Here is a 54,620-nt window from a genome sequence, read left to right as displayed (position 1 = left end):
AACGAAACTAATGAGCAAGAAGAACCTCCGCAGGATGATAATCAGGGCGCTGATTATGGTGACAGCAAAGGCGATGACAGTTCGTCAGAGCCGGGCCAGTCATCCGACAGTTCTGACAAAAATGGGGATGGCCAGACTGTAAGTTCAGGCGGTAATGGCGGCTCGCCGTCATCGTCAGCCGGTCAGAATGGGCCTTCTTCAGATCCTGATGGTAATACCGGTGGCGCACCAGATAAAGAACATGGGCAAAACGATAGCGATGATGAAAACGATAACTCATCGTCAACGTCAGCTAATCGTAATACTCCTGCTTCCGACTCTGGTGACAACAAAGCCGGAGCTTCCCAACCGGGCTCAAATGCTTCGGGTGAAGCTTCTGTCGTTAACATGTCCCAGGGCGGTAAAGACCCTTTCGAAGGAACCACATCGAATGACCTTGGCCGTACTGGACAGAACACTTCAGATAAGCTCAATCAGTTAATCAAAGACAAAGTACCCCCGCATCAACGTATCGTTTCACCTACTCCATATTCAGTAGCACCTGCGAAGCGGCACGATACCGGTAATGCATCCGTAAGTTTAGGGGTGCAGATGGCTACCGGGTTACGCCAATCACTTCATGGGTTGTTACAGGGTGTAAGAGCGGTGAGAAGAACACATCGTGAAACTGGTCGTAAGCTTGATTCTCGACTGGTTACCAGTGCCATGCTGGGCAATACGCGTCTTTTTAAACATAAGTCCAAGGCAGTAGATGTCAGTTCTGCTTTTACTATCCTGCTGGACTCTAGCGGGTCAATGAGCCGGTCGGTTAAAGAGGCTGAAGCCGCTGTTGTATCAATGTTGTATGCGCTCGATGGTATTCAGGGGGTAACTACCTCGGCATACCATTTCCCACACGCCGCACATAATAGCGTAGGTCTGTTAAAAGGACGGGAGCAAACTTTACGGACAGCTATAGGAACTCATCAGTTTGGTATTGGTACGCAAGGCTGTACTCCTCTTTGCGAATCGTTATGGCCTGCACTTGCAGACCTGACGTCAGCTAAAGCGGATCGCCATGTATTGGTTATAGCAACTGATGGCCAGCCTGATGATATGGCTTCTGCGCGAGCGATGATACAAAGCGCTAAAGATGATGACATCATCGTTATTGGCATCGGTTTCGGTGATGCCAGTGACCGCATGATGAAAAGTCTTTTTGGTGATACCGGTGTTTCTGTCGGTTCTGTTTCTGCCTTACGTAGCAAACTCTTTGAAGTAACCCGTAAAGCTCTCATGTCTTAATCTGTATTTTAATTTCCGTTTTAGCTTTCTAAATTAATTTAATTTATTTTAAAGGTGATCATTATGTCTGCAACCGCAAAATCTAAAGTGGTTCACGAAAATCAACTCTCATTCATGAGTATTTTCGATGCCACTGAAAGTGAATATGATCTGATATCAGCCGATTCAGAACATAATTATGAACTTCGTTTTTCATCAAAGATGGCTTACGAAATAATTCGGGATAGTATATATATCATGACTGCATACCGTAGTACTGGTGAGCAGCGTGTGGATGAAATCCTCTGGATTTGTTCGGAAGAAAATCAGGAAGACTTATGTTCATTTACGAGTTGCTGCAAAATAGCGGGTCTTGATCCATTCGAAACCCGGATGGAAATCCTGCACGAGTGGTCAAGTGAATTGGCAAAACAAGCAAGACTGATTGCGTGTCATCACTTTACTGCTCCCACTAATATGGAACATGTTGCATCCCAACGTATTGGATACGAAAAATACAGAAAAGCGTTTTATCACACTTATCCTAAAGAGGCTGCGAAGCCGCTTAAGAATAAACCTCTGTAATAATACAAACGCTGACTTCGGTCAGCGTTTTTTTCGTGCCACGCTGGAGACTAACATGAATATTTTAAAACATGACTTCGATAGTTCCTCTGAACTGCTACAAGCGGGTTTATTGCTTAATCAATTGGAGGATCTAATAGGGTTTATTTCCACGAATGAGTTCAGGAAAACCTCAATCAATCAGTTCATTGAGGTTGAGGCATCTGAACTTATGGTTTTTAACCTATGGCATCCGATGTGTCCCGATATCACTGAGGTTCATTTCTTCCGTGATATGGATTCAAATTGGTGGCCATACAAGATTTATGAACTCATGTCTGATATAACCACCCAAACCCAATTCATTCCTCGGGTAAATCAATAAAGGTGACATCATGATTCATTATTGGGTTAAAGTGAGACCCGGTGAAACAGATATCCTCGCACCTCTTCGTCATGGGGTTCTCGCCATAAAATATTTGGATGGAGCGCCATTGCTTTTCCAATGGCCTCCTGAAGAAGGATGGACGTTCGAAACCCTGGATAAAGTACAGCCTTGTGGTGTTGAGTTTGGGGCCGATGCATATATTAATGATGTATGGATTGGTACTACAGAATTTTAATCTTTAAAGACTGAATGTCTGGAGTCTCATTTAATGGATATCCCATGCATTTTGTTTATATCAAATAGTCGGCATTATGTAATTACTGAAGACTCTGTTATCGCTTCATGGCCATCACGTTCTGATAAAGAAAGTGAGATCATTCAGCTTAATGACGGTCGGATTATTACTGCAAACAATGTACGACGATTTAACTTCATCGACATTTCAAAGATCGAAAGCCTGACGGCGATTGATGATGGAATTGTCTTTTAACTATATAGATTAATAACTGGAGTCTGTATGAGTGGCTGCGCGTTGATAGAGTATAACAACCGCACCGCCAGAATACGCGGTGAAGTTGCACAAGGCGATAAGCATTATATTCAGTATGCTCTCGCTCACTGGGCTGTCATTGCAATCAGGATTCGCAATACAGACCATCATTTTACCCGATTGCCGGTTGATGAGTGGATTGAAGGAATTGCAAAACAAGTAAATCCTTCTGAGGCTCGTGAGCAGATATTTAATGCTCTATTGCGGTGTAAGCCGGGTATCTTCTAATTCATTTAATTTATCGAGGTATATATGTTTCATTCTGAAACCGAGGATATCTATGGTTTTGTGTCTGGCGATATGTCATTGCGACCTCATTCAATCGATAGAGATTTGCAGGACTTAAGGTTACTACTCGCCGATATGGATACCATTAATATTCTGAACGAACGAGGGATAGGAACTCAGAAAACCATCTTTCATGTAACACAAAATGAGTCGAAGGCATTAATGCTGGTTACTCGTTTAACTTACTGCCAAGGTGGTGGACGATTTACTCACCCTGAATGTGCTCTTCTTGTTGAACAGATAACTGATCTAGGACGTAAGTTGGGTAATAAACATTTCGATGCGGCGATGAATGAAGCAAAACGCTTTATAGCGAATGAGGCTGACTTCATGAAAGAACAAACTGTCTGGTAGAAAATTTCTAAGGAGTCACTCATGTATACTTCAACTACTGCTAAATCAGATCATATTGATAGCTTTAATAACGCACAAAACCGTATGTTGATGAATTACGAACGTGATGAGTTTGAACAAGCTCCCGCTGCCGTACTTTATGATGCTGTCGGTGCTGTCGTAAACGATGAATCTGATATTGATATAATTTTTCGCCTTATGGATATGGAAGGAGAAATGTTGTTTCTCCGCGCAATGAAAAACCTCGGTTGCCAAGAGAATGTTTTTTATTACGCATCTGAATCTGGTGCGGTGCTGACTGCTAACGATGCAACGTTGCTTGAATTTGCTTATAACCTGGGCAAACATATCAGCAATGAGTTCTTTACGCGTTTCTTGCGTAATTCTCAGTTAGCCCGTGAACTCATCGGTAACATCATTCGTATAGGCAACGATGCCCTTAAATTTCCAGATGACGGCCTGAATACAGTATTTGAATGCTGTGTGATGGAGAATTCATCCTGGAAGAACCAAGGCCATTTTAAAGATAACTTTGGTCTTTAAAGCATCTAATTCTTTTAATTAGCTAACACAGAAAAACCCAGTCTTCGGACTGGGTTTTTTTGTATTTGCTGATTTCAAATCATGTAAACAAAACGGATGCACATGAAAATTACTTTTGATTTTTACAGTCAAAACGTTGCCATTTTTGAACTTGTTATTTTAACCCATATGGCAAACTAATCGTAATGCCGTCCGTATTTCTGATAAGGGAGTTTTATGAAGACACTTAAATGTTCTCATAACAGGGCAATGCTTATGCCAGCACACAAAATCCCTGCGGTATTAGTTAACGACGACCCTAAGAACATAGTTACTGATGAGCTGTTGCGTAAATATGGAACACGCATGACTCTCGATGAGGCTTGCTCCGAAATTGGTGTTAAGTCGGATAGTGTAGCCAAACGTATAGGACAGGTCAGATATAGGCATTATGCATTAACTCGCCAACTTGAAAGTGCAAGGGTCTTTAGTGGAAAAAATAGCTTTTTCTGGACGGAGTCTATCGCAAGAATAATTTCCGAGGGTAATTCCGATGAAATATCAATTTTTAACTAAAATCATTATTCCCCTGCTAGTGGGATTTGCTTTTTCTACCTCAGTTCTTGCGGATGAGGGTAACACCCCAACGTCTCAATCCCCTCAGACCACCAGTGACGACCTCGCTGGTGGTCAGGCATTTCTGAATGGAAAAGAGGAAGGTTGGTTCTGGCGTAAATCGCCACCTGAGCCAGTGAAGAAAAAGCCAGTGAAGTTACCTCCTCCGCCGACTTTACCGCCTCAAGAAACGCCTAAACAGGTTGCTCAAACACCTATGGAGTCGACTCCAGAACCTGCCGCAACTGAAAAGCCCGGCCCGGCTCCGTTCACCGTAGCCTGGTTTAATGAAAACATTCAGAAACTACGCAACCAGGCCATCGACAATCCTACCCAAGAAAACGTTAGGGCATATTTTCTGGCCCAACGCATTATGCTGGATAAAGCCAGCCGCTTTACTGATATGGCTAGGTTGGTTACTTCTACCGACCCCCTCATAGATGAGAATAGCCGCCGCTCAACCTCAACATTTGGGGCAATGGATCAATCGAATGAAGCTGAAAACAATTCGAGAACGGTCATAAAAGACGTAGCGACAAAAGCAGGATTGTTTTTCTTCTTCCGTGGGGAAAACTGCTCCATATGCGTAAAGCAAGCTTCTGTTATGAATACGTTTAGTTTCATGACAGACATGAAGGTCATCCCAATTTCACTTGATGGTAAACCTCTTCCAGGGAATATTTACCCGGACTGGAGGCCTGATTCTGGCCAGGCATCAAAGCTCCAAATATCAAACGCACCTGCGATAGCTCTGGCAATCCCGCCATCTACAACACGCATTGTCTCATTTGGGCCTATCAGTGCAGACCAGTTAATTTCAAGAACAGTCCTTATTGCCCACGATGCAGGGATCATTTCTGACCAGCAATATAAGAGCACCTTGCCATATAACGATACCGGCTATATCGACTCAAACATTCTGAATGACATGCCTAAAGACCTAACTCAACAACCTGATGAGTTTATCAAATATATACAAGCTAAAGCTGGCTACGGTTCGACACCTAACCCAAATGCTAATAACCCGGGGGAAAAATGAAGATTTCGCGCAACTATAATATAAAGAATGTATTCCGTAGAAACATTCTTGCAATTTCTATCTGCCTCTCCGGGTTGACAGCTTTTCAATGCGAGGCCACCAGCATTAGTACTCAGCTAGACAGTATGTTCGGCTCTATGTCGAATGTTACAGCTCCCGGTGATTATCAGAGCGTTACACGTGATGGATATACCGGTGGCGGATTTGTTCTACGTAATAAGCTCCGTACATTGACACCTATTAGTATTAGTCTCCCTTCTGCGTCGGGAGGATGTGGAGGGATAGACCTTTTCGGCGGGTCATTCTCGTTCATCAACGCTGATCAGTTCGTCCAGATGCTACGTAATATTGCTTCTAATGCTGCCGGTCTAGCTTTCCAGTTGGCCCTGAACGCTATGGATGCCGTTCTGGATAATGCTATTTCGAAAATGCAGGCAATCATCCAGCAGATGAACGATCTGACCGCAAATTCGTGTCAGTTAGCGAAGGGGTTGTTAGTCGACACTGCCTCTGCATTTGGTGACAGTGCAAAGGCTGCTGTATCTTCTCAGCTGTCCTCTGATGGCCTCTCAGACCAATTTAAAGCCATGTGGGGCAATATGGGTGGTGGTAAAGCACCCGACGTACAAAAACAAGAGGCAGGGAAAAGAAAGGCATGTGACGATTACGGTAACATTGTGTGGTGTTTGCTCCAGAATGGTAGCTTTAGTAATCAATTCATCGGCTCCGAAGATGAGCAAAAAGAACTTATTATGTCTATGACCGGCACCATCATCGTCGGTAGCCAGTTGGGTACAGATAAAGATGGGTCAGCTAAAAAGAGTGTGGTTAGGATTGCTCCACTCGCAACTTCAAATGTCCTGGATTCTTTTATAAATGGTGATGATAGTTTCGATTTCTGGTCTTGTTCAGGTCAGACTAGTACTTGTGAGAATCCCAAAAAACAGACCAAAATAATTAAAGGTCTCGCTGCCAATATCACACTCTTCTTTATCGATAACGGATATTTGAGCTCGGCCAGAACTGGTTCAAACCCTGGGGATGCTAAATTACGGCAAGCAAACTACTACAACGTAGCTGGTGCTACCAGTAAAGCGACTCAAATTGCACGTCATGATTTAGCCGCATCTTATTCCTATATACGTGAACTATCTCCTGTCATAGCCTATTCAGCTGCTTATAACTACCTCAGCGAAATGCTTACGGCTGCTGCGACCGGCGCACGGCTCCAGCAGGAAAATGATAAATCGGCGTCAGTTTATTATAAGGATGCTGGAGAGCTAATCGAAAAGGCAAGGCAAAATCTGTATGTCTCCTATAACGCCATGATATCCCGTTATGGTGGCGAGGCCCGTATACCTGAATCATTCAGCAACTATATGACAACGCTTCCGCAGGTTCATTATGAATCTGAAGGTTCTCTTGATGGCTCGCTCTAACAAGGTAACTTAATATGAGTGAATGGAACGTATATACTGTTGGCAACATTGAATTTATTTATAATATATTCAATTCCGTTGCCATGTTATTGAATGATGGCACTTACGGATCCTTGTTTAGGATTTCAGCACTCATTGGTGTAATTTGTGTCGTGCTTGCTGCTGCTATATCAGCCGGGAAATCATTATCCCTTTCTCATATGTGTGTGGCCGTCGTGATGTATTACCTGTTTTTCAGTGTATCGATGCGCACCAACATTGAAGATGTTACAACGGGTAAGTTTCGTGCTGTTGATAATGTACCAGCGGGATTAGCCGTTGCCGCATCTGTACTGTCTACTGTTGGGTATGCAACTACCGAGAAGATGGAGCAGGCATTTTCTGTCCCAAGCATGACTGAGTATGGGTCTCTGGATCCCCTTTTCACTCTGGCCACTTTATACGACACATTGAAAACGCCAATGCGCTGGACGGGTCAAACTGGTGCTTACGGTGATCTGGACGCAAGCGTTTCAAACTATGTGAAGAACTGCGTAGGCAACGATATTATTCGTGGGTCTAAAACCTTTGCTTCAATGTATCGCTCTAATCAAGGTGTATCAGGGCTAGCCTCGAACGATTCCTTCCAGCGGGTTGTTATTTACGACAATGTACGTAGCGGCTGGTCTACCAGTACTGAAGAATCTTCAAATGGGGGCTCACTTTATACCTGTTCTGACGCGTACACGAAACTTAAAGGACTCGCTACCCAGAACGCTTCTAGCCTGGACTCAGCTTTTGCCAGCTCTTATACCGCATCCGGGCGCACTTGCGGTGGTGCGCCATGCTCAGGTTCAGGAAAAGCCCAGGAAGTACTGAATTTCTTCAACATAAGTGGCACTGATATTCGTGATTTCCAATTGATGTTGGTCATGTACCCTCATTTCAGGGAACTGCCAATGTACGGACTCGAAAGCTCATTTCGTGGTACTGCTGCTGTAACTCGCGCCCAAACCATGACTCAACAGGCATTCCAATGGTCTTCTTCTGGTTCATCATTCTTGAGCTGGATGGGTTCATTTATGCCGATTTTCCAGGGAATAATATACGCACTCGCACCATTTATGGCCTTCCTTTTCGGTCTGGGTATTATGGGTTTGCGACTGGTGATGAAGTACTTCCTCGTTATCATCTGGACATGGACTTGGCTTCCCCTCGCAGCGGTCGTCAACATGTATGTGTTAAACAGTATCCGTGATACGTCAAGCCAAATTCTTGTCAGTTCGGGTTCTGGCGGACTTAGCTTTGCTCAGCTTTATCAGCTCCTGTTTGAGACTCAAAAAAGTATAGGTCTTGCTGGTAATTTATACGCGATGATCCCGGCCCTGGGTGGATTCATTGTCTGGGGCAGTTCTGTTGCCTTTAACTCTCTTGCAAGCTCAGCAGCAGCACCTTCAGCTGCCGATACTAAAACTCTCGCACCTGATGTCACCAACGCTCCTGCGATAAACAGTCGTGGTTCCGATGTTGAATTTAACCCAACACAAGGAACTATCATGGGTGGGTCTTCTGGCACTCTCCCTGCCATTGACATGAAAAAGGTCGCTACTCACAACCTGTCCAGCGCTAAGCAAGAACTAGATTCAGCATCCAGTTCCTTGACTGCCCAATCTGGAGCAATGATTAGCCAGGTGGCCAGTAACATGAATTCTGGTGGACATTCGCAAGTTTATAGTGACGCTTCCAATGCAGCATTTGCCAGCCTGAGCAGCTCAGATCGTGCCCTTGTCAGTTCTGTGGCTAAAGAACAAGGTATTTCTGATATGCAGGCGCTTGTCTCTATCGCCAAAGGTGATGTGAGTGTCGGTGGCGGTGCGGGAAGTTCAAGTGCTGGTGTTGGTGTTAAAGGTGGAATGTCACGTTCAGAGGCAGAAAGCAGTGGCCTGAGTAATGACAACAGTGCTAAGTACGGTTCTACAGACAGCGCCTCGTCGCACAAAATAGACAGTGCGACCCAGTCACGCATCGTCAATACCGCAGCAAGTGCGATGTACCAGTCCTTATCGCAAGAAGGTGAGAGTTCTCAATCGACTCGTTCTTTTGCTGAGGCAAATCAAAGAATGCAGTCCGCACAAAAGAACTTCCAGGAAGCAAACTCCTTCGTTTCAAGTACCTCAATGGGCCAGACAATGAATGCTGCGCAACTTGCTACAGCCATTGGTCGTAATCATGATGCACAAGCAACATTGACTCAAACCCTCGCGGCGCACCCGGAACTGTCCAGCAAAATCGCCGGTGATGCAGCGAGCCTGACCTCTTTAGGTATGACTCACGAAGACGCGCATACCTTTGCTCAATTCAAAGCAGCCAGTGAACTTGGTGTTGCCGGTGCAGTAGCTGCCAAAGCCGGGTTCATTAACGCTGATTCCAGCCCAGTACTGACGACAACTGCATCTGAGCAATACCGTGGCGTGAGTGGTGGAGCTGAAAGCGCTGGTGGCCGCGCAGTTGCTGGTGCAGCGGACGTTGGCAACTCCGTTAATGCAGTAACAGGCCGATCTTACGGAGCGCTTGGTGAAGCACATGCGTCATCGTCTGATGGTTATGGGCAAGGCCAGGTTAATACTGTCGGGGGACAGAATAGCGGTGCAGTTGAGCAAATTCACAAGGGAAATGAGGGTGAAGTCATGACGAAAGCGGGTAACACCGCCGCAAATGATTTCGAAAACAACCACTATAATCTTGGCGGTATTACTGGCGATTTTAATAAACTCGTTTCTCATGTCAGTAATGCGTTCAAAGAAAGCCCGGTATATGAACAGGTACATGATCAGGCCAGAACCATCGCTGGGGAAATTCCGCTTGGTGGAGATGCAAACCGCGAAGCGGCGCGAGATTCTATTGTGAACTACTACGCCATGACTAAAGCTGGAGCGTCTGAGCAACAACTTTCCCAGGCCCGCAGTGACATGATGGCACGTATTCAACTCGCGACGGGTGGTCAAAATGACAATGGAACGGTTATGGGCGGAAATACTGCTCTTGCCCGTGGTATTGCAGCCCGTATTGATAATGCCGGTTTAGACCGTTCAGCCAATGATGGCTCCATTATTCAACAGGCTACTACTGCACTGAATACCGATCGCCAAACCCACGAATACAACACCGGTGGCATGGCCAACAACCTTGGAGGGATGCATCAGGCATCAAATGGAGGTTCTGCTGTGGGTGATGGCGTCCCTTACGCGATGGGAACCCACAACCAGGGATACGGCGAGGCTGAGACAATGACCGTTAATGCCCAAGGTGCTGAAGGTCATAATGGTTTAAACCAGAACTCAAACTATGGTGGGTCTGAGACAACAAACATTAATACCCAAGGCGCTGGTGGTCATAGTGATTCAAATAACGGAGGTACAATGTTCAGTGATCCGCCACCTGCACGTGCAACCCAGTCGCATCAGGAGTATGTACCTGTGCATCCACGTAATAAAGAGAACAATGGAGGTCATAGTGGTGGAAATGACGACATGATAATTTCATCGAGTAAGTGATTCGCAATAAAGCCCTGCAATCTTGCAGGGCTCTTATGTGGTCACGAACATGTATACGACAGGAAGGCTCAGTAAAGAATAGAGCAGAATATAAAACTCCCACATACGCTCACATTTGCTCTTGAACGTTCTGCCATTTTTTCCACGTCCCCTCTTACCATTTCCACCACCATAATCTGAATCGCTTGGCCCCGATAATGGGATAAGGCCAGTAATACCAAACATGTCCATAAGTACCTCCAGTCGGTAATATTCAAGACGCTGAAAACACCCTCGTTTTGCCGTCCTTCTTTATTGTCTGAAACCAGTCTGTTTAATACGCTGCCTGCTTAATCCTTCATTTTAGTAGCTTCGCATAGAAATGCTGGCTGACGAAATTTAGTTACCGAGATCTCTGATTTCATAATCAGTAACCACGACAAAGGTGATCATAGAATGAAAAACCTTTTCCGCAAAAAATGGTTTTACAGACCACTCTGCACAATAACGATGTTATGTCACCTTGGTGTTGTATCCTACGTGCCGTATGCCTTTTCAGCAACGACCCAGGAAAACGTTACATCTGCCACTAATTTCTATAAAACACTGCCGCAAGTTTCAGCTACGTCAAATGGTACGGTTCAGTATGGAAAAGGCCAGGCCGTTGATTTGAACTCTGCTTATCCAAATCAAGGTTCATCAACTTCACTGGATAGCCTGAAAGGAACCTACGGAGATGACAGCAACACGCTAAAACTGGGCAATACAACCAACGCCAATCTGAAAACCGAAAATTCACTGCGCGGCGAAGCTTACCGAACGCTGGTGGGCTCAACGAAAACTACAGCAAACATTAAACCTGATGATTCCATCTTTGATGGCCATAAAGACTTCCTGGAGAATCAGGATAAGTACATGCAAGATCTTGGTGATTGTTCTATGACCAAGACCATGACGAATAAGGACACCGTCAACCATATCCCTGATTATCGCGAATGTACCCGTACCACAAGTGTCAGCGGCACATTCACCCTCTACCATCCTTACGTTGCCGGTATGCTCTCGCATTATAGTGGCGCGGCGAACATCGGTTCTTGCGGCACTAACTGCATCGAACTCTGGCTCGGGACTGTCGGTGATAACTACTGGGACGGCAACTGCACAATATTTGAACAGGCAATGGCCGTCACTGTCTACAATCCCCAGGCAGTTACCAGCGCCAAGATCATCAGGGCTAAATGGGATGATTACATGCAGATTTATGTCGGTGGTACAGATAGGGGTAGTTTGGTTTGGGCAGGGCCAAAAGGTTTAAACGTCTTCCCGCCAGAGACATCAGGAGCCTGTGAATTAAAAACAAGCTGGGATCAGTCGATTAATGTAGATGTAACAGCACAAATCCGAAATACCCCCCAAAATGGCGTTCTTAATTTCAAAAACCGTGTGTCAGTGACTGGCAGCGGCGAAGGTTATGCTCTCATTTATATTTACTTTGACCCAAACAAAATTATCTCGGATAACGCCTGGACTGTTGATAAACCTGAACAATTCGATACGTTGCTGAAGGCCATCAACGCCGGGTATTGCCAGAATTACACGGTAACCTGCCGCGAGACAGTCATTCCTGATGCAAATGGGTGCGCAACCATAAATGGCGCACGTATCTGCGAAAACCAGCTTGCTAAGCCGCCGATCGGAGGTCTCTCACCTTTCTGTAAGTCTGCAACGGTAGTTTCCAACTGCGGAACCGACGGTGGCGTTAACAATACTTGCAAGCAGTACGATGCAAACACTGCATGTAAATTCATTAAGTCCACTTGCATAACAGGTGCGGAGGGTGACAAAAATGGGTGCTGGCAGGCAACCGAGGTATGGGATTGCGGAACGGATGTCGTTGTACCCAATACCTCCTCCACCGATACCTATACTTGTCCTGGCGCTGTGCAATGCCTTAATGGGTCTTGCCTACAGCCTTCTGCTGAACCAAGCGGCGATTTCAACAAAGCAGTTGCAACTCTTCAGGCCGCAACTTACGCATTGAATGAAATGAAGTGTGGCGATGATACTGACGAAACCAACCGTTCCTGCACTCTTTTTAAAGGTGAGTCTGCACAATGTAAATCGGCGATGGGGGGATGGGTGGATTGTTGTGATCAGCCCGTAGATGTCAGCTGGATTCAGTATTTGCAGTTGTCCTACTACACTCTAAAAATTGCTGATGCTGTCTCTGTAAAAGCCGGTATGTTCGAACAGGGAAAAGGTATTTTTGACATGGGTTCCGAACTTATGACTAATGCCATCGATACAATAACTCGACCAGCTATTTCCGCTTTCAACAGTCTGGTTGGGTCGGCAGGTACTGAAGCGGCTCAGCAAGCTACAGAAGCAGGTTTGTCCGGTTTGATGAATCAGGCTATAGGAGCGCTGACGAAACAAGTTGCTCAATGGACTCTTGATACCTTCGGCCCTGCTGCGACGAATCTGATATTTGAAAGTGCGGCCTCTGGCGGTGGCGCAGCCGTAACATCGTCTGGCCTGGCTACATCTGTTCAATTGTCGTCAACTATTGTTTCGGCAATATCCGTGGTTGGATATGCTTACATGGCGTACCAGATTGCTAATATACTGGTCAACATCATCTGGGCTTGTACTCCTGATGAATTTAAGCTTGCCGTTAAGAAAGAAACAAAATTGGCCGTGCATATATCCAGCTGGTGTGAAACAAAGTTTCTGGGTGTCTGTATCGAGAAACGGTCAAGTTATTGCACGTTTGATTCTCAGATTGGTCGCATCATTCAGGAACAAGGGAGACCAATGTTAGGTATCGGCTGGGGGGATAAAAAGAACCCGGATTGTCGACCACTGACGTTAGAAGAATTTGGACGGATTGATTTTAACAAACTCGATTTGTCAGAGTGGATTGGTTCACTTTACGAGGCGAAACTTTTACCTAAAGCGTCGGAAATAAATCTGGATAAGATAACCGGTAAAGGAAACGTATTGAATATAGATGGATCTCGCCAGAACTCCCTGGAGCGATTCCAGAGCGGTGTTGACAGTATCGATGTTGATGCGGCGAAATCTAGCACAGAGGCTGTTTTGAAAACTCAATAGCTTTGCAGGATAAGAAGCCCCGACTTTATGTCGGGGCTTTTTTTTTACTTTCTGAACAGGTATTGCTTACCGTCACTGAATACCATTGGTTCATGTTCAGGAGAGCCTGGTAAGAACAGAGCCCGCTGAGCACCCAGTTCTTTACTCATTTCTTTAACCAGACCTACGTTAGAGGCTCGTGTTGCATAGAGGTTGAAGCAGTCATTACCGATAATGAATGTCACCTGACCGCTGGTGCTGATAGGTGGTTTCGGCAACGTTGGAGCTATATCAGCATACGATACCCAATCACCGTTCGTCGCTTTCCGACGAACTGCATTTTCAACAGCACCGCCTTTCCCCTCACACATCCCACCAACTTTGTATCCATCCATCCGGGTTAGTGTTTTCCAGAAAATCGCATTGACCTCACGCTCATTATCTTCCTGAGATTTACCGTTCCATGACGCGACACGCACCACGCCATCAACAATAGCAGTAGGCTGTTGGGCCGTTAAAACAGACAGCACAGGGATGAAAGATGTGTGTGTCGCGAAGCCCGCAGCCACATCGGCCACTCCATTACCTCCCAGGTTGGTTACACCTTTTTCACCAGCCTTAACCGGGGTTTTGAGAGGGACAAGCTGCCCATTGGACGCGAAACCGTTATAGATAAGGTATTGATCGCCAGCATCGGTGATCTGACGTAAATCCATCGCTCGGGCAAATTTCAAAGCATCAGATGGATTGCTGTCAACCGGCATAGCTGGTGGTTGAGAAGCCGCGCAACCAACTAACATCAGCGATACCAAAGCAAGACCAGAGATTTTCTTCATTTTATTTTCCTTGGGACACCAGTAGGTTTGTTATTCAATACTAACCCGACTCATTCACGTGACGAAGTATCCAGGCAATAAAAAAGCCCGTTAAAACGGGCTTTTTTATGAAATTTAACTTAGTCACTTACGAGCTTTCATTTTCAGCTTCTGTATCAGAGCAGAACGGACAAATATGTTTTTTCCGTGGACGGTCACAACTCTGCGGTGAAATAAATGAAAGATCGCAACGGTAACACCTTACCATACGTATTTCTTCAGCTCGAAAATCACGAGCAAGAGTCCAGGCCTCGTTGGCATCAATCATCATTTTCGAGGCTTCTTCCGGGCGGAATTTAAGGTTTAGTTCCCGGTAGATTTCGAACGCACTCACCACATCAACGATGTTGTCACTGTTGTTTGGGTCTTTCGAACGACGCAGATAGATGCTCATAAAATTGGTTGCCTCAACCTTTTTATGTGTCGTATTGAGCAGCGTCTCTGAATGTTTAAGTCGTCCGATTGATACATCACTCAGATGGAACTCTTTTCGCAAAAAATCAATAACACGGTCACTTGCATTAAGCGAATGCACAATGATCTTTCTACGAAATCCTAATTTTACCATTTTCTGTGTTAAAGCAAATTTATCTTCATCCCGGACAAGAGCAGCCTTCATAATCAATTACTCCAATGAGAATAGCGCGACTGTAAGTAACCTGTTAATTCTAAGGTTGGGTTGGGGGCTCCAATAACTGTACTGAAGTCACAATCTACTAAATCGGCAAATGGACGAATAGGTTTAAAATATATTTTGCCGGTTATGATTGCATCGATTGTTTGTGCATCATCCATACGTTCGACAAGCTGTACGGTTTTTTCATTATCAAACCAGTAGAACGTTTGGGCAACAGTCCCCGTATTAATGAAAACACGAACACTGAATACCAGCAGGGCAAGCCGTAGGATGTATGAGTCATGACGAACGAATTTTTCTACCTCAGTAGATATCTTGCGCTCGGGATCATGACAGATATTAAAGATGGGCAAGTCATACTTCTCCATCGATAAAGCGAGCTTGGCCTGATTAGATTTCTCTATCAAAAATTCCCGGTCTCCTTCTGCTAACTCAAAAGGGCTTTTATACAACGATTGCGCACGGGTAATAATTGAGATGGCAGTCTGTAGAAAATACAAATTTTGATTAATCATTTTCGATAAGCCTCTTCCATACGCGTAATACGCGCTGACCATATTCACGAGCCTTGCCTTCCAACTTAGGGTTTTGAGTGTTGTATCCACCTATCGCCAGTTCTATATCGCCAGGGTTAGCTTTGATGGCTGCACACAAAGTCTTTGCCCCGATTCGGATGTTTGTATCGACATCCAGGAGTTCTTCAGGATGGTTAACATACTGTCCGTTCCAACGAAAATTAATTTGAACGATTCCAATATCTGTTACCGGAGTGGCTGAGAGATAGCGGGCTAGCGCTCTCTTTGCATCTTCATAACTTGTCGGGTAATACGACCCATAAACATAGTTGTTCAATGCCCAGGGGCTGGGAACAACATACCCCTTGGTTCCTGCATTATTTTTACTCTCGGTGAGTGCCACCGCGTAGAGAAGGTACGGATCGAGGCCACACTCTTTCTGGGAATGCTTTTCCCAAGAAGTGCCACGAAGATCTACAAGCCTGGCGTTCGTACTCGTGCAGTAAGCAGCACATAGTAAAGCGAGCACCAAACTCTTCGTTGCTATCTGCATTTCCCCTCCCCACAAACCCTACAACGGCATCAACTTATGCGAACACGCCTTGGTGTAACCTTTTCATTAACGCCGCTATCTTGATTGTCGCCTGTCTCCCCAACGCCCGATTTATCTCCAGGATTGGGATCCGGTATTTTTCCAGCAATCTCAGGCTTACTGGTAAGGTTCGCCGTCGATAACTGGTCATCTTTAACTTCGAACTCTTGAATATCACTGCCCACACAAAATGGCGGGCCTGTATTGACTATATCGTTGCTAACCACGTGACGAAATTTTGGTTCAGTGTCCTCATTTACTTTGGGTAAGTGGCCGTCTCTCTGACTAGTCATCAGACCAGTCTCATTTTCTGTATTCGGCCCACGGACTGATTTCTTCTGTTCTGATTTACGTTTTTTTGAAGTCTCACGGACGATACCGGGTATAAAACTGTCACCTGCTAGCAATGCTCGGTTTGCCAGCGCCAATAGTGAACTGCTGCGCTGGCCAGACTGTTTTGATTCCAGATAATTAATCAGCTCTGGAAACAGTATTGGATTAATCGTCACTCGAACTTGCATGAAACCCCCTTTGCTCAATCATCGCCGTAAAGCATCAAGTCAACGCCATAGTTCCAGAAACCAATGGCATTACTGGCAACAGGCAACGGGCTCGATACGATCCTGGCTCGGGGGAATTCTTCTCGTATGGTCTGTTCGTAGAACCTTGTCCCACCACCGGCAGCTGCAATGATATGGACTGGCCCGAGAACCCTTGTCGATTTTCGCAACTCTTTGACTACATCACTGGCGATGGAGGGAATAGCTTCTTCAAGCAGAGGACGTAGGGAAATGTGGCGGAACCCATTAAAGAAAGACTGCTCATTGTTACGGAGAGCGATTTCAATAATTTCTGGTAGATCATCAATTCGCTCTTCCGGGTTATCGGCATTAAGGCGGTTCACAATGCTTTCGATAATTGCACTGGTTGCTTTTAATGATGAACCTGAAGAGCCTGATACCCTGCTTCCGCTCTTAAAGGCGATGTAGTCCATCGAGAAGAAGCCAGGGTCAACCACGAGAATGGTCGACTTCTCTAATTCTTCCTGACTGATAAGGCCCGGTCTGTTAACGATGTCATTGATGACACCAACGCCCTGCTGAAGAACGAGGCATTTTTTAACAGTCACTGTTTTTCCTGGCGCAATAGTAAACGTACCGGTGAGCCTCGCAGTCAGTTTCGCGCGTTCACTTTCATTAGCAAGACGGACAGGTAAACCAGTTACTACCAGGTCGATTTCATTGCCTGCTTTAGCAGTGATTTTATCCAGTGAGGCCAGATATAGTGCCAGGTACATTTCTGTCATGTGGTAACGGTCATGCAGCTCACGCGCATCGGGGCGTTCGGTAAAAGCCCGCCATTCTTTACCTCCTGGGTACACCAACACTTCATGTTCGCAGCTACGCTTTACCAGCCGCACATCATCTACTGGCTCATTCGTAGCGTAGGCCGGATAAATACTGACTGTGGGTTTGTCATCCGCTGAATCCCCTACAGCAATTTTTACATTGCTGTATCCAATATCAATTCCGCAGACAACCAATTTGTCATTGCTCATTCGTTAACCCTGCAAGTTAAAAATGAATTACTGCCACTCCGATAACATTTGAGCGCCAAAAAGGGGTTCGCACTAACGTAAAGAAAGGTGGCCTCCCTCTGTCAACGTCGGGAATTAACCGTTAACAAGTTGTAACATGGTATTCAAACGATCATCGATTACCATTTTTTTTATCGGCAAAACGTCCCCATTTTTGACATTAATAATGGCTAGATACGGACGTTTAAAATGTCAGATATGTACATAAATGCTGCATGAAACTGGACGTCATATATGGCTAAATCCGGCCCTAAAAACCTTAACCCCTAACCTAAATCAGACTGAGGAAATTAGGTGGTAATGTATGAGGGCAACACATTTAGATTGGCTTTCCGCCTGGGGATTTCGCGGAGTATATATACTAAAAACACATGCTTCGGTGAGGTGAATTAAGGTATGTTGTGGCGATTACTCAAGGGTACACTTCGTGAAAATTTTACTTAAGCACAAGTTATAATTTCACTTAAATATGCATATCTCCCCTTCACTTCCCCCCCAAAAAAACTCTCTCAAACTAGTATATATACCTACAAAATGTGACATAAATCACTATGAAGTTACTGTGATTTAGGATTGATCCTGAAGACGGAGGGAGGTGATGGAAGTTTCAGCTGCGTTTGCCATTGTATTCTCCAGAAAGGTAACAAAAAGTGGAAAAGCCAGAAACATAAGTTTCTGCCATATCATATAGCGACTCTACATAATCGTTTACTAAGAGGTTTGTGCAGCGGTGGGCGTCATCCCGTTAATCGCCTCTACATTAGGGGAAGTAAGTTTCCATTATATTCCCCAGAAACCTATTAAAAATCAGAAATGCCCAGAAACGTAGTTTTCTGCCATATCATATAGAGATTGGCAAACTGCTTGATTAAAATAAAATGGCTTGATAAAAGTACCCGTACAGATAGATATTAATAGCTCAATCACCAGATTGCCATTGTATTCTCCAGAAACATGCAAAAAATGAGAACACCCAGAAAGATACTTAACTGGAGAATCAATCTTTCCTGTTTTGGAACTGAAAACTAAAAATCGAACCTGAAAAGGAGTTTTCTCTTTCTCCAGAAACATAGAGTTCTGGCGTAATAATAGAGATTCTCTTTTTTGGGGTTAAGTCCTAATCAAAAAACATCGAGGTGGTTTTATGCAACTCGTCGGGTACATCAATGATCTGGAAAAGGCTCGTGATGCGGTTGATTCAGCCGCAGAACTTCTGTTTAACGAGGCCAATAGTCTTCGGGAGGAATACTGGGACAAAGCTATTGCTGATGACGAGAAGGCACGGTACAGCTTTAACGTAACCAGGCAAGGAACAACTATCAGGATCCGCTGGGCCAGATTGACACCTTTGCGCAAAGCTGGTGGAGGCATTGATCGTGTCGTTCCCAAATACCTACCTCTCAACAAAGGCGAATCATATCCACCAGCGAAATTTAAGGATGCAAGCCAGCGAGAACTTGCGCTTATCGAACTGTATGAAGGTCAGCTTATTTGGTTGCGTGATGAGTTACGAAAAAACCGTGCAATTCGGCAGGCACTTTCACTTCGAATAACTCACCTAAGAAAACAGCTTTAGAAATACAAACCGCTCTGGAGTAAACATAACGGATATACATGAATACCAGGCGATGACCTGGTATTTTTGTTAGTGAGCCTTCAGGCGATCTGTTAGTGAGCCTTCAGGCGATAGCGGACTTATCGCGGCGGAAATGAATCAGGATGATCGCAATATGATCGCGAGTGTTTTCGCCCGGGTATGATCGGGTGGGAATGCAGCGGACTATTTCGCGGGCGCGAATATGGAAGGTAAACAAAGCGGAAGCGATAGCGTCGGTTTTCTCTATTTTTACATCGGGAGGTTGAGCATGGTAATAATCAAACCGCACGATGTCGGAGGAAAGATGAATTTCCTCCGGGGGTTTTTATGGGCAACCGGAGGTTGCCCTGGTTTTAATCGCCGGGGAAAACCAAAAGTGAATAACCAACATGGTTTTCCTCCGGGGGTTTTTGTCGCGGCGAGTACCGCTTAGAAATTGTGATCGGCTATCGAAACGGACAATATGAAGTCGATACCCTCGTTCGGAATAACTTCCCTCCCGATACACGCGTAAACAAAACGAAACCATTAACAAATTATCGCTCAGATTATCAAAGTGGATCATCTCCGTCTCATACCAGCCAAATTCCCTTGTAAACCGATCTGTATTCGCAAAAGGATCCGTTATTGGGATAAAACCACGCCAGAATCGCCTCAGAACGATTCTGAGCTTATCCCCCTGGTATTTTCACGATCGGATTGATTAAAACGCGCCTGAGCGTTTTGAGCGCGTTTTGTAGATCGACATATCTGTAAATTTCCTGAGTATGGTTTGGCTATGCCCTGATTTTGTTCCGAACGGGGAAGCCGTTATGATTAGGTCTGAATGTAAAGCACTTGTAGAGGTGATGCGGTATGAGTCACGAGCGCATTGAGGTTTTTGGTGATGGAGGCAGCTGGATAGCCGAAAGGCTTAAGTCATTCAGGTTAACGATCTTGGGTCAAAGTGAGTCGTTGTCTATCGTCAGGAACCCGACTGACAATTCTGCCTGGGTGACTCACGATGATACCGGCCTTGTTTTATGTCCCCTCCATGTTGATGGTTCGTTGGCCCCGGATATCGCTGAAGCTACTGAGACGGTGGAGAAATACATCTCCCGAGTGAGCCCTGCGGGAATATCAGCACGGATAAAGCAAGCCCGTAACCACCTGGATAGAATTGCCGCACCGGTAGACTCACGTTCTGCGGCAGCACTGTTAAGACGTGGCGGAATCCCGATTCTCTCACTGCGAACCACGGAATATCTGAAGTGGTACGAGTTGTTAGCGAGACTGGCGAAAGGTCAGGCTCTGTCACCATCCATCTGGGTGGATAACTACCTTGCCGGTGATACACCAGAAAGTGCATGGGCTAATGGACGCGGACTCTATGAGTTAATCAACAATGGGAATATGACATCAGCCAATACGATTTTCCCGGTCTGGTATTCTGTAGCTCTCGCACTGGGAAGATTCACAACAGAAGAACTACCTGTGATGAACGCCTGGCCGAGCTATTGTGATGGAACCCGTGTGGAGAGTTTTATCCAGTTGTATCGTGATTAATTCTTATTCATATGTCATATGATTAACGCTAAAGAAGATCTGCGGTAAGTCTGGCCGTTACCCGGAACCCCGGGACAGACCGAAACTTGCTTTCGGGTTGTCTCGGGGTTGGCCGAGCGAAGCGCTGGCAAGCACCACACCTATTTTGAGGAGAAGCCAATGTTAATTTCGTATAAGAGCAAATTGAAATTAGGATCTATCGCACTATGTTCATTTGGTGTAGGTATGGGCGTTATGCTATCAAAAACCGTTCCACTATCTTTAAGCGCTGTAGTAGTACTCGCCTTTTTCTGGTTACTCTCAATCATTTGTTTAGGGGTTGCTGCTTTCTTTTGTTCCGATTGAAATTGTGTAGTTCATACAGTACCCCGAATAATCCCCGCCTTTGTCAGTAGATAACCGTGAGGCAGACCGAAACTTGTTTTCGGGCTGTCGAGGGGTTGGCCGAGCGAAGCGCTGGCAAGTACAGACCATATTGTTCCCCCTGCATTTCTCATCGCTAAATTCTTTCTTGAAATATCGTCAGATTCCCTGTTTGTCACCCACCAGCCTCATGTTGTTATTGACCTAACTGCCATTCAATGGGAAGCAACAATGTTTAATTTAATCGCGAAGGCTAAAGAAGCAGGTTATCAATTCTGGATCAGTGCCTCCAAGGTACTGACAGTTACTACCGGAACCGAGATGGGGCTGACGATTATTAAAACTGTAACTGATATTAACCCTTGCTTGCTGGTGGCGGAGTTAATGAACCTTGGGATCACGTTATCCCCAGATAATAATTATTTCTGCTGGTTGGATAGCGAAGGTGTCCTTTGGGCCGTTGACCGCCACCATCTCTATCGAGGAAATACAGGGGAGCATGGGGTAAACTGGGATGTCGTCTATCATCACGGCATGGTAATTAATACCCCTGAGCAGGCATCCATCCTTTTCAAAATTCCCCACATTGGGCGCTTTACTGCCACTGTAATGTATAGCGCTGGCTATACACCCGACTGGGCTCTTCCAGCCTTTGTTGATTTTTCTGGTGAACCGGATCATGAAACAATACTGTCGTGGTTATCCGAGGTAGGCATTCGTAATGCAGGAATGCATCTCGAAGATATTGAGTTTCTTTCTGTTGAAGAAAATCCCGACGCTTATATCTCTCTTTAATGAGGTCTCTGTATGTCAAACGTTAAACCTTATTCCTGGGTAGTTCGCTTCGATGTTGCTCCTCAGTGGGTAGCTGACGGCTTTATCATGACAGATACCACAGCTCTCGAAATGCTATCTGATGTTATCAACTATGCAAACGATCACGAACTTGCCGCATTGGTTATTTCAGCACCCGATGCAGAAAGAATTTCCGAGGAGCAAGGCTATTTGGCTTCTAACAATGCGGAGCTAATGCGTCAGGTGCTAATCGGCTCACCGCAGGCATATGCTAAAGCATCTGTGGCAAATACCCTGCTAAAGGCTATAACCGCACTTGAGCAAACGCAGGATAATAAGCAGGTCGTTAAAGAACTGCATTCCAGCCTCGCTTTACTGACGGGCAATAAGCCTATTTCGGACATTATCTGGTTTCCAACCCCAGAATAATTCTTTCATAAAGAGCTTAAATCTTTAGCTCATTTATTTATGGATTTTCTATTCGTCAGCCACCCAGCGTGTGTTTAACTGAAGTTAGTAAACAAAACGAAAAACATACGCGGGGTGATTTATGAATACTGCAATTCATCAAGTACGAAATAACGTTCGTCGCACTACATCTGCACGTCCTGTTTGTTATCCAGTTCGCCCGCAGACAGAGAAAGAACTTTTTTCTGTAGGCCGCAGCCTCTGGTATCGCTACACCACTTCATTTGGCCCGTGCCGTGAAGTTCACCATCATCATGTGCAGCAGCTTGCACACCTGGTGGGTAAATCTGTTGGCTATGTTGAACATGCCATTAATCATTACCTCACGCATTGAACGAGGCGGCTTAATATGTCTACTCAAATCTATTGTGCGGTGCTTCGCCATTTCATGATGATGGCTGCATCCTCCCAGCACTCATTGATTGTGCTGAAGCAATTATATAACGCAGAGATTTCATCGAAAGCTCACCTGGCCGGTCTCTCCGTGTCCGAAGCTGAAGCGCTCCTGGCTCTACCATCCACCAGCTGGCGCAAACGCGATGATGTAATTCATGAGCTGAACATTCGCCTTAAGCAACTCACTAGCGTAGCCACACCGCCAGCTCAACAAGTCGCAAACTGAAGGAGTCTATAACATGCTGCCATTTCTCATTTTGCTGTTCTGCTCATCGCCTGAGACGGCGCGAATGATCCTAATCTACGCTACCGATGAATCTGCGGCCCGCCTCCAGGCGCTTGAAGATTTCGCACGTCTGAATGATTCGGGTTTTGCTGCTTCCGCCCAAACCCCATATGAGTGGGAGAATCCTCACGGTGACCAGCTCTTTATTGAGTCGGTATACCCGGTTCCATCCGGCGATTTATCTGCTATCCGCCGTATGCTCGGGGATGACGATGCCCCATATACCGACAAGCACCTTATTGCCGGTTTACTGGAGGACAGCCGACGTATCCAGATGATTGAACCGAATGCCGGTACTCTTTCTCGTATTGCTCAGGCAGAGCAGTACCTTCAGTAGACTTGTGTTCCGACCGCCCACCAGCAGGTGGGCTTCGGGCTAATTTCCTGTACGAGGTATGTATGCAAGGTACACCACGCTGGTGGCAGAACGGTCGTCGGGTGCAGGCCGTTCTCGCAGAGAATCAGACCGCAGATGTAAGGCTCAATATCGGCCCAGAAAATGACTTCTGGTTTACTGATGATGGTAATAATCCTGTTGCTGTGCTTAGGGTTATCGGCCCGGTCTGTCCACTGGATCCGCTAAAATTCACCTCCAGTATCACTGATGTCCTTCCTGAAGATGTCCATAGCTATAAAAAAGCCCTTCAGGAACACCAGATGATAAACCGGCCTGTCTCGTTCTATCTTGCACTTGCCGATGCCTGGTTGCTTGTTAACGAACAGCAGCCGGTTTACCAGTTCCGCATCCGAAACCAGTACAACGGCATGACTACTGAATGGAATTCCGTTGCCCGGGACAAAGTCATTGAAGTGATTAAGATGCAGCCGGAAACCGCTGAATTCCGGGTTCTCGTCCCATCGGCTCCTGAGCCTGCTGCGAATGCCCGGCAGTTGATCTCAGAAATTGAAGGTCTGCGTGAAGCTATTGGGAAACTCTACCCGGCAAATACTGATGTACGTCGTATTGCCAGAAACAGCGGCTGGATGCATGTATACGACGACACCAATGCCAAAATGAACTTTGCAGACAATGCCAGAAATACCCCTTATCTCGATGCCTTTGTGACTCAACTGCATCTCTTCCTCACAGATGATCGAGAGTAGATGTAAAACCTCCCTGAATCTTTCTGCTCTAACCAGCGCTGTCATATAGCATTTTTTTGACGGCGCTGCCGGTTGCGCTTTTATCAAACATGGTAAATACATTGTTTCATGCTGTCTGGCTCCCGGGCGCGGAGTTATCGTTGATGGAACCAAGTTGAGATATTCGAAATGAAAAGACCAACGGCACATAAAAATGACCGTCTGCCGGTGCGAAGATCTAACCCTACAACGCCTCAAGCAAGAGAGCGCGTTATTGCCGGGCTGGTGGCCTCAGCTACATCTGACTTCGTCTACCTCGTTCAGTGGCTGAAATCAGGAAAGCAGAACGGTGACCCTCTACAGCTATCCAGATGGGATAGCCTGAGAAATGCAATAAGCCACCTTGAGACGCTTGATGCTGGTGTACAACCTGACTGGCGCAAAGTCCTCACCCTGGTGTCGCGGGAAATTCATACCAGCCATAATGTCCAGGCGGTTGTTACTCCTCCGTCTAAAATCGCCGGTGGTATACTCAGCAACCTTAACGACATCAGCCAGAAGATAGCGACCGGGCTTGCTTCCCCTGACATGCTCGGCAGGCTCGATTATATGCTTCAGTTGACCGCAGGCCTGGCAGGTGGTGATGATCTGACGCAAAGCATCCGTAAGGTTTCAGACAGTGCAGAAAAAGCCCTACGTGGTTATGACAAGCCGCAGGCAAAGGCCAAAACGCCTAAACCGGCCCCACCAGCTCCTGCATTCCGGGATGATCAGACGTTCAGGCAAGAGTGTGCGCCACTGATTGGGGTTGATGACCTCTTTGTTCTGGCTAATTGCCTTATTGCGATGTCCGCCCGCCTGGGCCGTTCTCCTGTCAGCCTAGCGAAACGCGCAGCGGGTTTAAAAGGTGTGATTAAACCCGATATGCTGGCTGACCTGCTGGAGCTCTTACAGCAGGACGTGGATCTGACCGCCCTGGCCCCGCCACCCAGGGTTAAAGACGATAATAGCCGCAGTGATGGAGGTAAGCTCGTCGGTTTAACCGGGGTCGTCGAAGGTGGCGCGTCAATCGGTGCTGAAGCGCAGCGTATCATCACCGCAGAACTGAAGAAGCACTCGCCGCTCACTTCGGCGCAGCGCGTATCTTTCGATACCGCCCGTGCGGGTCTGGCGCTGGAGAGCGATACATTCCGGGTTATTGAAGAGATCAGACGTATTGCAGCATCACTCAACTGGAGACCGCTGGCTGTCGCGGCCCATGCCGCGCATAAATCGCCTGGTATCCGCCCGGAGATTGCCGGGGATGTGATCACGTTGCTGGCGCAGGATGAGGCCTTAACCACCAGCAAGCCTAGCCGTTAAGTACCTGCCGCGCTGACTACAGCTTACCTCGCGATATTGCACCAGCAGCTCAGAAATAATACCGGTATAAACGTCCGCGTTTTGCCGGTATTTTAATTCGCCCTATTTTTAGAATTAGCGATAATAGCGTTGCTTATTACGTATTTTTACACTCAGAAACCTTCGTCACATGAATAGGGTATGGTTCACTGAATAGACAAAGACGTTAAATCTGGTCAGCTACAGAAAGGAGGATTTATGTAAATGCTCTCGTTACGTTCAAACTCTTAAAAAACTGCCGCGCCTGCCTATATAAGCCAGGCTGTAGACCTGAAGTCTACAAATTTAGCGTTACTGACAATTCACAATCCAGTGAACCGGCCCACACTAAGGAGGTTATATGCGAACGCGTAACTTTAAATCTGAGTCTATGTAATCTGATCAGCTGGCGCTGCCGAGAATGGCGGACTCCGCTACCCCGGTGATAGACCGGGGTAGCAGGAAGAAAGAGTAACGATTTACCGGTTTTAAAACCAAATTTTCGTCAAATGGGATACAAGCGCCCAAGGCCGGTTCCCGTCTGACAGACCGAAGTTGTGATGTGTGCATCGCCCCCCTGGAAGTTGTTTTATTGAATTGCTGTGTGTAGTTTTGCGGGGATAATACCCCGCTTTTTTTTTGCTTATTCTTCTTCGTCACCCCACCTTCCTGTGCCATCATACGTATAGAAAATAACTTTTCACTTCTGACCCTTTTTCAGTTGAAGTCTTATGATTTGATATTCCGCTAATACACACACATTAAGGAATGAAAATGAGCAACGATATTCATAACAAAATTGCTGATGCTTTAGCTTCTGTTGGTTTAAAACTTTCCGATGGATATACCCGGGCCGCACTCTTACTGAAGATGAAAGGTTCAGTTAGTCTCAATTTTGCTGTTGATGGCAAACCTGTCACTGTCACTCTCCATATGACTGAATCGGGTGATGTTACTGCTACCACTGATTATGACGATTCAACCGCTACTGCCGCAGCAGCAGCCGCAGCCGCAGCCACTACAACGCCAACACAAGAGTCGGTGGAAAAACCAGCAGAAGAGTCGGTGGAAGAGCCAGAAAAAAGTAATACACGAAAAGGCCCAAGGCCTAAGTAATAACTGCGCTGGAACTACATGTTGGCATAATTATAAATATCAAAACTGGCGGGGTTAAATCCCATAAGCGCTAACTTAAGGGTTGAACCATCTGAAGAATGCGACGCCTCGGTGCCTCGTTAAGACGATGCCTCGCGTTCTTCAATTGCGTTTTGTAGGCTGTCAGGGATACTGTCCCACGAATGGCCACCTGTAAGCTCCAGATGACCATTTTTGTTATTCTCCACAACGAGTTAGTTCTTCTTTTCGGATCCGGCACTTCTGGGGGGGAAATCCAGCGATGGCTGGATTATGTCGTCAATTAAAAATGCGGCGAGTAGATTAGCAAATATCCACGCTTTCGCGAGTTCAGGTTCCTTTGCACGCAAAGCATCCAGGTGCAGCAAACTTTTGAGCCGCTTAAAAGCCAGTTCAATTTGCCATCGCAGACGGTAACAATCAGCCACTTGCTCTGCTGAATATTCATCTTCCGGTAATGATGTTAGCAATAGCACATGGCCCGCTGCTTCCAGCGTTTCCGCCTGAACTACTCGTCCTTTTCGACGATTCTCGCTGAGCAGTCGGGTTTTACTGATTAATGCTTTTTCGGGAGGAAGTGATACGGCAATGAGACGTGCCGGAAAGGGAGCTCCGGCTTTTTTATTACCTGAATTGCCTATCATTACAGTGGTTTCACCGTTCTTACCGCAATCCAGCCCGCGCAGAAAACCCATCATGTCAAAGCGCATTCCTTCTGCAGTTAACCAGCGCAATCCTCGCCAGTGAACCCGGACGATATAATCAGCTTCTCCAAAAGCAAGTGAGCGGATACATTCGGGACGCGAACCGAATCCCCGGTCAGCAATGCGTATCTCGTCTGCCGTTTGCGCAAATCGGTCCAGCCGTTCAGCGTCTCTGCTGTCGGTTAGCTCAAAATCAGTGAACTGACAGGTATGAGGATCATATCCCATATGTAGTCGCCATTCAGCGCTGCCGCCCCCGGGCGCACTGATTGCTGTTCCATCGACAAGACGCAATCTCTTTCCGCTTGTACAACCCGTAACTGCGGCGCGTACAGCAAGTGTTTGTGCGGCAAGTATGCCAAACCAGTCGGCGGCATTCCGCAGCCGCTTCAGGAGAGCCACGTCAGATAATGTTGCAACGTCATGGAGCTGAGCCCATGCAGTGACTTCACGTAATGACATCCCCCCGGGGCCGTAAGCCAGCCCCAGACGTAGCAGAGTTGCAGCATCACGAATTTCGCGGCGGCGGGTTAGAGCCCCGGCATTACGTGCCGAAGTATCCAGTTCTTCGGGCTTACCAATATGGGCCAGAATTGCTGACCAGTTATCGTGAGAGTAATTCATCGGCACGTTAAATCATATCAGGCGTAATACCACAACCCTTAAGTTAGCGCTTATGGGTTAAATCCCCGCTTTTTTATGCCCGATTTCCTTCGTCACCTGAATACCCCGTGAGACTATAAGTAAACAAAACGAACAACACGGGGCAACGCCATGACCACCAGCAAAGAGAAAAATGTATTCTACGTTCACTACTATGAATCCGACTCCAGTGGTGGCGAACTGCCACTGATGCGCATTGAAGCGGAGAACGAAGATGAAGCCAACCTGATCTGTCTTCGCAACCTCGCGGATGTTTATGACGTTGATCATGACGACATCAGTCTTGAAGACGGCTTCGAAGTGAACGGCAATAGCGTTTATCTGCAAGGTATCTACCCGGCGACCTCAGAGCAGGCACTGGTAGTTGATGCGGTATTTAATATGACTTCTGTAGAACCAGTCGCTGAGGCTGTGACCGGCACGGCGGAATCCGCCTGCGGTATCAGCCTGGTCTCTGATAAGGTCTGGCTGGAAAGCTGGTTCGACCTCGAAGACAAATTTGCTGATCAGATGGCCCACGTCGCTGAAGATGACAAGTCTGATACACGCTTCTTGCTCTACCGTGACCAGGTCATCGATGTGCGTGAATGCGAGACATCTTCTGTCCCAGGCTGGGATCTCCAGTTCGGCTTGAGCGGCGGTACGCAGATGCTATTCATTCGCCTTTCTGATGATGGCGATCACGTTGCACTGGGTCTCGAATAACTGCTGCCTGCGCCCGGGCTTGTTTGCCCGGGTTGCTCCCCTCCCCTGAATCAAACCGAGTATCATGACATCATTCTGAGGAGTACCAGACGATGAGCGAAGTAAAGCACTTCAGCATCACGAAAACCGTTGATTTTTACATCAATGAAGCATCCCCGGAAATTATTGCGGGCCGCAGGATCTATCTGGAAACCGTATTGATTCCTCGCCTTCGTACCGGCCTTGCCGTGCTCAATAAGATGGGCCTGACCGAGCGTGAAGATATGGAGCTGCGCGATGTGTACCAGCGTGGCGTGGAATTTTTTGACAAATTGTTCGATGGCCCTGTCCCGCAGGCCAATACCACCACCAGCCACTAATCCGCAAATTTTGTCCTTTTTTTACCCGGCTCTGACTTCGTCACCCGGGTAACCAGTGATTTAATAAGTAAACAAAACGAACATACCAATAATCACTGGGGATGCACCATGTTTAAAAGTCTGTCTGAATTGATGACCAGCGTTGGCAAGACTGATGCGCATAAAGTCTCGATAGTCCAGGTTAAAACCGGTGTCACCTCGTGGGGCCGCAAAAACCAGTCATCCCGGCCTACGGCTGAATACCAGATCTGGATGGATACTCCTGACAACGACAGTCGTATCGTCCTGAAGCTGAATTTCGTGCTGAGTTCCCGCCGTAACCAGCCTGAGAAGAATGCGCCCCTGAATATTGAAATCAGCCAGTACGCTAACTGGGATACGGTGAAACGCGCCTGGGCGGAATGCGCTCCTGAACGCTATATGCGGCTGGAGAATGAAACGACAGATGAGTTTATGTCCACCAGCGGGGTCTGGGAAGAAGCATCCGTCATCACCAATGACATGCAGCCGGATTACCGCTACTTCTATCCAGGCACGTCCTATTACGTGGCAAACGACAGCTACTGAAGCCAGAAAACACACCATATAACCGAGGATCTACCATGACCGACGCTATCCAGACTGCCCCTGAAAGCTTCAGCCTTTCTTCCCTGACCGACCTGTATCGCACAGTGCAGGCAACCGAGTCCCACGCTCTTTCAATGATGCGTGTCCAGAGGGGGATCACCTCCTGGGGGAGCCGTCGTATAACTGACCGCCGAACTGAGGGGTTCACCGTCTTTCTGGATGCGCCGGATAACGCCAGCCGTATTACTGTTAAAACGGAGTTCGTGCTGAATGCAGCAAAGACCGGCCCTGATACGTCTAATGATCTGGTGGTGGAAGCGCGTGAACATTCAGGCTGGGATGAGAGCCGGAATTGTTTCACTGTTACCCGCGAGATCGGCGAACTGCGGGTTAATGCTGGTGGTGAAAATCATGCTGCTACACTTCGTCAGCTGTGGAAGCTGCTTCACGCGCAGGCAAAAGCCTACCAGTCCAGAAATACTGCCGGTAACGCCACCTGGCTTATGTTCTGATAAGCCCCGGGCATGGTAATGTGCGTCACGACATTACGCCGTGGCGCACTACGTTCGTTTAGAAGGAAATGAAGATGAAAATAAGCCAGCTGGAAGTCGGGATGAGTGTCTGGTCGGTTAGCCGGGTAAATATGGGCAACACCACACTTAAAACAGTTGTCGTCCACCCGGTCGTGATTGTCGAAGTCCATGATAACCACGTCATAGCCACCTGGAATGGTAACGCCCCGCGTCGTTTCGGTGAGTCCGTCGTTAAGGGCTGGAAGAAAGAAAAGCCGTTGCTGATCCGTGAAGGTTTCGGGCAAATGCGCCTGGCTACCAGGGAAGAGAAAGCGCTGGCTGGTAAGTAACCCCCTTCGTGACCTGTATGACCCGTGGTGTAATGGCTCCGACAACCTGGCAGTTTTCGCAACGCAACACTCTGCCGCAAATCACCCTCCACGGGGCCAGACAGGGAATACACGATGACCGATGCCATTCTCTCTGAAGAGCTGTACTTCAAATACCTCAACACCTACGAACGCGAAAGCAGGTTTCGCATTGACTCTTTTCGCTTTGATGGCGAGCCTCAGTGGACAACCAAATTCGGTCAAGCTCGCATCCGCCCTTCTCAGGTACGTGTACTGCTCTGCCGCTGCGGGGCAAACAACTGGAAAGACGATGGCAGGTTCGCCAATGAGTACTGCTGCGACAGCTGCGGACAGTTCGTGGAGGTGCTACAGCATAACGACCGTTGATTCGCGTCCCGGGGCCGGAGCTGATGGCTCACTGATAAACCATTTCAGACCGACATATTCATTCTGATAATACCCGACGTATCGCCTTCGTCACCTGCCGGGCCCGTGTTGTACTGGTATCAGTACAACATAAAACGAGATCACGGGGCGCATCATGCAGACACTGACCGACGTATTCAGCGATAAGGCGAATAAAGCCTTTCATTCGATTTTCGCCGATTTCCTGCCCACCAGCGCGGATGGGGTAATCACCTTTACGGTTCGCGGCTATGGCGGAAAAACTGCCTGCATGACCGTCCCCTCTGGAACCCCGGTTTTCGTCTTTGGCACTGAAGAGCTCGCCGACTTCCATCGCTCCGCCGTGGCGGGTGAATTCTACATCGTTGATCACGGTGGTTTCCGCACCCTGAATCAACAGGTAGAACGTGGCCGCGTCCCAGTCATCTACGACATCCTCTGAAGGGATCCGATTATGGCAATCGACACAGTTTACCGCCTGCGGCTCGATTTCGACGTGTATAACGGCGATGTCATCGACACCAAAGAGCAGGAAGACAAAGACCAGATCTCCATTGCGAAAATCACCCAATTTATCTTCGATGCCTCCGTTCGGCTCAAGCTTGATGCCTGCGAAACCAGCGATGGCGGGCCAGCACATGGGCCTTACTGTGTTCTTGAGCACTGCAACCGAGCTGTACTGGAACAGGCCGAAACTGAAATTAAACGCTATGTGAGACGCTTTAAAGGCCATTCACTGGAAGACTGATGAACCCGGTACATCCACCAGCATGAGGATGTACCTGACTTCGATAGCCGCTGCCGGGCTGTGCCTCCTGAGCAGCAGAGGACAAGGTACGGATATGCCAGACAATAAACCCCGGATGACTGCCGCTGAAATGACTGAGCGAGCCTATCACTTCTTCCTGGACGCAAAGGGTCTGTCCCCTCGTGCCGGGCAGGTAGACATGATGGCGTTTTGCAGCGCAGTCGTTAACGCTACCCCCGCTGAGGAGCAGTATCGCGTCGGGGTTATTGAGGCCGGTACGGGGACAGGGAAAACACTCGGGTATTGTCTGCCGCTGATCCCCCTGGCGATGGAAAAGCATAAGACGCTGATCATCTCCACGGCAACCGTTGCGCTTCAGGAACAAATCATCTCCAAGGATCTGCCAGAAATACAGGCGAGAGCGGGCCTGAGCTTCTCCTATGCGATGGCGAAGGGCCGTAGCCGTTACTTCTGCCAGATGCGCTGTGACGTTCATATGGAAAGCGAGATGAATGCCTATGGCTACATCCGCGATGATGTGGAGGATATCAGCAAGGCCTTTGCTGGTGGTCACTGGACAGGAGAGCGTGATTCCTATCCTGATGAGATCAATGAGGCGGTATGGGGTCGGGTCAATGCTATTGGCAGTCAGTGCCCTAAAAAGCGTTGCCCACATTATCACCGTTGTCCGTTCTTCCTCGCCCGCGCCCTGCTGGAGTCGGTGGATGTGGTTATCGCCAACCATGACATCGTATTGTCTGACCTGTCACTGGGAGGCGGTATTATCCTTCCCCCGCAGGAAGAGTCCATTTATGTGTTCGACGAAGGTCACCACGTTCCGCAGAAAGCAATTAACCACTTTGCGACCTCCGCCTCTCTCGATGCCAGCAGGCATTTCATGAGCGAAATCTTCGACATGGTAATGACCATGCCAGAGTCCTACGGCGGGACTATGGAAAAGCACGTGCAGCAGCTGGTGGAGCTTGCGGGCCATGCCGGTGATGAGCTCGGTGAGCTGCGGGGGACACTTTTACGCTCCCTGAACTGGCGAAACGATCACGAAATGCCAAATGGCACGGAATCGGACATCTATCGCTTCCCGGAAGGTTTCGTTCCTGAAGATATTGCGGCCCTGTTTAAGCCTGGGTTAAAGACAGTAAACGAGATGCAGAATATCGTTGTGAAAATGACGGCGATTGTAGATGAGGCCGGGCGGGATATCAGCGAGGAAGAACTGGCCCTTCAAAAGATGGCTGTCGGCGAGCTGGCAAATCGCCTGGCGGGTATGCATCAGGCTCTGGCCTCATACTGCGGGAATAAAACCGTCTCTGGTATGCCTATGGCCCGGTGGATTAACGTCCGTCGTACTAAACGCAGCACCGAAGTGGTGATTAATTGCAGTCCGGTCTATGCGGGCGAACACCTGAAATCCGAGCTCTGGTCGAAGGCTTATGCCACCATTGTGACCTCGGCAACAATCCGCTCCCTTAGCAAGTTTGACGCATTCCTGGAGCAGGCCGGTCTTCCAGTCGATACACCTACCCTGCTGGCCCGCAGCCCGTTTGATTACCAGAACAACGGCGTGTTGTTCATCCCCCGTATGCGCTCGGTTCCGACCAATCATGAAGAACATACGGCGGAGATCATCGAACTCCTTCCCAAACTGGTGCTTCGGCTTCAGGGTTGCCTCGTGCTGTTCGCCTCCCGCAGGCAGATGGAAGAAGTCAGCAAGGCGATGCCTCAACACATTTCACCGCTTCTGCTGATACAGGGGGCACTTCCAAAACGGGAAATACTGCTGCGCCATAAGCTCAGAATCGACCGTGGTGAGCCGAGCATTATCTTTGGTATGGCTTCTTTCAGTGAAGGGGTGGATCTGCCTGGCGTGTACTGCAACAACGTCATCATTGCCAAGCTGCCTTTTAGCGTTCCGACCGACCCGGTGGGCCAGACCCTGACGGAGTGGCTGGAGAAAAACGGGCGTGATGCTTTCCGGGAAATCTCGATACCGGAGGCCTGCCTCAAACTGACCCAGTCCGTTGGTCGGCTTATCCGCACAGAGAGCGATACCGGCGCGGTGACTATCCTGGATAAACGCCTGAAGACAAAAGCCTACGGGAAATACATCCTCGCATCCCTGCCCCCTTTCAGGCGCGAAATTCGTTAATCAACAGTCGAGAGGTTGCTATGCATAAAATTGAATGCCCACGCTGTCTGGGTGGTAAGGGTGAGATCCGAGCGTTCCGGCACGTTCAAGGCGGTGTGTGTTTTCGCTGCAAGGGCCGGGGGTATGTCGAGGTGAAAACCATCCCGAAGCCTTCTATCCGGTTTGTTGCTATGCAGAAATGGGCAAATCCAGAGGACGTTAACTACAACAATGGGGATTTTATCAGGACGTTCTATTTCAAGGCCCGAAGTCAGGCTGAAGCAACAAAGAAGCTTCAGAAAAAACTCGGCGCGTCAGGTCGTGAGTTTTATGCCACTCCTGCGGATGATGTCCAGCAATAAATGGGGGCGTTTTGTAGTGGTTTATTCACTCTGAAATCTATCACTCTGGTTATGATTGGTTTCGAAACAAATGACAGGTGGTAACACATGAAAAACCAGGCTAAAACACAACATTCTGTTTTTAAGTTCATTCGAGCTGCGATTCCGGTAACAGTTCTATCGGCTATACAGTACGCTGTCATTTCTACATTGCTGGTGGTTGGAAAAATTGACCTTCAATGGTCGGAACTCGCTACATCACTTCCGTTATGTATTATTGCAATATTCTCAACAGCATTTGTATTTTACGACCCAAATGAATATGAGTACTTTCTTTCAGTGCTGGGAATGCTTACCGTTTGGGTTTTAGTGTTTATTGCATCAATACTCCTACTTGTAATCGCGCGAGGTTTTTCCTTCATCACAAGCAATTATGTAACATATGCTGAATTGGCTTCCTATTCCATACAGATAGGAATGATGATTGTATTTTACTTCAAGAGGGATAGTCTTAATCAACAGACCCTATAGATACAGTATTTCGCGATTAATATTATCATTGAACATTAACGCACAAAATTTACCCCCACGTCATACAAGGTTACCGATGCAATGAAAAATAAAATTATCGATGCAAAACTTGCATTTTTTAAAGTAGAGGGAACTCCAAGTACTGGTCACGTTGTGGTTATCGGGAAACCATCATCTGGGAAAAGTTTCTGCCTTACTGATGAAATAACGCGTTTGTTAAAAGCAGGTAAAAACCACGAAAATTAATTTGAATATTGCAAGCGGGGTTTGCTATGACATCAATTATTACCACTTTATATGAAAAACTTTCATTTCGTGTGCTCGCAGTTCCGCTGATTATTTTCAGCATTGAATTTTTGATATGGGCAGTGCTTATTCGAGAAAATGTTATATCCGGGGACTGGCCTTTGTATAGAACTTGTTTGTTCGCTTGTTTTTCCTCGCTGATTATAACTGGATTCACATTCCAGAATCCTGAAGGCAGTGATTTCCTAAAGGCAGCAGCAGGTCTCCTTGGATGTCTGGCCTTGGGGGGATTGATAATTATTATTTATTATATTGGCACTCTCGAATTTCCGATTATCACTGCCAAGATGGTTTGGATTTTCATGATGGCAAGCTTTACGTCTCAGCTTTTCACTTGCCTGATGAAATCGATGACTGATTAATTTGAAGTTCAGCAAAAACAATTGCAGAGCAAAGTTATTTATTCACTCATTTTGCGATCTAAGTATGCTTACGCTGAAGTAACCGAAAAGTACCTTTCTTGAAAAGTTTTTTCGGGATTTTAGGAGAAATGGATAATGGCATTCTCACTTACTTTCCATCAATACATTCTGGAGTAATAACATGTTTACTTTAGTTCTCGTGATTGGGCTTTATTCAAGTGGTCTTAATCCAAGTGGTGTCACCTCTCAGAAAATACCTGACTACAAAACCTATGATGAATGCCAGAGTGCCGCGCCTAAAGCAAAGCGTGGGGAAACTATCACCATCTTAAGTTATTGCATTCCCCAGCCTGCGGATAAGACAAAGGCGTAAAGGCTTCGCTATATGTGAATTATCGAAGGGGTGTCCATTTCATACCCGATTACTTCGTCAATTGTCGACCGGTGGGATAATAGGATTAAAACAGTTTTTAGCTTCACGATATTATGGAGAAACCGCCGTCATGCACCCATTCGATTCGGTCAGAGTAAAACTGAGTTTTGCCGGAAAGCCACCAGCGGCTTTACTGCAAAGCGCCCTATTTCTTGAAAATCAGCGTCCCGAATCCTCCAGTTGGAGCGACCCGGGCACGGCGGGTAATACACTGCTTCGCGACATCCTCCGGTCACAACCGGTTGAACTGAGCACTCTACAAGGCGTGGTTAATCTGACTACTGGCAACCTCGGTAAAGCCGAATGTAGTGAGTTGCTTGCACTGATGGGCCTTCGTAGCTTCGGTGAAGAAGCTGCTGAGTTAATGGTTCGCAATGCGTCAATGGTTTTTGCGAGTGGACAGGCTAATGCAAAGAACCTGATTCGCATGGAAGTCACTAAATCACACCTTACTTCTGATAAGCAGGTCATTGTCAGTACTGAAACCCTTGAGCGGCGTATGTACGTCATGAACAGCAACGGTATCTGCTTCGTCGTTGAGCCTGAGATCTGCCTTGATGCCGAGAAACTGCCGGGCGCGGATTTCTTTATCACTGAAGACGAAATGGATGCTGCGGGCGTGAGCCGCTGGGGTGAAAACGGCAGTCAGCACTGGCGATGCATGGTTACCTGGTTCAATGGCAGTAGCACCATCATGAACGAAATGGGACACATGTACGAGCTCGGTGATGAACCTGAAATTCGGCTCAATAGCTTCGGTGGATAAAGCCCACCAGCGAGGAAATACGATGAGACACGATAACGTCAAGCCCTGCCCTTTCTGCGGTTGTTCATCTATCCGGGTTCGGGAGATTTCGAATAATTTTCGCGCCTGCTGCAATTCCTGTGAGGCCACGGTGGCGTTTCAGGACTCCGAACAAGCCGCTGTGACGCGCTGGAATACCCGCGCTGAAGAGAAACAATCTGGCGGACTCCAGTCAGCATAAATTAAGCCCCGGGCTGCTCTGGGCCTGAATACCGATAAGAGGAAACACCGACATGAAATTTTACATCAGCGACGTTTTATGGAAATCCGGGCAGGCATTCATTTTCTCGTTTGTCACTGCTCCGGCAGTTGCGTTACTGCTCATTCTGTTCTGCACAGTTCTTACCAGTTCACCATCCAAGGTCTTCCTCGATCAGGCCCGTAGTCTGGTTGGAAATGCCACCAGCACCTCGGTCATGGTTTGCCCTGAAGAGAAAGCAGTGTTTGCCGCGTTCCGCTCCTCAGAATGCCAGCGACACGTGGTGAATGCCGATGATGCCATTAAACAATGGGACTCGCTGTTGCTCAAAGGCTACCTGATAGTGGCGGGTATCGCTCTTATCTGCTGGATGGTAAGCGAGGCAGTTAACTACCGCAGAAAGCCGTGGCGCTATGGGATCCGTCCCTCTGATATGACATTTAGCTATACAAAACTCGTGCCGAAAGAATCCGATGATGACGCGGATAAATAACCACTCATTTAGCACGGCAGACAGCCGGTCAATGCCAGCAGCACAGGGGGCAGTATGGGTAGACCTACAGGCAATATCGTCAGACTCACAAAATCAACAGGCCGCAGCAGCGACTTTTTCGGGCCATGTGAGTTGTGTGGAAAACATATGTCAGAAGCATTCCGTACCCGAAAAGCGCGTGAGTGGCAGCGTGAAAATGGCGAACTCTATTACGGCCATGATTCCGCCGTCATGTATGCACATGAAAAATGCATTCTGAATCTGGAAAGCAAATTTACCTCAAATTAACGACTGGTGAGATTTATGAAAATACCTCTGGGTAAGACGTTCCCAATTTTTTTTATCTTATTGGTGGTGGTGCTGGGGGGCGCTATCGCCGAGAAACTGCTATGGGAGGGACACCTCTATCCCGATTTTCTTATCAGTGATGCCTATGTGGCGAAAGATACTCAATTGCAGGCCAGTAACGACACAACACTGTTGAAGCAGTGCTACGCTCAGCACTTAACTGGATGTGAAAAGTATTATAGAAGCTTCAGCCAACTGGAGGTCAGGGGTAACGATCTCAAGTCGCTGTGTAAAGTCCTGACAAATAACACTGATCTGGACGTCTTTCAGAGTGATGCTCAATTGCTGGTTCGTTGCTCACGATGGAATGTTTTCCGTGTAATTCCATTTAAACCTACAGATAACGCAACTGATAAATTTAAGCCAATGGTCGATATGGTTGGGAGCTGGATGGCCTACAACCGGCTCTCAAAAGAGCTACTTCATGAAGATCCGGTCGATATCTTTTTTGTTGGACTGGATGAGGGAAAAAAGCAACTATCCCTGAAATATTGCTTTACCGGGGTTGATCAAATTCCTCCTCAAGTAGCTTTCCAGCGATGTGACACCGAGTCGGATACGACTAAAACCCAGAGTGACAAATCATGATGACATTTCTCGCTAATTTGCATCGCCATACTACGGCCTGCCGCAGCTTCGCATTCTTCACTCTGGTCTCCGGCCCGGCGATTGCTTTATTTATCACGTTCATCTGCATGAACTATTCAGGTTCACCTTCAGCGCATCTGGTTAGTGCAGCCAGGGCTGTCATTGATGGTGCTCCGGTCGGCAAACTAATGGTATGTACCGAAGAGCCACAATCCACGACTCCCCCGACACTTATCGAATCTCCCTGCGTTCGCGAGGCGGTCGATGAATCAATAGTAACCGCGAAGTGGGATTCAAACTTCCGAATGGTTTACGCAATGCTTGCTCTGCTTTCTTCTGTTATCTGGTGTCTAGTGAGCGCCACACGAGCGAACATATTCAAGGACGCTAAACCCCCTACTCGATAAGCCTGTCAATTCTCAAATAAAATGATGAAAAGTTGTGAAATTAAGGAGTGATGATGAACATAAATTACAGTATTAATAACAGTGTGCTCATGATGATGAGTGAGTTTATGATTACAGCTTTTGTAATCGTAATACTTTTTGTGATTGTATTAGTATATAACAAAGCGTTTAAGTCTGAATTAAGCATAAAAATATTTTGTTTTAGTCAGTTAACAGCCATTTTCATTTCCGTATTAGAAATAACAACAAAAAGAACAAATGCTGGAAGTATCAGTATTACATGGAGTGACGGCATCCATCAGTTTTATACTCACGTTTTTCTGGGGTTTGCTTTTTCTTTCTTACTTTTTTTGCTTGGTCTTTATGACTACAAAATGAAAGGCAACAAAGATGGTTTAAAGGATTGCAAAAAACATGTTTTACCGTGTTTCATAGGGAGTTGGTTCGTATTAATAATATTCTTTTTCTCCGCTTCGCCTTTGCGCTATGAGGAGAATTTGATTACGGATGCTCGCGTCGTAGCTTCGGATCCCAATCGAACCACAATTATCTATGCTGATGGGTTCTACTGGCTATTTGATATGGATAGAAATGAATTTGATAAGTCTATATCCAGAGAGATAGTCAGAGGCAACTACAAGATGTTATGTACTTCAGATACACCAGCTACCTGCTGGGCGGGCAGAAAATTCCCCAAAAACACATCACTGGATAAAGTTTTATGAAAGATTGTAACGCTGAGAAATATAGCTATTCATGTCTTTTCGCAGCGGTATTTAGACCAGGTGAAATGCCTGTCATTTCCGCGTTCCGGGCGCGGTATTGGGCTCTAATCATTCGATGGGCATTGCGTTTCGGTTACACCGTTTGCCTGATTGGCAGCACTGGAACCGGAAAAAGTTACCTCATCGAAAGAACGCTACCAGGACGGATCATTGATGCCCGACTGTTACTGGTAAAGAATGATTGGCATGGCCCTGTGCCATTCAGTTTGCGCGGTGCAAAGCCCGGCCCAGTTGGCATTGATGAGTCGTCCAGCTTTTCAGAGGAAACGCTGCGTCAGAACGCGGAGAACCTGAAAGAAAGAGGGGTAGTGTATACAGCACAAAGCATTGATAAAGCAGCTAAAGTTGCAGCCAACCTGCCAAACAGGCGTGTGTTGCTTATCATGATTGGAAAAACGTAGCCTCTGCGGTCTAGGCCATCTGACCTGCTGAACTGACGCAGTAGACTCTCTCGGAGGCAAACAAATTTGCTGGTGGGATAAAATGGGCGCATACTTAAAGCACGTGTAATCGACACGTGCTTTTTTATTGGAGGACACATGCAGGCTACAGCTGCTCGCCAGAAAAAAACCGTCAGTGTCACCCTTGAGCCAATGCTCGTACAGCAGGCAAAAGACGCTGGGATTAACTTGTCCGCCACGCTGGCAGAAGCGCTTCAGAGCAAACTGAAGGCCAGTGCAGCGGAAGAATGGAAACGACAGAATCGTGCTGGTATTCAGGAGTTGAACCGCATCACTGAAGAGCATGGGTTACTGTCTGACGAATACAGGACGTTCTGATAATGCAATATACCGTTTACCGCAATCCCGGCAACAGCCAGGCATACCCTTACCTGCTGGATATACAGAGCGACATCATTGGCGAGTTAAATACCCGCCTGGTGATCCCCCTTCATCGGCTTAAAAAAGGAGCCTCGGCCCCGGTTGCGCGATTAACTCCGGTCATACAGGTGGAAGGGAATGACGTTATCCTGATGACGCATGAAATGGCTTCAGTCCGCGTGAAGCAGCTCGGTCAGGCGGTCATGGACGCATCTCCGTTCCGGCACACTATCAAAAGTGCGGTGGACTTCCTGCTGGATGGTTTCTGACAGAGATAATGAGCGAGAAAATGATGAAGCAAAATGAACTGCTGGAAGTGGCAAAAGCCATGCGCGATTATATTGATGCCCTCCCTACCGATGTCGTTGCAGCATTACCGGTGATGCCGGGATTTGATCGAGACTGGGCCGACGAAGTCATTTACGAAGCCGAATCCGCCAGCAAATAACCCCCCGTCTGCGCCCGTTTCATCTGAATTCGGGCCGTCACAATCTTTCTGATTTTATTGAGAAAACAGCCTCTTTTTGTCCCCTTTTTTCCTTCGTCAGCAGACTCAGTCGTTCGATAATAAAAACAGACCAACACAACCACTGAGGTGTTTCATGTTAGCGATTATCCCGGCAGCAGGCACTGACAAGGTTTTTAAAACCTCCCTCAAACACGTGCTCGATGAGGACTTCCTGTTTGCAATGGCTTCAAAAGCAAGCGCGACGTACATTTCATCCCATATCAGCGATGACGGTGAGGGCACAGTGTTTTTCAGTCTGAGCGACTGGGATAACCTCAAGCCTTCCTTATCGGCTGATGGCTGGGATGGCGATACGATGCCCGGCTTCATTGATTTGCTGGATGCAATCGCAGCGCAGGGCTATAACACCGTCGAATTCCACATTTCTCACCCACTGGTGGTTGGCGCGGTCTGGTTCACCGATGAGTATTACTTCACGGTTACCCCGCTGGCGTATGACCTTGCCACGCTGGATGGTCAGTTTGTTCTGCCGGATGGCTCTTCCTACCGGCTGGATGACCTTGATGAAGTCAGCTATGACGAAATGACCGACTACTTTGACGGCATTATCGAAGTCGATGGCGATACCATGCTGGGTGTAAAGCGTAACGACGATGACACCGTAAACGTCAGCAAAATCGAAAGCTAACCCCTCCTCCCCGGTGTCGGTATCCGCCGCGCCGGGCTATTTTCCTGCCATCATCCTCTGGAGTGTTTCATGAAAGACCGTTTTTATCTGGTCAGCTTGCGTGACACCGTTGGTAGCAATACCGCTTTTCATAGCCATCACGGCAGAGGTTACAGCACCGATCAGCGTAATGCCCGGGTTTACACCCGCGAGGAAGCACAACGCGCATGGAATACGGGACGGGAGTTTGACCTGCCGGTTGATGCCGATGCAGTCGACCGCCATCTCGTGTTTCATGTTGATCATCAGTTTGTACCGGGAAAAACCATTCTCTCCGAAAGCGCCACCAAATATGTCGGCTTCGTTAATGGCCAATGGGACGGAAACGATCTGTTCTGGCTGGCTGATGCGGGTACTACCACGGATTTTTCCCTTGCCAGAGTTTTTGACTCACCACAGGCAGATAGACCTGATGTCGTCTGGTTACCCCATCACATCCCTGACGCTGCAAAACGCCCTACCTTCAGTGTTGAGCGGATAGACCGCCGTAAAATGACGCAGGGGGCCGGTCTGCTGATGCCTGCCTGGCTGAAACGCCAAAATCGCCGACAGTCAAAGGGGCTGACTCGCTGGAATTGCCCCGGGTGTGGCCGTATTTCATGGCAACAGAATCCGTATGATTTTGATGGTTGCCGGTTCTGCATATAGTCAACTACCGCGAGAGGCCTCTATGTTCCGATTATTACAGAAGTGGTTAGTCAGGTTTACCTGTCAGGACGATATAGATTGTATGTCGACCCGGCGCTCTGCGGGCGAGTTCTGGCTGGAAATAGATGCCCGTCGTCACTGGATTTTCCTGGACATCGACGGTGTACTCCACCGGGCGGAAAACGGGTCACTGGAGTTTATGCCTGTGCTGGATCACGTGCTGACGCAATGCCCGCAGACGGGAATTATCCTTTCCACAAACTGGCGTACCGGCGTACCCCGGGAGATGGTGCTGAGTCATTTCCCTGCGGGTATACGCGATCGGATTGCTGGACTCAATCCCGATCTGGATGGGCTGGTGAATAACCACGTGCGTTATCACGAATGCATGGCGGTCGTTAAACGGTTCGGCCTACAGCATTACACCTTCGTGGACGATACCGCTCGACTCTTTCCAACTGACTGCCCTGCCCTGTTCCTGACTCACCGGCACGAGGGGCTGAATGCAACGCAGGGTAGCGCTTTGATAGACCGGATTCGGTTAATGAAATGACCGGTTTAAGGCTGAATACAAATTATTAATGAGGATGCGTTATGAATGAAATCCCACAATACGTCTATGACCTGATCGGTATTTGCCTCTTTGTTGGAATGTGGGTCGGAGGCGTTCTGCTTATTTGGTTTATTTTCTCTAATGGAGAGAGCGACGAATAGCCAGGCAACTGGCGCAACTGATGTTGCAGGATGGCCCCAACAATATCTTACCTGCTTACGCTCTGATTACCCGCGCAACGCTTCGTCAGAAGCGGAAAGCTGGGATAATGAATATATCCCGTATACACCAGGCTATCCCAATGAAAATTACTGTGTTTACTGCCCCTGATTGTCCGAAATGTCGCATGACGCTTACCCGCTTTTCTCTGGCTGGGGTGGACGTGAATGAGATCCCGCTGGTGGACAACGCAGATCTCGTTCGCCTGACACAAAATACCGGTGCGCCGCTGGTGGTGGTGGTCAACGATTCGGGCCGTGTGACGGGTTGGGGTGGGTTCCGGCCAGATCTTATTGCGACAACTGCCAATGGCTGGAGTGTCGGGTCACTCGATATCCCCCCGTCGCTGGTTAATCACGTCCTTCACTGAGGTAAACGCCATGCACAATATCTCTGTCGAAATCCCTGCGGCCCTCGGCGTACATCCTCCTTCAGGAGCGGATGTCGTGCTTATAGACGATCTGAATAACGCCCTCGCCGGTGCTGGCTTACCGCAACTGAAGATAGAGCCGATAACGTGGACACCGCCATCAGGCCGACCGGTGATCTACCGGTCTGAGGTTCCCGATATCCTGCGCATTGCAGGTATAAACCCTGACACCTCTGACATGGTGAAAACCTTCTGTTCCGGGCCACTGCCGATTGACGATAACGAGCTGGATGCCCTTCTGGAGATGCGCGAACGGGACGGTCATAGCGAAAGCTTCAGGATCGCGCTCTGTGGGGCGCTGGACGCGATTCTCATTCGACTCTACTCAGCAGAGCGTCAGCTTCGTTGAAACGCCAGTAAAGACGCTGGTGGCCTCATATGAGGTATCAATCGGCTCGGTTCCGTCTCAATAATTTAAAGAGAGCACGGTATATGAGTCCTGAAGAAGAAAAAGTGCTGCATCAGCGGCTGATACAGCTTGGCGATATGATGGGGGATGGCCTGCACTATGAGCGCGACGGTCAATGGATCACCCGGGAGTACAAAGCCACGTTGCGGGCGCTGGGGCTTTTGAAGGCTCCCAAGCGTAAGCATAACCCGACCAAAACACTCGCTGTGGATGAGCGAATGGCACAACGTGTGAAGGACGTAGCCTGTACCCAGTGCGCCGGGAAACTGAAACAGGTGCGCTCCGGGTCTCTGAAAGCGCAATGCACCCGGTGCAAAACCAAGTTCACCCTCCTGAAAACCATTAAGTAACTATACCCGCAGCTGGTGGTCACCCCACCAGCATAAAATATACCCGAAACTGTGACACCTGCGCTTGCCTGCCTCAATGTCGTGATAGCTGACAACCCCCACGAAGAAAACAAACCTCACACCTGCGATCGTCGTGATGCAACGATTTTGTCGAGCCAATTATATGAAGAGACTGTTATGAAAGATTTCCATTTCCTGTATGTCGAACTCCTGGTCGAATTGCTTCGACTGGTCAATTTTCTTCTGCCGTTGTGGTTTGGTAGTTGAAAATAGCAGGTAATACCCGGGCAAGACCTTCCCGTTTTTTTAAAATAAAAGGGCGCACATAGCGCCCTGTCAGAAAGGTATTTTGAAGCAGCAGACTACTTACGAAACTCCCATTGTTTAATCAGCTTTTTGACAAACGTCTCGCCATAGATCTCATGTGACTCCATGTATGCACAAAGCTGTATCAGGGTCATCATGCCATCGCGAAGGGTATCGCATGACTCGTTACGGCAATAGGCCGTGAGTTTGTACATATTCGCCCCGCAAACGTCCGGGTTGTAGAGATTAACAATCAGGCTTGCCGCGAATTTCTTTCTCTCTGCGATAGCGCCCAGATAAGCCAGCTCCCTTTTCAGGTCTTCCGGGATAGGTGTGACAGCACACGCTCGCGGGTTCAGGTTTATCTGGATATGGTCAAAGTCGAGTTCCTGCATTGTCCTGGTTCCTTCTGCTGATATTCGGTATCCGTCTGCCGGGCCACACGATTCTGCATGTAATGCCCTTCATATCACCATTGTACCGGATACCTGCAATTTGCCCCGTAACTACCGGTGCTGATGATAAAAAATATCTTTATTTTGCGAACGATATACACCAGTCCGTCCTGATTTCGTCAGCTGAATTGTGCCGGGTAAGCTGGTTGCCATGTGAGTGACCTAATGGAGAACACCATGCAGCACACTGCAACCACACACCCGCAACCGGCTAACACCGTGAGTATCGTCAGTACGACCTACGGTCAGACGCTGGTGGTACTGAACGGGAAATGTCTCTACTGCGCACCACCAGAGCGAGGAGACGAAGCCCGGCAGCTGGCATCAACCACTGCCGGGGCACTCAACGTGCCGGTCGATGTCGTCCACCTCGATACATTTGCTACCGATACAACCGAAAGCCAGCTGATGGCCCGCTTTGAAAACCAGAATGCCGGGCCGTGGTATAGCCATGCGTTTACCATCGCGTTCAGTGTTGAATACCCGGCGAAGAGTAGCGATGACATTCCACCAGCGGAATTACACCGTGCATTGATGAAGCGGGCCAGAGAGTTTACCGGTGATCTGGATGCGCTGGTGGAAGCCTGCGGGGCATCTTATGACAGTTATCAGATGGGGTAACTCCTGCTGGAAATGACCGCATTCTGCTGGCGTTTTCAATGAGATATCGCCAGCCGCTTTGGTAGAGTTTTCCAGATAGCAAGCGAACATCATAGCCAGTGGCAAGAGGTAAACCTATATGAATTCTGTCTGTCTTGATTACGAGAAAGTGGATTTTCTGGCGAATCTCCTGATCCCCACCCTCGCCAGACACCCCATCAGTAACAGTTTCCCGGAGCGCGGCCTCGCACTTAAGGAAAAGCACCCTGAGCTGGTGGGCTGGCCCGAGCGCAAACTGGGTGAAGTGGAAAATTACCAGAATGCACTGTCCAGACAGCTACCGAGCCTGAACAGCATGTCCTTGCCGGAGTTTATCGACTTCATTCTCACCCCGCATGTCGCGGAGTATGTTCTTGAGCAGGTTGGCACTCCGCTTGCTGAAGAAACCATGCAGCTGTTTATGGCGAAAGTGAAGGCATAACGCGGTTTTCAGCCCCATATACTCCAGATCATAACCGGCCTTAATGGTCGGTTTTTTTTGTGAATTTTCTGCCCCGAAAGCCTTCGTCACCTGCGGGGAGCGTGGTTAACTGGTTATGTAAACAAAACGAACAACACACATAACTACAGGGGTCTACCATGTTAAATCCAGCTATCTGCGCCATGTTCATGTTTCAGGGCTTCCAGCATGAAGTCTCCCGTCTGACCGCATTATCAGTGGCTAATCCTATCCCCCTCACCTTCAACTGTGACAGCGTACAGACAATGATCTGTGAAACGCTGGCTGGTGGCGAAATTGAATGTGCTCACTGGATGTTGGATGCCGCAGAGCAGATCTGTAAAGCCTGCGAACCTGCGTATCAGGCATCTGAAGAACCGGGAGTCTGGTACTACGACATTGCTGAACGTCTGGGCGCTGAAGTGGCCTGCCGTTGCGTAAAAGGTGATATCAGCACTGACCAATTGGTCGCTGTTGCAGTTAACCTCACTGAGTCATGGAACACGCTGAGCGAAGACAGCAATCAGGAGCCTGATTGCGGATCATATGAAAATACCGTCAGGACGTTGGTAGAACGTGCTGATACAGCAGAAGCGGCTTGCGTAGAAGCAGTCAGAATCCTTGATGGTGGTGAGCGGCAGGCGTTATCAAAGGCGATAGCAATTCTTCGCCCTGTGGCCGCAACGTTGCAGTAGATAGTGGCAGAACACCAATACACACAACACTCACTACAGGAAAATGACCATGAAACTCACCGTATCGACTCGCCCGGTAAGAATTGAAGGGAATTATGTCTCTGTCGTCTTTAATCGTTCCCATAACTCCATGCCGGAAACAGCAGAGGTTAAAAATGCCGATCAGGCGCGGGCATTCATCAACGATTACATCGCCCGTAATATCAACGAAACGCCGATGCATCTGGTGCTGACAAAAGAGGGCCGGGCATTTGGCGGGTTCGACGCGCTGAATAGTAGCCTTCCGCCCGCGATTGAATCATCAACCCGTTTGTAATGACTGACTGGTGGCGCTCAGTGAGGAGCGTCACCCGGCATCACGGAGGGAGTTGCAAGAGTTCTGATTAGCCTTTCCTGACCCACGCCCAAAGCATCGCACCCGCCAACACCGTCAGCATCAGAGCAAACACGGAACCAACCAGACTCGCATCGCCATTCTTGCCGGAGTAACCGCAGGTTTGAGATGCGTCACCAACTGCCTGACAAATTGAATCGGGATCAAGTCCCCAGTAGACAAAGGCGAACAAGGCAATTACAGAGATAAACGCTTTAGCGACTTTCGCTTTCTGAATCATCAGAGACACCTCAGTTCGTCAATGCCGGGGAGTTGCCTGTGTGTTATTTCAGGCGGGAATCAAACCGGAACGGAATTTTCTTAACCGTAGCCATCAGGTCAAAGAGTTCAGGGTGTGCCGGATTCAGCAAGTAGTTAAATTCAACCGGAGACAACGCACTTGGAATACGCAGCGCGATAGAAGAACCGCTTTCAGCCCAGTTATCACCGTAGAGCGCCAGCTCAGCAGGAGCATCCTCACTCGCCCAGTTATCAGGGAGACGGCTCATGTCGAAGGTCTGGATCTGATCATCCGGTACATCAAGACTCAGCAGTGTAAAGTCGTCCAGTAACTGCGGCGCGTGAATGTGTACCAGCGTTTCAAGCATGGTAAGGCTGGCCGTTTCAGACAGGTAGACCATTGCAGTGCCTACGCTGTTCCAGCGGCCCCCCGTTTCTTTCGCACCCAGACCAGACCACGCAGTCATCAGATAACGGGTCTTGGTCAGTCGGTAAAGGATCACGAGTATACCCCGTGCTCAATACGCGTAATCAGGCGCATCACTTCAAGCGCACCTGTCTCAGAAGAAACAAGCTCTGCCGGTGATTTCCAGCTCAGACCACGGTTCGCTTCGTTCAGCCATTTGTGCGCCGCTTCTTTGTCACCTTCAAACAGCTCTACAGCGCGTTCAATTACGCGGATAATGCGCACCAGACGTTCGCTCTGATCGGCAGTGAAACGGTCTTTGATGCTACGATTAAACGTCGTATTAGGTATACCCGACATTTTGCGCAGCTCAGACGGCGTGATGTTAGCCCATTCAGAAATGTGCTTAGCTACTGTGCCATCGAGACCGTGATTGATTTTATCCATCAGCGCGATACCGTCATTATCCAGCCCAGCAACCTGCCATAAGCAGTGCTGATTCGTTTTGGTAACGTCTGGAGAAAAAACTTTCATCGTCATAACTAGCCCTCCCATTTGGTAATTCAATTATACCATATGGAACACTAACGGCAATCTTTTAACCATCAGACAACCTCAGCGCCCTTCGTCACCAGCCCCACCTGCCAGATAATAGGTCAATAACGACAAAACTATGACAGGGGGCATCATGCCGAATCTCTTACGTTATGACCAACTGGACTCCTCACGTCAGCCAGCAGCGCGGGCATCAGCCGCTAGTGGCGAATTATGGTGTGCCCGCAACAACGTAAAAAAGCAGGCGGCAGCGTCAAAGGCCGCAATTCACCAGGCAATCAATGATCAGCACCGCATTACCCGGCTGCGAAACACCTTTTCGCTCGCGAAGGATATGCGTGAAAAGCCGGTCGTCTGGATTGAAAAGCGCATCCTCGAAAATCTGTGCATGTTCAATGAGCAGGACGATATGTACCTGTTCACGCAGCAGAACTTTGTCAGCAAACTCTGAACCTCCGGCCCGGCTCGTCGGGCCATTAAAAGGAAACCGATATGACAGACTTCATTGATAAACTGGCAGCGAATGGTGTGGCCTTTACCCTTCAGGACGGACGAATCATCGTTGAAGGCGATCTTCGTGTCGGGTTTACGCTTGAGCCAGAAGATCCGGCAATTCCCTGCGACTATATTCCCGCGAATCTGACCGTGACGAACACCCTGACCATTCTGTCGGGCATTCATAGCATCCCTGCCGGGCTGGTGGCCCGCAATCTGTTTATCAGCTACTCTGAGCTGGAATCTCTCCCTGACAACCTGACCATTACCGGTACGCTCATGGCGAATTCTTCACGTCTTAAGTATCTGCCGGAAAATCTGACGGTGGGCCGCGTTCTGGACATCATGTGTACTGATATCGCCTATCTGCCGGATACGCTGAAAGTAGCTGGCAGTATGATGCTGTCAAACACCCGTATTACCACTTTGCCGGATAACCTGCATCTTGAAGAAAATCTGGCCCTCGAAGCCATGCCGTTGCAAGCGTTGCCAAAAAACCTGAAAGTGGGCCACAGCCTGTATCTGGATGCTGTGGCTCTGAAGCGGATCCCTGAGTGTATATCGTGCCCCGTGATTAACCTGGTTAACCCTGGTAATTTTGAAAATGTCGCGTCAGTCACCGGTATCGGCGGAAAGCCTAACCGCCATGTCTATGCGCTACGTACAGCGCTTGGCGTTCGCGTATGCATGTACGATTTGTCTGTAGACCCGGAAATATTTGGTCTGCTGGTACGTGGCATCTATGATGAACCCACGGCTGAACTACTTGATAAGGCCGCACAACAATGTATTCAGCGTCTGGAGGATATGTATGCTTCTGAAAACGCAGTTCGGCACTGACTCGGGTATGATTTATACCCGGAAGGTGTATCTGCATTACACCGACACTGACGGGCATTCACGCAGCAAGCTGATAAAAGGTTACTACTACCCGGGCGAAGTCCCGGTTGAGTCGTTTTCAGAGCGGGCACTTGCTCCTGGTATGCGCCAGCTGTTGAGTTGCCGCTGCGGCGCAATAAACTGGGTCGCAACTGGTGGTATCAACGAATACCAATGCGACTGCTGCGCAAAGGAAATAACCGTTTACTGACGGTCTGCACGGGGATACCGTTCGACCGGCATACCCATGACAATAAGAGCAGGTGCTAAATGACAAAAGAAGAATCACAATTTTATGCTGGTGCAATCTGGGCCGCATCGACCATTTACCGGATGCATTCTGACTCGGTGGTAGCGAAAGATTTTCTCCGTGAAATTAACGATCTGGATGTGGCAGCAAAATGTGGTGCTGAGTACGACGTTCTCCCATTACGCCTGTTTGTTTTGCGCGACTTACCATTGGGCCACGATGCGGATTATGAAGCCATCAGCTTCGGGCCGGTAGACCGTCACGGCAATATCATCTGCGATCACTCTCAGACTTCGGTCACCGATATCTTCGGCCAGCGAGCGTATGGGGTTTATGCCCGCCGTGCGGGTGAGTCGAATCTGACGCTCATCGACAATCTTGATGATGAAGAAGAAGCCGAACCACTGGCGAAGGTGCTGGCTGAACAGCTCCAGCAAATCAAAGAAGGTCGCTACGATATTTAAGCGTTAGACCACGTACTGCTGGTGGCAATACACTGGCGATTAAGGGGGTTAAGTGACTTAAATGATCCACTGACCTGTCTGTGTAAAGCCTGTTTATCCCAAAGCCGTCTGGTTCACCAGGCGGTTTTTTTATGCCCGGAATAGCAAGCACAACACAAAACGAAACCGATATTATCTTTCTGAAAATACAGGGCTTTTTATGCCCTGGTTTTCTTCGTCACCTGAGTCACTCACCAGATACTGGATACAGAAGCCACAACATGTAACCCGTTATCAGGAGCGACCCATGAAAGCACAAGCTGTTCGTAATCACTCTTTTGGCTCACTGAAGCTCAGCGCAAGCAATGCGGCAGCAGCCGCGCTGGCGCACCCGGTAACCCATTTCTTCATGCTGTTCGCCATCGTGATGTACCTGGTCTATGGCGGTGTAGTACTCGGCATTAAGCCGTAGCATTCCCTGTGGCCGGTCGCCCAACCGGCTTTGCCTCCAACCCTTCTGGAGGTAGTTGTTAACTTCCCCGGTAAACCGGGGATTTTTTTACCCGTAGTTCCAGCGTTCGCCACTGGAGCTAAAACCCACCAGAGCGAATTCCGTAACATAAGCGCTTCTTCTACGTCCGATCAGTACCTTACCCTATGAGCAACCCGTCACACTCTGCTAGCCTTCCTCCCGGAATGAACGACACTCTGATGTCCCTATATATCGAACCGGATATGCCTGGTATCGATGATCTCGTTATAACAATTATTCGGCTTCGGCGTGAGGGCTGGACAGCATCTGAACTGACTTTCCGTATACTTTCGTCAGTTGCATATCAGGTGATTCCTCCAGAGGCGTTTACCGACCCTAAGCATCACCTCCTGAAAGAGTATGTCAGTTTGTCCCGTGAGTTCGGCCTAGTAAGCGGGGCAAGACATAATGCTCACCTCCGTGGTGTCATTCGCAGAGGGATAATGTCGGGAATAGATAGAGCAGAGGTAATACGCCGCGTTCTTTTCTCCCCGCACTATTCAGAACATGAGGAAGATAACCAATCTGATTCGTTCCCTCGTTCGTCGTAACAACCGGGTGGCATTAACGCTTTTTCCCCGAATGTTCCGGTACAAAGCCTTTGGCGTGGTTGAAACAGGATCTGGTTATCCGCGACGGCCTGAACATCAGGAATCCAAAGTTTGTCTACTGGCAGGATATCTCAGAGTCCAGGAAGAAATTCGTGCTTCTCAGGCCCGTCTGGCTTTACTAAATACTGAAATCGAAAAGGAGAATGCTCAGGAGTACGCACGTAACAAAATTCCGGCATCACGGTTGGCTCACTTCAGGCTCTGGTTCACTCGCCGATTTGGTAATGACACATCCCGTTTGATTGAGTCCGTGGACACCTACTGCGAGGAGCAGAATCCAGTAATGGATGAGCAACCGGCTGTATTGCCATTACCACGCGGTCACCTCCCCCATGCAGATATCCGTATGCGCTCCCCGAGCTTCCGCCGAGAGGTTAGCGTTCGCGATGTGCATGTCCAGTCTCAGTTCCGTGAGTTGGTGGATAAGAATTTCGGAAGCCTGTGCGCGGTATCGGGCAAACACCTCAACGGTGTGCTGGAGGCAGCACATATTGAACCAACATCCGTAGCAGGCTGCTATAACGCCAGTAACGGCATTTTGCTATCACCAACATTCCACAGGCTGTTTGACACAAACATGATGGGTATTGATCCTGATACACTACAGATTCACTTCGCCAGCGGTATAGAGTTCCCTGAGTATGAAGGGGTCTGTATAAAACCGTTGTTCTACAATCTGGATAAAAACAGGCTCGGGGCAAGATGGCTTGAATTTAAAGTGAAATCACCTGCGGAGTAAGCCCTCTCCCCTCTTCCATCTCCCTGCCCTATCCAATCTATTTATTGGAAAGGCATAGCAGCATGGAGATAAGTAGCACACAAGTAACTCACCGATAATTCACATAAAAACCATATCAAAACAAATCAATCAGTTTATCGCATTTCCTAGCGCACTTTTAATTCACATTTTATGGACTTTTAATCCAATCCTCTCCTGTTCACTTTGAATTTAAGTGATATCAGTGAATGATAAGGTACGAATAATTCACTAAATAACAACTATGTAAATTCAACAGCATAAAAACCAGAGCGCTATCTTCGGACTGGTTCCAGTAATTGATGGTTTGAGTCCGGCCCGCATGTCATACTGATTTATATCTTTCGTGTAGCCCTGCGGTAGGCACGATTTCATCCCAATACATCCAGTGGCATGTGACTATATGATCGACCAAGCAGAGTTAATGAAGAGTGTTTTAGCGGTTCTGCAAGCCAGAAACGTGTCATTATCAGAGAGCCCTACGCGAATTCTGATGATGCTTCCAACACGGTTACGCGTGAATGTCACTGTAATCGATGCTCAAAATGAACCGTTAACCGCGACACTGATGCTGGATCAGGAAGGTCAAGTGACCTGTAAGCTGGCAACAGACCCCGCTGATACCGTCGTTGATATCAGTCGATATAGAGTATGATTTAAATCTTCGCGTTCCAGCCAGCCGTTCCCAGCTTCGTTGTAGAATATTGCAATAAGCCAATCCCCAGCCAGCCCTGTAATGTAACCGAAGAAAATCGTGCGCAATGCGCACGTAAAAATGTCTGCCCGCCACGCGGGCAATCGCCGTCCAAAAGCTTCGCTCTCAAGCGAAGCAGGCACGGCATGTAAATTCGAATAGAGCCCTCACGGGGCGATTAGGCGAATTCGCGGCCCGCTAGGGCAAAGTCTCAAAGCGTATGGGGGTTAACACCCCCAAAACGCTGTGGAGACTGTTGTGGCTTTTCGGAACTACGATCCCGAAGTACTGACTAAGGGTTGCGGCTGCCACCAGCCCGGCTATCAGGCGACCCAACAATTATTTCTCCGTATCACTTCGTCACCTGCTCAAGGTGATTGAAAATAGAATCACAATTAGAAAGCGGGGAACACACAATGAACACTCAGACAAGAATCAAATTGAAAGGCCTCAAAATCTATACTGGCATGAGCCAGGAAACAGTCTGCTTTAACGCTACTGTCCTCTTCGACGGGCTGAGCATAGGTACAGCTGATAATGATGGGCATGGTGGCGAAACTCGCGTACTGTTCGAACCAGGAAAAAAAGAGCTGTTCCGCCAGGCCGAATCATATGCGAAGGGTCTTCTGCCAATCTGCCTTGGCGAACACAATGGCAAGCCATTTCTCATAGACTCAAACCTGATTGAAGTAATCGACCAGCTTGTCAGTGACGAGGAGCGTAACCGGAAAACTAAATCAAGTTTCAAGAAGGTTTACCGCAAGAAAATCTGCGTCTTACGCGAAGGTAGACTTTGGACAGTGGGCTACAAAAGCCAGGCTCAATACGCTTCATACATCGCACAAATCAAAAAAGAACATGGCCCTGATATCGTTATCCTGGACGATTTGGAACATGATGAAGCTTTCGAGCTGTACAGTAAGCACTTATACGCCTGACCATCAAGCGTGGTAGAATTGGATAATTCTAGCGCAGAGGATCACTATGAAAGTTAAAGAGCTTATCGCCCAGCTTCAGCTACACGACCCTGATGCTGTTGTCGTAATTGCCGGATTTGAAACCCAGAGTACTGGACTGGTTGCCGAGGCCGATACTATTAAAGAATGCGTGACAGTTCCTGTCCAAGCGGACAGCATGACGGGTGACCGTTCGTTGGCAAAGGAGGGTTCACCTTCTGTCTGGTTGGGATGGGGGAATGATTACCGCACGGAGTTCTTCGTTAGTGCCATCAACGACCCGGACGAATTAGCCTAACTATATCGAATACCCAAGAGCCTCTACTTCAGAGGCTTTTTTATTTGATGGGTCTTACGGGAAACCTTGTCATTCATTTACCAATAGTTGCAGGGCGTATCCTCCAGCGCTAAGTCACTTAACCCCCTTAATCGCCAGCCAGCATCTCCGGGTTCTGCCCGACCCGTGGATTACTTAACACCCTTAATCGCCAGTCAGCCTCTCCGGGTTCTGCCCGTACCGTGGGTCACTTAACCCCCTTAATCGCCAGCCAGCCTCTCCGGTTTCTGCCCGTACAGTGGGTCACTTAACCCCCTTAATCGC

General features: G+C 48.0%; 76 protein-coding genes (1 of these 76 cut by a window edge). 65 read left to right on the top strand and 11 right to left on the bottom strand.

Translation table 11 applies throughout. From position 1 onward, the window contains the following. The 12 genes from SK32_RS21265 to traN all read left to right on the top strand — a co-directional run. Positions 1-1,284, top strand: the 3' portion of a protein-coding gene (locus SK32_RS21265) for a VWA domain-containing protein (protein WP_007372243.1). The gene continues 630 nt to the left of window position 1, outside the view; the window shows 1,284 of its 1,914 coding nt (coding positions 631-1,914); its start codon lies beyond the left edge, outside the window; its stop codon occupies positions 1,282-1,284. 63 nt (positions 1,285-1,347) lie between these two features. After that, positions 1,348-1,848: a hypothetical protein gene (locus tag SK32_RS21260; RefSeq protein WP_016241579.1), complete on the top strand. Its 501-nt coding sequence runs from the start codon at positions 1,348-1,350 to the stop codon at positions 1,846-1,848. Positions 1,849-1,903: 55 nt separating this feature from the next. Beyond that, a complete protein-coding gene (locus SK32_RS21255) occupies positions 1,904-2,212 on the top strand; it encodes a hypothetical protein (protein ID WP_016241578.1) in 309 nt (102 codons plus the stop codon). Between the two features lie 10 nt (positions 2,213-2,222). Further along, positions 2,223-2,450, top strand: coding sequence for a hypothetical protein (locus SK32_RS21250; protein ID WP_016241577.1), 228 nt, complete (start codon positions 2,223-2,225; stop codon positions 2,448-2,450). A 282-nt stretch (positions 2,451-2,732) separates the two neighbouring features. After that, entirely contained in the window at positions 2,733-2,993 is a 261-nt protein-coding gene (locus tag SK32_RS21240; protein ID WP_016241576.1) for a hypothetical protein, read from the top strand. Positions 2,994-3,017: 24 nt separating this feature from the next. Continuing rightward, a complete protein-coding gene (locus SK32_RS21235; protein ID WP_016241575.1) occupies positions 3,018-3,407 on the top strand; it encodes a hypothetical protein in 390 nt (129 codons plus the stop codon). 21 nt (positions 3,408-3,428) lie between these two features. Continuing rightward, positions 3,429-3,950, top strand: coding sequence for a hypothetical protein (locus tag SK32_RS21230; RefSeq protein WP_007372245.1), 522 nt, complete (start codon positions 3,429-3,431; stop codon positions 3,948-3,950). Positions 3,951-4,166: 216 nt separating this feature from the next. Continuing rightward, entirely contained in the window at positions 4,167-4,505 is a 339-nt protein-coding gene (locus SK32_RS21225; RefSeq protein ID WP_024196083.1) for a hypothetical protein, read from the top strand. After that, complete coding sequence (gene traF, locus SK32_RS21220) at positions 4,483-5,583, top strand: conjugal transfer protein TraF (RefSeq protein ID WP_007372246.1); 1,101 nt, start codon at positions 4,483-4,485, stop codon at positions 5,581-5,583. Before SK32_RS21225 ends, traF begins: the two co-directional genes overlap by 23 nt. Continuing rightward, positions 5,580-7,022, top strand: a complete 1,443-nt coding sequence (locus tag SK32_RS21215; RefSeq protein ID WP_009653894.1) for a conjugal transfer protein TraH — start codon at positions 5,580-5,582, stop codon at positions 7,020-7,022. Before traF ends, SK32_RS21215 begins: the two co-directional genes overlap by 4 nt. A 14-nt stretch (positions 7,023-7,036) precedes the next feature. Then, positions 7,037-10,555 carry a conjugal transfer protein TraG N-terminal domain-containing protein gene (locus SK32_RS21210; protein ID WP_048213838.1) on the top strand — a complete coding sequence of 1,173 codons (3,519 nt, stop codon included), beginning with the start codon at positions 7,037-7,039 and terminating at the stop codon, positions 10,553-10,555. A gap of 435 nt (positions 10,556-10,990) precedes the next feature. After that, positions 10,991-13,648 (top strand): conjugal transfer mating pair stabilization protein TraN, encoded by a 2,658-nt coding sequence (gene traN, locus SK32_RS21200; protein WP_007372250.1) that lies wholly within the window; start codon positions 10,991-10,993, stop codon positions 13,646-13,648. Positions 13,649-13,692: 44 nt separating this feature from the next. Here the strand turns inward: traN and SK32_RS21195 are convergent, their stop codons facing one another. The 6 genes from SK32_RS21195 to SK32_RS21170 form a co-directional block, all read right to left on the bottom strand. Next, positions 13,693-14,463, bottom strand: coding sequence for a putative periplasmic lipoprotein (locus tag SK32_RS21195; RefSeq protein ID WP_007372251.1), 771 nt, complete (start codon positions 14,461-14,463; stop codon positions 13,693-13,695). Positions 14,464-14,590: 127 nt separating this feature from the next. Then, positions 14,591-15,121, bottom strand: coding sequence for a FlhC family transcriptional regulator (locus tag SK32_RS21190; protein ID WP_007372252.1), 531 nt, complete (start codon positions 15,119-15,121; stop codon positions 14,591-14,593). 2 nt (positions 15,122-15,123) lie between these two features. Then, the gene (locus SK32_RS21185; protein WP_016241572.1) at positions 15,124-15,654 is read right to left on the bottom strand and encodes a hypothetical protein; all 531 of its coding nucleotides are present in this window, start codon (positions 15,652-15,654) and stop codon (positions 15,124-15,126) included. Then, a complete protein-coding gene (locus SK32_RS21180) occupies positions 15,647-16,207 on the bottom strand; it encodes a transglycosylase SLT domain-containing protein (protein WP_016241571.1) in 561 nt (186 codons plus the stop codon). The genes SK32_RS21185 and SK32_RS21180 overlap by 8 nt, the downstream gene beginning before the upstream one ends. Positions 16,208-16,236: 29 nt before the next feature. Next, positions 16,237-16,767, bottom strand: a complete 531-nt coding sequence (locus tag SK32_RS21175) for a hypothetical protein (RefSeq protein WP_016241570.1) — start codon at positions 16,765-16,767, stop codon at positions 16,237-16,239. Between the two features lie 14 nt (positions 16,768-16,781). After that, a complete protein-coding gene (locus SK32_RS21170; protein WP_007372253.1) occupies positions 16,782-17,804 on the bottom strand; it encodes a ParM/StbA family protein in 1,023 nt (340 codons plus the stop codon). A gap of 1,183 nt (positions 17,805-18,987) precedes the next feature. Here SK32_RS21170 and mobI point away from each other — a divergent pair. From mobI to SK32_RS21115, 10 genes are all read left to right on the top strand, one after another. Next, the gene (mobI, locus tag SK32_RS21165) at positions 18,988-19,419 is read left to right on the top strand and encodes a conjugative transfer protein MobI(A/C) (RefSeq protein ID WP_016241569.1); all 432 of its coding nucleotides are present in this window, start codon (positions 18,988-18,990) and stop codon (positions 19,417-19,419) included. 876 nt (positions 19,420-20,295) lie between these two features. After that, on the top strand, positions 20,296-20,985 hold the full coding sequence (locus SK32_RS21160; protein WP_009652897.1) for a hypothetical protein: 690 nt from the start codon (positions 20,296-20,298) through the stop codon (positions 20,983-20,985). 594 nt (positions 20,986-21,579) lie between these two features. Further along, positions 21,580-22,143 carry a hypothetical protein gene (locus SK32_RS21155; protein ID WP_007372259.1) on the top strand — a complete coding sequence of 188 codons (564 nt, stop codon included), beginning with the start codon at positions 21,580-21,582 and terminating at the stop codon, positions 22,141-22,143. A gap of 12 nt (positions 22,144-22,155) precedes the next feature. Next, entirely contained in the window at positions 22,156-22,572 is a 417-nt protein-coding gene (locus SK32_RS26315) for a hypothetical protein (RefSeq protein ID WP_016241566.1), read from the top strand. Between the two features lie 121 nt (positions 22,573-22,693). Then, positions 22,694-22,945 (top strand): hypothetical protein, encoded by a 252-nt coding sequence (locus SK32_RS21145; protein WP_007372261.1) that lies wholly within the window; start codon positions 22,694-22,696, stop codon positions 22,943-22,945. A gap of 15 nt (positions 22,946-22,960) precedes the next feature. Then, positions 22,961-23,233, top strand: coding sequence for a hypothetical protein (locus SK32_RS21140; RefSeq protein ID WP_016241565.1), 273 nt, complete (start codon positions 22,961-22,963; stop codon positions 23,231-23,233). 13 nt (positions 23,234-23,246) lie between these two features. Beyond that, positions 23,247-23,630, top strand: a complete 384-nt coding sequence (locus SK32_RS21135) for a hypothetical protein (protein ID WP_007372262.1) — start codon at positions 23,247-23,249, stop codon at positions 23,628-23,630. Between the two features lie 62 nt (positions 23,631-23,692). After that, positions 23,693-24,397, top strand: a complete 705-nt coding sequence (locus SK32_RS21130) for a hypothetical protein (protein WP_007372263.1) — start codon at positions 23,693-23,695, stop codon at positions 24,395-24,397. A gap of 168 nt (positions 24,398-24,565) precedes the next feature. Then, positions 24,566-25,738 (top strand): hypothetical protein, encoded by a 1,173-nt coding sequence (locus SK32_RS21125; protein WP_048213837.1) that lies wholly within the window; start codon positions 24,566-24,568, stop codon positions 25,736-25,738. A gap of 792 nt (positions 25,739-26,530) precedes the next feature. Next, positions 26,531-26,872, top strand: a complete 342-nt coding sequence (locus SK32_RS21115; RefSeq protein ID WP_048213836.1) for a hypothetical protein — start codon at positions 26,531-26,533, stop codon at positions 26,870-26,872. A gap of 233 nt (positions 26,873-27,105) precedes the next feature. Here the strand turns inward: SK32_RS21115 and SK32_RS21110 are convergent, their stop codons facing one another. Further along, the gene (locus tag SK32_RS21110) at positions 27,106-28,218 is read right to left on the bottom strand and encodes an IS4-like element IS421 family transposase (protein WP_001300563.1); all 1,113 of its coding nucleotides are present in this window, start codon (positions 28,216-28,218) and stop codon (positions 27,106-27,108) included. A 150-nt stretch (positions 28,219-28,368) separates the two neighbouring features. Here SK32_RS21110 and SK32_RS21105 point away from each other — a divergent pair, with 150 nt between their 5' ends. The 30 genes from SK32_RS21105 to SK32_RS20980 all read left to right on the top strand — a co-directional run bounded on the left by SK32_RS21105 (position 28,369) and on the right by SK32_RS20980 (position 44,273). Beyond that, positions 28,369-28,962 (top strand): hypothetical protein, encoded by a 594-nt coding sequence (locus SK32_RS21105; RefSeq protein ID WP_007372267.1) that lies wholly within the window; start codon positions 28,369-28,371, stop codon positions 28,960-28,962. Between the two features lie 92 nt (positions 28,963-29,054). Beyond that, a complete protein-coding gene (locus tag SK32_RS21100) occupies positions 29,055-29,321 on the top strand; it encodes a hypothetical protein (protein ID WP_007372268.1) in 267 nt (88 codons plus the stop codon). 108 nt (positions 29,322-29,429) lie between these two features. After that, positions 29,430-29,888 (top strand): hypothetical protein, encoded by a 459-nt coding sequence (locus SK32_RS21095; RefSeq protein WP_007372269.1) that lies wholly within the window; start codon positions 29,430-29,432, stop codon positions 29,886-29,888. A gap of 35 nt (positions 29,889-29,923) precedes the next feature. Continuing rightward, the gene (locus tag SK32_RS21090; protein WP_007372270.1) at positions 29,924-30,400 is read left to right on the top strand and encodes a hypothetical protein; all 477 of its coding nucleotides are present in this window, start codon (positions 29,924-29,926) and stop codon (positions 30,398-30,400) included. A gap of 74 nt (positions 30,401-30,474) precedes the next feature. Next, entirely contained in the window at positions 30,475-30,750 is a 276-nt protein-coding gene (locus SK32_RS21085) for a hypothetical protein (protein WP_007372271.1), read from the top strand. Between the two features lie 114 nt (positions 30,751-30,864). After that, entirely contained in the window at positions 30,865-31,137 is a 273-nt protein-coding gene (locus tag SK32_RS21080) for a hypothetical protein (protein WP_007372272.1), read from the top strand. Positions 31,138-31,291: 154 nt separating this feature from the next. Then, positions 31,292-31,597 carry a hypothetical protein gene (locus SK32_RS26125; RefSeq protein WP_016241563.1) on the top strand — a complete coding sequence of 102 codons (306 nt, stop codon included), beginning with the start codon at positions 31,292-31,294 and terminating at the stop codon, positions 31,595-31,597. Positions 31,598-31,609: 12 nt separating this feature from the next. Further along, positions 31,610-31,903 (top strand): hypothetical protein, encoded by a 294-nt coding sequence (locus SK32_RS21070; RefSeq protein ID WP_007372274.1) that lies wholly within the window; start codon positions 31,610-31,612, stop codon positions 31,901-31,903. Between the two features lie 94 nt (positions 31,904-31,997). Next, the gene (dinG, locus tag SK32_RS21065) at positions 31,998-34,070 is read left to right on the top strand and encodes an ATP-dependent DNA helicase DinG (RefSeq protein ID WP_075551453.1); all 2,073 of its coding nucleotides are present in this window, start codon (positions 31,998-32,000) and stop codon (positions 34,068-34,070) included. Between the two features lie 20 nt (positions 34,071-34,090). After that, positions 34,091-34,411 (top strand): hypothetical protein, encoded by a 321-nt coding sequence (locus tag SK32_RS21060; protein ID WP_016241561.1) that lies wholly within the window; start codon positions 34,091-34,093, stop codon positions 34,409-34,411. 87 nt (positions 34,412-34,498) lie between these two features. Further along, a complete protein-coding gene (locus tag SK32_RS21055; RefSeq protein WP_024196082.1) occupies positions 34,499-34,921 on the top strand; it encodes a hypothetical protein in 423 nt (140 codons plus the stop codon). An 81-nt stretch (positions 34,922-35,002) separates the two neighbouring features. Beyond that, entirely contained in the window at positions 35,003-35,167 is a 165-nt protein-coding gene (locus tag SK32_RS26310) for a hypothetical protein (RefSeq protein ID WP_007372277.1), read from the top strand. Between the two features lie 26 nt (positions 35,168-35,193). Then, positions 35,194-35,589, top strand: coding sequence for a hypothetical protein (locus SK32_RS21050; RefSeq protein WP_024196081.1), 396 nt, complete (start codon positions 35,194-35,196; stop codon positions 35,587-35,589). Positions 35,590-35,770: 181 nt separating this feature from the next. Further along, a complete protein-coding gene (locus SK32_RS21045; RefSeq protein ID WP_016241560.1) occupies positions 35,771-35,962 on the top strand; it encodes a hypothetical protein in 192 nt (63 codons plus the stop codon). Between the two features lie 130 nt (positions 35,963-36,092). Continuing rightward, positions 36,093-36,788, top strand: a complete 696-nt coding sequence (locus SK32_RS21040) for a hypothetical protein (RefSeq protein ID WP_007372278.1) — start codon at positions 36,093-36,095, stop codon at positions 36,786-36,788. Further along, positions 36,751-37,008 (top strand): Lar family restriction alleviation protein, encoded by a 258-nt coding sequence (locus SK32_RS25355; protein WP_306083951.1) that lies wholly within the window; start codon positions 36,751-36,753, stop codon positions 37,006-37,008. The genes SK32_RS21040 and SK32_RS25355 overlap by 38 nt, the downstream gene beginning before the upstream one ends. 52 nt (positions 37,009-37,060) lie before the next feature. Then, positions 37,061-37,519: a hypothetical protein gene (locus SK32_RS21035; protein WP_008786599.1), complete on the top strand. Its 459-nt coding sequence runs from the start codon at positions 37,061-37,063 to the stop codon at positions 37,517-37,519. Positions 37,520-37,666: 147 nt separating this feature from the next. After that, positions 37,667-37,807: a hypothetical protein gene (locus tag SK32_RS26305; protein WP_007372281.1), complete on the top strand. Its 141-nt coding sequence runs from the start codon at positions 37,667-37,669 to the stop codon at positions 37,805-37,807. 15 nt (positions 37,808-37,822) lie between these two features. Next, on the top strand, positions 37,823-38,455 hold the full coding sequence (locus SK32_RS21030) for a hypothetical protein (RefSeq protein ID WP_007372282.1): 633 nt from the start codon (positions 37,823-37,825) through the stop codon (positions 38,453-38,455). Positions 38,456-38,912: 457 nt separating this feature from the next. Next, entirely contained in the window at positions 38,913-39,587 is a 675-nt protein-coding gene (locus SK32_RS21025) for a hypothetical protein (protein WP_008786597.1), read from the top strand. Next, complete coding sequence (locus SK32_RS26300; RefSeq protein ID WP_008786596.1) at positions 39,584-40,048, top strand: hypothetical protein; 465 nt, start codon at positions 39,584-39,586, stop codon at positions 40,046-40,048. Before SK32_RS21025 ends, SK32_RS26300 begins: the two co-directional genes overlap by 4 nt. Positions 40,049-40,186: 138 nt before the next feature. Beyond that, positions 40,187-40,426, top strand: a complete 240-nt coding sequence (locus tag SK32_RS21015; protein ID WP_007372285.1) for a type II toxin-antitoxin system CcdA family antitoxin — start codon at positions 40,187-40,189, stop codon at positions 40,424-40,426. 2 nt (positions 40,427-40,428) lie between these two features. After that, positions 40,429-40,737, top strand: coding sequence for a CcdB family protein (locus SK32_RS21010; protein ID WP_007372286.1), 309 nt, complete (start codon positions 40,429-40,431; stop codon positions 40,735-40,737). 20 nt (positions 40,738-40,757) lie between these two features. Continuing rightward, entirely contained in the window at positions 40,758-40,916 is a 159-nt protein-coding gene (locus SK32_RS26295) for a hypothetical protein (RefSeq protein ID WP_016241558.1), read from the top strand. A gap of 154 nt (positions 40,917-41,070) precedes the next feature. Then, complete coding sequence (locus tag SK32_RS21005; RefSeq protein WP_007372288.1) at positions 41,071-41,625, top strand: hypothetical protein; 555 nt, start codon at positions 41,071-41,073, stop codon at positions 41,623-41,625. A 69-nt stretch (positions 41,626-41,694) separates the two neighbouring features. Then, entirely contained in the window at positions 41,695-42,312 is a 618-nt protein-coding gene (locus SK32_RS21000; protein WP_007372289.1) for a hypothetical protein, read from the top strand. An 82-nt stretch (positions 42,313-42,394) separates the two neighbouring features. Continuing rightward, positions 42,395-42,865 (top strand): HAD domain-containing protein, encoded by a 471-nt coding sequence (locus tag SK32_RS20995; protein ID WP_007372290.1) that lies wholly within the window; start codon positions 42,395-42,397, stop codon positions 42,863-42,865. Between the two features lie 301 nt (positions 42,866-43,166). Continuing rightward, positions 43,167-43,454: a glutaredoxin family protein gene (locus SK32_RS20990; protein WP_016241556.1), complete on the top strand. Its 288-nt coding sequence runs from the start codon at positions 43,167-43,169 to the stop codon at positions 43,452-43,454. Between the two features lie 10 nt (positions 43,455-43,464). Then, positions 43,465-43,863: a hypothetical protein gene (locus SK32_RS20985; RefSeq protein WP_007372292.1), complete on the top strand. Its 399-nt coding sequence runs from the start codon at positions 43,465-43,467 to the stop codon at positions 43,861-43,863. An 83-nt stretch (positions 43,864-43,946) separates the two neighbouring features. After that, positions 43,947-44,273, top strand: coding sequence for a hypothetical protein (locus tag SK32_RS20980; protein WP_007372293.1), 327 nt, complete (start codon positions 43,947-43,949; stop codon positions 44,271-44,273). 362 nt (positions 44,274-44,635) lie between these two features. Here the strand turns inward: SK32_RS20980 and SK32_RS20975 are convergent, their stop codons facing one another. After that, complete coding sequence (locus SK32_RS20975) at positions 44,636-44,974, bottom strand: hypothetical protein (RefSeq protein ID WP_007372294.1); 339 nt, start codon at positions 44,972-44,974, stop codon at positions 44,636-44,638. Positions 44,975-45,211: 237 nt separating this feature from the next. Between SK32_RS20975 and SK32_RS20970 the strand changes: the two genes are divergently transcribed. The 4 genes from SK32_RS20970 to SK32_RS20955 all read left to right on the top strand — a co-directional run bounded on the left by SK32_RS20970 (position 45,212) and on the right by SK32_RS20955 (position 47,144). Next, positions 45,212-45,655, top strand: coding sequence for a hypothetical protein (locus SK32_RS20970; RefSeq protein ID WP_007372295.1), 444 nt, complete (start codon positions 45,212-45,214; stop codon positions 45,653-45,655). A 118-nt stretch (positions 45,656-45,773) separates the two neighbouring features. After that, positions 45,774-46,115: a hypothetical protein gene (locus SK32_RS20965; RefSeq protein WP_007372296.1), complete on the top strand. Its 342-nt coding sequence runs from the start codon at positions 45,774-45,776 to the stop codon at positions 46,113-46,115. 158 nt (positions 46,116-46,273) lie between these two features. After that, complete coding sequence (locus tag SK32_RS20960) at positions 46,274-46,828, top strand: hypothetical protein (protein WP_007372297.1); 555 nt, start codon at positions 46,274-46,276, stop codon at positions 46,826-46,828. 49 nt (positions 46,829-46,877) lie between these two features. Further along, on the top strand, positions 46,878-47,144 hold the full coding sequence (locus tag SK32_RS20955; protein ID WP_007372298.1) for a hypothetical protein: 267 nt from the start codon (positions 46,878-46,880) through the stop codon (positions 47,142-47,144). 67 nt (positions 47,145-47,211) lie between these two features. Here the strand turns inward: SK32_RS20955 and SK32_RS20950 are convergent, their stop codons facing one another. Genes SK32_RS20950 through parS form a run of 3 tightly spaced genes read right to left on the bottom strand, consistent with a single transcriptional unit; the run spans position 47,212 to position 48,381 of the window. After that, positions 47,212-47,442, bottom strand: a complete 231-nt coding sequence (locus SK32_RS20950; RefSeq protein WP_007372299.1) for a hypothetical protein — start codon at positions 47,440-47,442, stop codon at positions 47,212-47,214. A gap of 43 nt (positions 47,443-47,485) precedes the next feature. After that, entirely contained in the window at positions 47,486-47,944 is a 459-nt protein-coding gene (locus SK32_RS20945; protein ID WP_008786589.1) for an RES family NAD+ phosphorylase, read from the bottom strand. Further along, the gene (gene parS, locus SK32_RS20940; protein ID WP_007372301.1) at positions 47,941-48,381 is read right to left on the bottom strand and encodes a type II RES/Xre toxin-antitoxin system antitoxin; all 441 of its coding nucleotides are present in this window, start codon (positions 48,379-48,381) and stop codon (positions 47,941-47,943) included. Before parS ends, SK32_RS20945 begins: the two co-directional genes overlap by 4 nt. Before the next feature lie 154 nt (positions 48,382-48,535). Between parS and SK32_RS20935 the strand changes: the two genes are divergently transcribed. The 9 genes from SK32_RS20935 (at position 48,536) to SK32_RS20900 (ending at position 54,317) form a co-directional block, all read left to right on the top strand. After that, positions 48,536-48,853 (top strand): hypothetical protein, encoded by a 318-nt coding sequence (locus SK32_RS20935; protein WP_016241555.1) that lies wholly within the window; start codon positions 48,536-48,538, stop codon positions 48,851-48,853. A gap of 41 nt (positions 48,854-48,894) precedes the next feature. Continuing rightward, the gene (locus SK32_RS20930; protein ID WP_007372303.1) at positions 48,895-49,737 is read left to right on the top strand and encodes a hypothetical protein; all 843 of its coding nucleotides are present in this window, start codon (positions 48,895-48,897) and stop codon (positions 49,735-49,737) included. Then, positions 49,709-49,987, top strand: coding sequence for a hypothetical protein (locus tag SK32_RS20925; RefSeq protein ID WP_007372304.1), 279 nt, complete (start codon positions 49,709-49,711; stop codon positions 49,985-49,987). The genes SK32_RS20930 and SK32_RS20925 overlap by 29 nt, the downstream gene beginning before the upstream one ends. A gap of 59 nt (positions 49,988-50,046) precedes the next feature. Beyond that, positions 50,047-50,490, top strand: a complete 444-nt coding sequence (locus SK32_RS20920; protein WP_048213835.1) for a hypothetical protein — start codon at positions 50,047-50,049, stop codon at positions 50,488-50,490. A gap of 286 nt (positions 50,491-50,776) precedes the next feature. Next, entirely contained in the window at positions 50,777-50,941 is a 165-nt protein-coding gene (locus tag SK32_RS26290; RefSeq protein WP_007372306.1) for a hypothetical protein, read from the top strand. Positions 50,942-51,508: 567 nt separating this feature from the next. Then, on the top strand, positions 51,509-52,351 hold the full coding sequence (locus tag SK32_RS20915) for an HNH endonuclease signature motif containing protein (RefSeq protein WP_007372307.1): 843 nt from the start codon (positions 51,509-51,511) through the stop codon (positions 52,349-52,351). Between the two features lie 421 nt (positions 52,352-52,772). Continuing rightward, entirely contained in the window at positions 52,773-53,024 is a 252-nt protein-coding gene (locus SK32_RS20910) for a hypothetical protein (protein WP_024196080.1), read from the top strand. Between the two features lie 455 nt (positions 53,025-53,479). After that, entirely contained in the window at positions 53,480-54,001 is a 522-nt protein-coding gene (locus SK32_RS20905) for a hypothetical protein (RefSeq protein WP_007372310.1), read from the top strand. A 46-nt stretch (positions 54,002-54,047) separates the two neighbouring features. Next, entirely contained in the window at positions 54,048-54,317 is a 270-nt protein-coding gene (locus tag SK32_RS20900) for a hypothetical protein (protein WP_008786584.1), read from the top strand. Positions 54,318-54,620: the final 303 nt, after the last annotated feature.

The organism is Citrobacter sp. MGH100 (assembly GCF_001034465.1).
GTDB classification, from domain to species: domain Bacteria; phylum Pseudomonadota; class Gammaproteobacteria; order Enterobacterales; family Enterobacteriaceae; genus Citrobacter; species Citrobacter youngae.
This window is presented reverse-complemented; position numbering and strand designations above follow the sequence as displayed.

Coding starts and splice junctions, on each gene's coding strand:
- SK32_RS21260 (WP_016241579.1), top strand. CDS start 1,348: ATGTCTGCAACCGCAAAATCTAAAGTGGTTCACGAAAATCAACTCTCA.
- SK32_RS21255 (WP_016241578.1), top strand. CDS start 1,904: ATGAATATTTTAAAACATGACTTCGATAGTTCCTCTGAACTGCTACAA.
- SK32_RS21250 (WP_016241577.1), top strand. CDS start 2,223: ATGATTCATTATTGGGTTAAAGTGAGACCCGGTGAAACAGATATCCTC.
- SK32_RS21240 (WP_016241576.1), top strand. CDS start 2,733: ATGAGTGGCTGCGCGTTGATAGAGTATAACAACCGCACCGCCAGAATA.
- SK32_RS21235 (WP_016241575.1), top strand. CDS start 3,018: ATGTTTCATTCTGAAACCGAGGATATCTATGGTTTTGTGTCTGGCGAT.
- SK32_RS21230 (WP_007372245.1), top strand. CDS start 3,429: ATGTATACTTCAACTACTGCTAAATCAGATCATATTGATAGCTTTAAT.
- SK32_RS21225 (WP_024196083.1), top strand. CDS start 4,167: ATGAAGACACTTAAATGTTCTCATAACAGGGCAATGCTTATGCCAGCA.
- traF (WP_007372246.1), top strand. CDS start 4,483: ATGAAATATCAATTTTTAACTAAAATCATTATTCCCCTGCTAGTGGGA.
- SK32_RS21215 (WP_009653894.1), top strand. CDS start 5,580: ATGAAGATTTCGCGCAACTATAATATAAAGAATGTATTCCGTAGAAAC.
- SK32_RS21210 (WP_048213838.1), top strand. CDS start 7,037: ATGAGTGAATGGAACGTATATACTGTTGGCAACATTGAATTTATTTAT.
- traN (WP_007372250.1), top strand. CDS start 10,991: ATGAAAAACCTTTTCCGCAAAAAATGGTTTTACAGACCACTCTGCACA.
- SK32_RS21195 (WP_007372251.1), bottom strand. CDS start 14,463: ATGAAGAAAATCTCTGGTCTTGCTTTGGTATCGCTGATGTTAGTTGGT.
- SK32_RS21190 (WP_007372252.1), bottom strand. CDS start 15,121: ATGAAGGCTGCTCTTGTCCGGGATGAAGATAAATTTGCTTTAACACAG.
- SK32_RS21185 (WP_016241572.1), bottom strand. CDS start 15,654: ATGATTAATCAAAATTTGTATTTTCTACAGACTGCCATCTCAATTATT.
- SK32_RS21180 (WP_016241571.1), bottom strand. CDS start 16,207: ATGCAGATAGCAACGAAGAGTTTGGTGCTCGCTTTACTATGTGCTGCT.
- SK32_RS21175 (WP_016241570.1), bottom strand. CDS start 16,767: ATGCAAGTTCGAGTGACGATTAATCCAATACTGTTTCCAGAGCTGATT.
- SK32_RS21170 (WP_007372253.1), bottom strand. CDS start 17,804: ATGAGCAATGACAAATTGGTTGTCTGCGGAATTGATATTGGATACAGC.
- mobI (WP_016241569.1), top strand. CDS start 18,988: ATGCAACTCGTCGGGTACATCAATGATCTGGAAAAGGCTCGTGATGCG.
- SK32_RS21160 (WP_009652897.1), top strand. CDS start 20,296: ATGAGTCACGAGCGCATTGAGGTTTTTGGTGATGGAGGCAGCTGGATA.
- SK32_RS21155 (WP_007372259.1), top strand. CDS start 21,580: ATGTTTAATTTAATCGCGAAGGCTAAAGAAGCAGGTTATCAATTCTGG.
- SK32_RS26315 (WP_016241566.1), top strand. CDS start 22,156: ATGTCAAACGTTAAACCTTATTCCTGGGTAGTTCGCTTCGATGTTGCT.
- SK32_RS21145 (WP_007372261.1), top strand. CDS start 22,694: ATGAATACTGCAATTCATCAAGTACGAAATAACGTTCGTCGCACTACA.
- SK32_RS21140 (WP_016241565.1), top strand. CDS start 22,961: ATGTCTACTCAAATCTATTGTGCGGTGCTTCGCCATTTCATGATGATG.
- SK32_RS21135 (WP_007372262.1), top strand. CDS start 23,247: ATGCTGCCATTTCTCATTTTGCTGTTCTGCTCATCGCCTGAGACGGCG.
- SK32_RS21130 (WP_007372263.1), top strand. CDS start 23,693: ATGCAAGGTACACCACGCTGGTGGCAGAACGGTCGTCGGGTGCAGGCC.
- SK32_RS21125 (WP_048213837.1), top strand. CDS start 24,566: ATGAAAAGACCAACGGCACATAAAAATGACCGTCTGCCGGTGCGAAGA.
- SK32_RS21115 (WP_048213836.1), top strand. CDS start 26,531: ATGAGCAACGATATTCATAACAAAATTGCTGATGCTTTAGCTTCTGTT.
- SK32_RS21110 (WP_001300563.1), bottom strand. CDS start 28,218: ATGAATTACTCTCACGATAACTGGTCAGCAATTCTGGCCCATATTGGT.
- SK32_RS21105 (WP_007372267.1), top strand. CDS start 28,369: ATGACCACCAGCAAAGAGAAAAATGTATTCTACGTTCACTACTATGAA.
- SK32_RS21100 (WP_007372268.1), top strand. CDS start 29,055: ATGAGCGAAGTAAAGCACTTCAGCATCACGAAAACCGTTGATTTTTAC.
- SK32_RS21095 (WP_007372269.1), top strand. CDS start 29,430: ATGTTTAAAAGTCTGTCTGAATTGATGACCAGCGTTGGCAAGACTGAT.
- SK32_RS21090 (WP_007372270.1), top strand. CDS start 29,924: ATGACCGACGCTATCCAGACTGCCCCTGAAAGCTTCAGCCTTTCTTCC.
- SK32_RS21085 (WP_007372271.1), top strand. CDS start 30,475: ATGAAAATAAGCCAGCTGGAAGTCGGGATGAGTGTCTGGTCGGTTAGC.
- SK32_RS21080 (WP_007372272.1), top strand. CDS start 30,865: ATGACCGATGCCATTCTCTCTGAAGAGCTGTACTTCAAATACCTCAAC.
- SK32_RS26125 (WP_016241563.1), top strand. CDS start 31,292: ATGCAGACACTGACCGACGTATTCAGCGATAAGGCGAATAAAGCCTTT.
- SK32_RS21070 (WP_007372274.1), top strand. CDS start 31,610: ATGGCAATCGACACAGTTTACCGCCTGCGGCTCGATTTCGACGTGTAT.
- dinG (WP_075551453.1), top strand. CDS start 31,998: ATGCCAGACAATAAACCCCGGATGACTGCCGCTGAAATGACTGAGCGA.
- SK32_RS21060 (WP_016241561.1), top strand. CDS start 34,091: ATGCATAAAATTGAATGCCCACGCTGTCTGGGTGGTAAGGGTGAGATC.
- SK32_RS21055 (WP_024196082.1), top strand. CDS start 34,499: ATGAAAAACCAGGCTAAAACACAACATTCTGTTTTTAAGTTCATTCGA.
- SK32_RS26310 (WP_007372277.1), top strand. CDS start 35,003: ATGAAAAATAAAATTATCGATGCAAAACTTGCATTTTTTAAAGTAGAG.
- SK32_RS21050 (WP_024196081.1), top strand. CDS start 35,194: ATGACATCAATTATTACCACTTTATATGAAAAACTTTCATTTCGTGTG.
- SK32_RS21045 (WP_016241560.1), top strand. CDS start 35,771: ATGTTTACTTTAGTTCTCGTGATTGGGCTTTATTCAAGTGGTCTTAAT.
- SK32_RS21040 (WP_007372278.1), top strand. CDS start 36,093: ATGCACCCATTCGATTCGGTCAGAGTAAAACTGAGTTTTGCCGGAAAG.
- SK32_RS25355 (WP_306083951.1), top strand. CDS start 36,751: ATGAACCTGAAATTCGGCTCAATAGCTTCGGTGGATAAAGCCCACCAG.
- SK32_RS21035 (WP_008786599.1), top strand. CDS start 37,061: ATGAAATTTTACATCAGCGACGTTTTATGGAAATCCGGGCAGGCATTC.
- SK32_RS26305 (WP_007372281.1), top strand. CDS start 37,667: ATGTCAGAAGCATTCCGTACCCGAAAAGCGCGTGAGTGGCAGCGTGAA.
- SK32_RS21030 (WP_007372282.1), top strand. CDS start 37,823: ATGAAAATACCTCTGGGTAAGACGTTCCCAATTTTTTTTATCTTATTG.
- SK32_RS21025 (WP_008786597.1), top strand. CDS start 38,913: ATGATGAACATAAATTACAGTATTAATAACAGTGTGCTCATGATGATG.
- SK32_RS26300 (WP_008786596.1), top strand. CDS start 39,584: ATGAAAGATTGTAACGCTGAGAAATATAGCTATTCATGTCTTTTCGCA.
- SK32_RS21015 (WP_007372285.1), top strand. CDS start 40,187: ATGCAGGCTACAGCTGCTCGCCAGAAAAAAACCGTCAGTGTCACCCTT.
- SK32_RS21010 (WP_007372286.1), top strand. CDS start 40,429: ATGCAATATACCGTTTACCGCAATCCCGGCAACAGCCAGGCATACCCT.
- SK32_RS26295 (WP_016241558.1), top strand. CDS start 40,758: ATGATGAAGCAAAATGAACTGCTGGAAGTGGCAAAAGCCATGCGCGAT.
- SK32_RS21005 (WP_007372288.1), top strand. CDS start 41,071: ATGTTAGCGATTATCCCGGCAGCAGGCACTGACAAGGTTTTTAAAACC.
- SK32_RS21000 (WP_007372289.1), top strand. CDS start 41,695: ATGAAAGACCGTTTTTATCTGGTCAGCTTGCGTGACACCGTTGGTAGC.
- SK32_RS20995 (WP_007372290.1), top strand. CDS start 42,395: ATGTCGACCCGGCGCTCTGCGGGCGAGTTCTGGCTGGAAATAGATGCC.
- SK32_RS20990 (WP_016241556.1), top strand. CDS start 43,167: ATGAAAATTACTGTGTTTACTGCCCCTGATTGTCCGAAATGTCGCATG.
- SK32_RS20985 (WP_007372292.1), top strand. CDS start 43,465: ATGCACAATATCTCTGTCGAAATCCCTGCGGCCCTCGGCGTACATCCT.
- SK32_RS20980 (WP_007372293.1), top strand. CDS start 43,947: ATGAGTCCTGAAGAAGAAAAAGTGCTGCATCAGCGGCTGATACAGCTT.
- SK32_RS20975 (WP_007372294.1), bottom strand. CDS start 44,974: ATGCAGGAACTCGACTTTGACCATATCCAGATAAACCTGAACCCGCGA.
- SK32_RS20970 (WP_007372295.1), top strand. CDS start 45,212: ATGCAGCACACTGCAACCACACACCCGCAACCGGCTAACACCGTGAGT.
- SK32_RS20965 (WP_007372296.1), top strand. CDS start 45,774: ATGAATTCTGTCTGTCTTGATTACGAGAAAGTGGATTTTCTGGCGAAT.
- SK32_RS20960 (WP_007372297.1), top strand. CDS start 46,274: ATGTTAAATCCAGCTATCTGCGCCATGTTCATGTTTCAGGGCTTCCAG.
- SK32_RS20955 (WP_007372298.1), top strand. CDS start 46,878: ATGAAACTCACCGTATCGACTCGCCCGGTAAGAATTGAAGGGAATTAT.
- SK32_RS20950 (WP_007372299.1), bottom strand. CDS start 47,442: ATGATTCAGAAAGCGAAAGTCGCTAAAGCGTTTATCTCTGTAATTGCC.
- parS (WP_007372301.1), bottom strand. CDS start 48,381: ATGAAAGTTTTTTCTCCAGACGTTACCAAAACGAATCAGCACTGCTTA.
- SK32_RS20935 (WP_016241555.1), top strand. CDS start 48,536: ATGCCGAATCTCTTACGTTATGACCAACTGGACTCCTCACGTCAGCCA.
- SK32_RS20930 (WP_007372303.1), top strand. CDS start 48,895: ATGACAGACTTCATTGATAAACTGGCAGCGAATGGTGTGGCCTTTACC.
- SK32_RS20925 (WP_007372304.1), top strand. CDS start 49,709: ATGCTTCTGAAAACGCAGTTCGGCACTGACTCGGGTATGATTTATACC.
- SK32_RS20920 (WP_048213835.1), top strand. CDS start 50,047: ATGACAAAAGAAGAATCACAATTTTATGCTGGTGCAATCTGGGCCGCA.
- SK32_RS26290 (WP_007372306.1), top strand. CDS start 50,777: ATGAAAGCACAAGCTGTTCGTAATCACTCTTTTGGCTCACTGAAGCTC.
- SK32_RS20915 (WP_007372307.1), top strand. CDS start 51,509: ATGAGGAAGATAACCAATCTGATTCGTTCCCTCGTTCGTCGTAACAAC.
- SK32_RS20910 (WP_024196080.1), top strand. CDS start 52,773: ATGATCGACCAAGCAGAGTTAATGAAGAGTGTTTTAGCGGTTCTGCAA.
- SK32_RS20905 (WP_007372310.1), top strand. CDS start 53,480: ATGAACACTCAGACAAGAATCAAATTGAAAGGCCTCAAAATCTATACT.
- SK32_RS20900 (WP_008786584.1), top strand. CDS start 54,048: ATGAAAGTTAAAGAGCTTATCGCCCAGCTTCAGCTACACGACCCTGAT.